Origin of the sequence: Fodinibius sp. (genome assembly GCF_034521915.1) — a bacterium.
Taxonomy (GTDB): domain Bacteria; phylum Bacteroidota; class Rhodothermia; order Balneolales; family Balneolaceae; genus Fodinibius.
Genome location: NZ_JAXHLU010000011.1, coordinates 115,343 through 165,546, shown reverse-complemented (window position 1 = coordinate 165,546; position 50,204 = coordinate 115,343). Strand labels below are relative to the sequence as shown.

Here is a 50,204-nt window from a genome sequence, read left to right as displayed (position 1 = left end):
TCCGCTGGGAGCCAATGTGGATGGCTTTGAAGAAGATCTTCAGACTTTTACAGGCCGTGAGCACGCGGCCGTGGTTACCTCCGGTACGGCGGCTATTCATCTGGCTTTGATGCTTTGTGGTGTGGAAGCGGGTGATGAGGTGATCTGTCAGTCCTTTACCTTCGCGGCTACGGCGAATCCCATACGCTACCAGGGCGCTAGTCCGGTATTTGTGGATTCGGAGCCGGAGACCTGGAATATGGATCCGGAACTGTTGGAACAAGCGATTTTGGATAGAATCGAGGGAGGGACAGAGAGAAAAAGTGACAAAGTGACGAAAAGTGGAAAGCCGAAGGCGATAATTGTAGTGCACCTATACGGGATGCCGGCGAAGATGGAGCGTATTTTGGAAATAGGGCGCAAGTATGATATTCCGGTGATTGAGGATGCTGCCGAGGCCTTGGGTTCTTCTATTAATGGTCAAAAATGCGGGACCTTCGGAAAGTTATCAGTACTCTCCTTTAATGGAAACAAGATTATTACTACATCCGGAGGCGGGGCCTTGTTAGGAGATGACGAAGCGCTGATTCAAAAAGCTCGGTTTCTGGCTACCCAGGCCCGCGATGATGCCCCGCATTATCAGCACTCCGAGCTGGGCTATAACTACCGTATGAGCAATATCGTGGCCGGTATCGGGCGCGGACAGATGAAGGTGCTGGAGGAGAGGGTAGAGGCGAGGCGAGCGAATCATGAGTTTTATTTTAGGGAGTTGGACGGGGAATGGTTGCAGGATAAGGCAGACGGACGACCGACGACGTACGACCGTACTACAGGTCAACATTCAACATTCAACGTTCAACATTCAACAGGAAGCGGTCTTTACTTCTTAAAAGAGCCAGAGAACTATAAAAGCAACCGCTGGTTAACGACGGTACTGGTAAATCCGGAAGAGACAGGAGGGGTAAACAGGGAGGACATCCGCCTGGCGCTGGAAGAAGAGAATATAGAAAGCCGACCGCTCTGGAAGCCGATGCATCTGCAGCCGCTGTATGAAGAGTATCCACACTACGGGAACGAAGTTTCGGATACGCTGTTTGAATATGGACTTTGCCTGCCGTCGGGAAGCAATCTCACTGGGAAAGAAAAAAGGAGAGTTGTAGCGACTATTAAAGACTGTTTGGAAAAATAAAAAAAATGTTCGGTAGTTCTGGGATTCATTCAAGAGCACATCCTTTTACGGGTTGTATAAAAAGTGTTAATTGAAGCCCTAAGGCTAATAATCTATTAATTAATTTTAATCAAGATTTCATTAATATTTCGGTAAATTCTATTAATATTATTAGCTCATTATAGAAGCACGTATTAAATATTAATAGAATCTATAGGGGTAAATGATGTAACCAAAGGGTTAGAAATTAATTCATCTGCTCATTCGGTAGCGTACTGTTAGAAAAGTGAATAATCAAAGAGGGTAAAATGGAGTTTGATTTTAATAAAAACGATTCAACCTTATCAAAGTATATAAACACATATACCAGATGTGTCTTCTTTTTGGTAGGTGATACGCTTTTTTTATTTCTTTCTGCATTACTGGCGTATTTCACTCTGGCACCTCTCACATCTAGTATTGAGACATTTCCGTATGCACTCTCCGTAATTGTCGCAATTTCAACAATTGGAATACTGGCAGTTTTAAGGATGTACATGTCAACTTGGAGGCATACTAGCATAATTGAATTTTTTAAGATTGTTGTGGCTGTAGTAGTTGGTACAATTCTGTCACAGGTGATATCTAATACATTGTTTGAGGTGATGGGAACCCATGACTATATTTTCATAATATTAATGTCGGTTTATGCTATCCTGTTTATCTCTGGTTTTAGAATTAGTAAACGCTTGATTTTTGAGCTTCTGGGTACTAAAAATAAAAACAGTTCTCGCACCATAATTTTTGGCGCTGAAAACGAAGGGGAGCAGATACTTCGAGATATAATTAAAAACGAGAAACTGGATTTTAAGGTACTTGCACTGTTTGACGATAGAGTGGTAAAAGGGCTTTATATGCATGGAGTTAGAACTCTTGGTGGCCCAGAAGAAATGGTGGAATATGTTGAAACCCATCCTGTAGATCAGCTTATCGTTGCCTATCCTGATTACCCTAAGAAGGATTTAAAGGAGATCATTAATAAACTCAAAAAGATTCGTCCGGAACTGGATATTAAGATTCTGCCTGCTTTCCAATCACTTTCTGATGATCCGGTGAGTATCAAGAATATCCGTGATATTAAAATTGAGGACGTGCTTGGAAGAGAGCCCATAAATATTAATATGGATAACTTAAAGAAAAGTATATACGGCAAGAAGGTGCTGGTAACGGGTGCTGGTGGTTCTATTGGTAGTGAATTAATTAGGCAATGTGCAAATTTAAGTCCCCACAAACTTATTGCTCTTGATATTGATGAAACGGAGCTTTTTAATCTAAAAAATGAATGTAATAAGCAAGACAAAGAAATAATACCGTGTGTGGCCTGTGTTACAGATGACCAAAAGATTGATAAAGTTTTAAAGAGGTTTAAGCCGGATGTAATATTTCATGCAGCTGCATATAAGCACGTACCGATGATGGAGTCATTTCCGGAAGAGGCCATTAGGGTTAATGTATTGGGTACAAGAACTGTTGCCTCGGCTGCTATCAAACATAATGTTGATAAATTTATCATGGTTTCCACCGATAAGGCTGTAAACCCTACAAATGTTATGGGTGCTACGAAAAGAATAGCTGAAGAAATTTGCATGTGCTGTGCGGATGACGGTTCAACCAAATTTATGTCTGTTCGTTTCGGTAATGTATTGGGTTCGAGAGGATCCGTTATTCCTATTTTTATTGATCAAATAAAGAATGGAGGTCCTGTTACCGTAACTCATCCTGAAATGAAGCGGTACTTTATGACGATACCTGAAGCTGTTCTGTTGGTAATGCAGGCTGGTTCTATGGGTGAAGGTGGAGAAGTTTTTGTTCTTGATATGGGTGAGCCTGTAAAAATTATGGATATGGCTCAAGACCTGATCAAATTACACAATCTCGAACCTGGAAAAGATATCGCAATAGAAATTGTGGGACGTCGCCCGGAGAGAAACTTTTTGAGGAATTATTGAATGCCGAGGAGGGAGTGTTAGAAACTGAACACGAAGAGATATTTAAAGCACAGTGCAGCAAAAACTTTGATAGACAAGAGCTTGATCATAAAATCAGTGAGCTGGTTGCGCTATTGCAAAGCGATAATGGGGAATCTGTGAGGGTTTATTTGAAAACTCTTGTCCCTTCGTACAATTTTAAGAATAATGGATCAGATAAAAGTATTCAAAAATCTAAAAAAGAGAATAAATTAGCAGTTTTAGAGTAATTAAAAAAAGAAGCGTAAATATATTTTTTAATAAATTAGATTAGCAGTAATATTTTACCAGCAGTACAATTAATTACTGTGGCAAGTTTAAATTTTAAATGAGAGAAAAATAGGATGCAATCCTCCAATAATAATCACCACAAGTCTGAAAATGACATTCAAAGGTTTCGATTTGATTCAGATTATAATTTTGGTAAATCAACATCTAGTAGTAATGCGCTAGATCCTCAGAGATTATTATCGATCGCCCTTAGATACAAGTGGATCATAATTTTACTGTTGATTGCCGGGGCTGGCGGTGCATGGTACTATGCTGAAAATGCTACTCCTGTCTATGAAGCCAATGGCACTATTTTAATTGAAACTCCTGCTGGAGGTCAAGATGATCGACTTTCTCAGTTGATGAATCAAACAACAGGAGAAGGCCTGAGTACTACATTAGCTAATCAGATTCAAGTTTTTAAGTCACGTTCATTTGCACGACAAGTAAGCCAATCATTGATGGATCAGGATTCTTTAACAATTTCTGATTACCCAATATTGTGGACCTATGATGAAGAGAACAAAGAGTTTTACCGTGCTAATGAGGCTACAGTTACATCCCGAATACAACGTAATCTTGCTTTTAATAAACCTGAAGAAAAGGCTGATGTTCTTGATGTAAGTTTTACAAGCAAAAGTCCAAAACAGGCTGCAAAAATTGTAAACAATGCAATGGAGGTGTATGTTGAACAATCAACAGAACAGAACAGGGAAGCTGCCAGTAAAACGGCTGAGTTTTTGAAAAAGGAGAAAGAAGCCGCCAAAGAAGAGTTGAGAAAAGCCGAAGAGAAGCTGCGATCTTATATGAATTCCAGCGGAATAGTTCAGGTTGATGAACAAGCAGCTAATATTGTAAATCGCAGAGAAGAAACTGAAGCAGAAATAGAGCGGGTTAAATTGGACCTAAAGACTACAGAGGAGACTATTGAAAAATATGAACAGCGACTTGAAGAAATTAAGCCCGGTCTGTCGAAACAGTATTCTGAGGCTTTGGAGCCGAGAATACAAAATTTACAGGAAGAAATGGCTCAATACGAGAAAGAGCGTAGGCTGATTATTGCAAGAAACCCAGGGGTTTTAGATAGGAAGCCTCTTCCTGATAGATTACAATACCTTAATAAACAAATTGAAAAAGTTAAAAACGAAATTACGGAACTATCTTCAAAACTTTTTAATGAAGATAATGAATTTACAGGTATAAGTAGTGAAGATAGAGCTCAGGCGGTTACTGAAATTCAAAATAGGTTAGTGGATTTGAAAATCCAGCAGAACCAATATAAGTCTAGGCTAGAGGCACTTAGAGAGCACAAAAAAGAGATTGATTCCACTTTTAACTCACTTCCAGAAGGAAAGATTGAGCTTGCAAAATTGCAAAGGGATGTAAAACTAAAGGAAGAACTATACTTAAATCTCTCCAAGCAGTATTCGGATATGTCTCTCTTTAAGCAATCCCAATTTGGTTACGGACAAATTATTGATAAAGCAAGTGTACCTAGTTCCCCTGTTTGGCCCAATAAAAAAATCCTGCTGTTGTTAGGGTTAATGTTGGGAGGATTTTTGTCTGCAGCTTTTATTGCAACTCGTGAGTTTATGAATAATACTGTGAATAGTCTTAATCAGTTAAAGAATATTTACCAACCTTCATTTAACATTATCACCATTCCCAAAATTGAAAAAAAATCACAAAAACGACTCAAATCCTTTAAAGGGAAAAAGGATAAGATTCCAAATGAATTAGTGATGATGCAAGATAGTTTGAATATTGTTTCAGAGTCTGTGAGACGATTAATGAACTATATTATTTTTCAAAACGGGGATACTCCACCTAAAACTGTAGCTGTAACAAGCCCTGCAAAAGGAGATGGAAAATCTACAATTGTTTCCAATCTTGGTATAGCTTTTTCTGAAGCAGGATATAATACCCTGTTAATTGATGTAGATCTACGACGACCCAAGCTTCATAAATATCTTGGGTTAAGTAGTAAGCAAGGATTGACGGACTATTTTGGTGGCAATTTACCTATTTCCAACCTGGTTAAAAGTACGGATATAAACTCTTCATTAAGTGTTATTACTACGGGCAGCACATCCAAAAATCATGAGTCTATTATTGGAACTTCTAAGTTCAAGGAATTGATAGATAATTTACAACGTAGTTTTGATATCATTCTTTTTGATACTCCCCCCTTCGGTATCATAAGTGATTCTACAGCAGTGCTAAAATATAGTCAGTCCACAATAGTTGTTGCCCGATATCAAGAAACGAATAAGGGGCTTCTATTTAGAACAATAGATGAACTTGAGCAAATTCAGGCAAATGTCACTAATATTGTCTTAAATGAGTTTGACTACCGCAAAGAGACGGAGAACTACTATGGAGCTGGTTATTTTGAGGCACTTTATGAAAATTATTCAGAATATGCGAGTTAATTGACTTATCTTAGTTACCAGATACTGAATAATGAAATTGCCTTCATGATTTATATAATTTTCTGTTTAATTGAATTATATCTAATCTAAATGAATAGTCATTCAAAAATTTACATTGCAGGTCACAGAGGTATGGTTGGATCTGCAATCAAGAGAAGATTAGAACAAGAAGGGGCGCAGAATATTATCTTCAGATCCAGTTCAGAGTTGGATCTAAGAGATCAGCAATCTGTTGATCTATTTTTTGAAGAAGAACAACCTGATATAGTCATAGATGCTGCGGCCAGAGTAGGCGGTATAATGGCAAATAATAATTATCCATGGCAGTTTTTGTATGATAATATCCAGATGCAAAGCAATATTATTAATTGTTCTCATAAATATGATGTTAATCAGCTGATATTTTCTAGGGAGCTCTTGTATATATCCCAAACATGCTGATCAACCTATGAGTGAAGATTTATTGTTAACCGGACCACTGGAGCCTACCAATCAATGGTACGCAATTGCCAAAATTGCAGGTGTGAAAATGGTTGAGGCACTTAGAAAACAGTATAACCGAAATTATATTTCATTGATGCCCACTAATCTTTATGGGCCAAATGATAATTTTGATTTAAAAACTTCTCATGTGCTTCCTGCTATGATTAGGAAATTTCATGAGGCAAAAGAGGAGGGGCATGTCCCGGTTACACTTTGGGGCACGGGATCTCCGCGTCGTGAGTTCCTTCATGTTGATGATGTAGCAGAGGCTGTACTGTTCAGTTTAACAAATGATTTAAGATATGGTCTATACAATGTTGGAACGGGCAAGGATATAACTATTAAAGAACTGGCTTCACTAATTCAAAATATTGTGGGCCATGAGGGAGATATTAAGTGGGATAGCTCCAAACCTGACGGGACCCCTAGAAAACTGATGGACGTATCACGCTTTGAGGATGAGGGATGGACCTATAATATTGAGCTTGAAAACGGAATTCGAGCTACCTATGAATGGTTTTTAGAAAATTTAGATGAGATTAAAGAAAGAGAAATTGAATCTTAAAAGTCCCCTCCGCTGGAGGAGTGGTTTCGACTACCGTCAGGTAGGGGGATATAAGAGTAAAATTGATATGAATTTTAAATTTTTAATTAATTACTAATTCGTGAACACATCAAGAAATAAAACAGCACTTATTACGGGAATTACAGGTCAGGATGGTTCATATCTTGCAGAACTTTTATTGGATAAAGGGTATGAAGTACATGGTATAAAGCGGCGAGCAAGTTTAATTAAAACTGATAGAGTAGATCATTTATATCATGATCCTCACTTTAAAGGGCTACCTTTTTATTTGCATTATGGTGATATGACAGACTCTACAAATTTAATTCGTATCATCCAGGAAACACAACCGGACGAAATCTATAATTTGGCGGCCCAAAGCCATGTACAGGTTTCTTTTGAAACACCGGAATATACTGCAGACGTTGATGCAATGGGAGTTTTGCGAATGCTGGAAGCGATTCGCATACTGGGCATGGAAAATAAAACTAGATTTTATCAGGCTTCAACTTCAGAATTGTATGGGAAAGTGGTGGAAACACCACAAAACGAAGATACTCCCTTTTATCCTCGTTCACCTTATGGTGCTGCAAAACTTTATGCTTATTGGATAACTAAGAATTATCGTGAAGCATATGGCATGTTTGCTGTAAATGGGATCTTATTTAACCACGAATCACCTCGCCGCGGAGAAACTTTTGTAACGCGTAAAATTACGAGAGCAGCTGTACGAATTGCTAAAGGAGTTCAAGAAAAATTGTTTTTGGGTAATTTAAACGCAAAACGAGATTGGGGACATGCCAAAGATTATGTTAAGGGGATGTGGCTTATGTTACAACAAGATGACCCTGAAGACTTGGTGTTGGCAACCGGTGAAACTACCTCGGTGAGAGAATTTTGTGAGATGGCTTTTAAACATGTAGGTATTGAAATAGAATGGCAGGGTGAGGGCAAAAATGAAATTGGAATTAATAAATCTGACGGCGAAGTCATTATCGAGGTTGATCCACAGTATTTTCGTCCCACTGAGGTTGATTTGTTGCTTGGAGATTCATCTAGAGCCCAGGAAAAGTTAAATTGGGAATTTAGTTATACCATTGATGATCTTGTTAAGGAAATGGTTGAAATGGATATGGATGAGTTAAAATAAGTTTCATTTACTATTGATTGAATTTAATGCAAGCAGAAATAATTACCGAGAGTGAAATTTAAAAGTTTGAGATTCTAAATCTTTTATATGAAAACAATACTTGTTACAGGAACAGCTGGATTTATAGGTTACCATCTTACAAAAAGGTTGAGTAACGAGGGCTATAAAGTTATTGGCCTCGATAATATTAATGACTACTATTCAACGGAATTGAAGCATGATCGGTTGGCTCAGTTGGGATTTTCAAAAGAATCTTTGAGTGATGATAAGCTTATAGAAAGCACATCTAAAGAAAATTTATTTTTTATTAAAACTGACCTAGAGAATAAGTCAACCATTGATTCTCTTTTTGAAAATGAAGATTTGGATTTTGTAATAAATTTAGCTGCTCAGGCAGGAGTCAGATATAGTCTCAAGGATCCTTATCGATATATTGACAGTAATATCACCGGTTTTTTGAATCTTCTGGAAGCTGCACGCCATCATTCATTGGAGCACTTGATTTACGCCTCTTCCAGCTCTGTCTATGGGGCTAACACCAATATGCCTTTCTCTACATCAGATAATGTAGATCACCCCATGAGCTTGTATGCAGCTACAAAGAAGTCTAATGAGCTGATGGCCCATACTTATTCGAATTTATATGATATCCCCACAACTGGGTTGCGTTTCTTTACTGTGTATGGCCCTTGGGGTCGTCCGGACATGGCGTTGTTTCTGTTTACAAAAGCGATGCTAGATAATGAGCCTATAAAAGTGTTTAATTATGGGAATATGGAACGTGATTTTACTTATATAGACGATATTGTTGAAGGCATTGTTAGATTGATTCCCAAAGCTCCCGAGCCTAACGAAGAATGGGATGGAGATGACCCTGATCCTTCAACCAGTTTCGCACCTTATCGGATATTTAACATTGGAAATAGTTCGCCGATAAAACTGATGGACTTTATTGGTGAAATCGAAAAACAACTGGGTATAGAAGCAGAAAAAAATATGATGCCTATGCAACCGGGTGATGTGCCTAAAACCTGGGCCGATGTAGAAGACCTTTTTGAATATATAGATTTTAGGCCACAGGTTGGTATTGAGGAAGGAGTAAAAAACTTCATCGATTGGTATAAAGAATACTATAACTAGCTTCAAAATGGAGCGTTGTCACCGCCGGGGCTATGTCCCGCTGGAGGCCCACCATTATTAGATTGATCACCATTGTCAGAAGCGTTGTCGTTTGGTTCTCCATATGGACCCGCATCTGCAGTAGTAAGGTTTTCGAATCGAGCATATTCTTCAACAAAATACAGCGGTATGCTACCCGTGGGTCCGTTACGTTGCTTGCCAACAATAATTTCAGCCAGGCCGGTAGTAGATTGTCCTTCAGGCGTAGTTTTGATTCCGTAATATTCCGGTCGATAAATGAAGCTCACAACATCAGCATCCTGCTCAATGGATCCCGATTCCCGAAGGTCGCTAAGCTGTGGACGCTTGTCACCTCCGCGTTGCTCAACGGCGCGACTAAGCTGTGACAGGGCAACAACCGGTACATCCAATTCTTTAGCCAATGCTTTAAGTCCTCGTGATATAGAGGCAATTTCCTGCTCTCGAGTACCGTGATCTCCACTGGCCGTCATCAGTTGTAGGTAATCCACAATTACAAGACCAATATCATGTTCACTTTTGAGTCGCCGTGCTTTGGTACGCAGTTCCATAATGCTTAGGCCAGGCGTATCGTCTACAAAAATATTGGCCGTAAAAAGTCGACCCGCAGCATCAATAAGACGCTTAAAATCTTCGTCCTCTAACTGACCTGATCGGGCGCTCTGTGCATTAATTCGTCCTTCCATCGTCAGCAGACGCTGAACAAGTGACTGATTCGACATCTCCAGACTGAAAATAGCCACCTTGGTCCGCAGTTTTTCGTTTTGATGCAAAGCCGCGTTCCGTGCCGTCGTCAAAACATAGGCTGTTTTACCCATAGAGGGACGTGCGGCAATAATAATGAGGTCACCGTCTTGCCAACCGGCCGTCAACTTATCCACATCGGTGCCGGTGGGAACTCCAGTAATACCGGAGGATTTACCACGGATATCTTCCAGATAAGAGAGAGTATCTTTTAAAACATCGCCAATAGGTTGGGCCTGCGCTCGCTGTTTCGAATTGGCCAGGTCAAAAATTCGCTGCTCGGCATAATCCAGTACATCTATCGTATCAGAAGAACTGTCGTAAGCCTGCTTAATGATATCGGTGCAACCCAAAATTAAGTTACGCTTCGTTGCTTTTTCGGCAATAATTTGGGCGTGGTAATCTACGTTTGCCGCTGAGCTGACTGAGCGGGTAAGTTCAGACAAGTAGCCCGGTCCACCACAGGTATCAAGCAATCCTTTATCACGCAATTCATTTTCGACCGTAAGCAGATCAAGTGGATTATCGCGTTCGTAAAGATCGTGCAGTACCTCAAAAATATGTTGATGGGCAGGCTTGTAAAAATCATTCGGAGACAGCATCTGCAAAGCAATGGTTGCCGCTTCGTGTTCAATCAGCATGGAACCCAGCACGGCTTCTTCAACTTCTACCGCCTGAGGAGGAACGCGTCCTTCCTGATCCAATACTTTGGAATCACCTTTATTGTAATTTGATCCTTTATTTGATGCCATCCGAGAACTGATCTAAAATTATAGCGAGTTTGTATGATTTGAAGGAAATGAACAAGAGTAATTGCCATTTGTTCACGCATTCACAAGTATAATAAAAGCGTCACTCTTACCGAAGTGAAAGACCCTATATTTTTCTAAAAATTTTTAGGGTTGGCCGCCGAGTTCATCATATCTTTCGCGGAGCAGCTGAACGTCTTCCCAAGTGGGACGTTTCCATTTTTGATGACGAAGGAGTGCAGCCGGATGATAGGTGGCAAGTAACTCATATTTGCCTCGAAAATCATGGAATTGGCCACGCATTTTTGTTAAGGAAAGGTTCTTATCAAGAAGCGTTTGAGCTGCTACTTTTCCAACAGCCAAGATTAGTTTTGGTTCTATTAAATCGATTTGTCGCAATAAAAAGGGCAGACTTCGTTCGCGCTCTTCCGGCTTGGGATTGCGATTGTTGGGCGGGCGATGCTTTAGGATATTTGCGATATATACATCTTCCCGCTTAAAATCGATAGCATTCAAAATTTTGTCCAGCAGTTTACCGGCTTTACCTACAAAAGGCTCTCCTTGTTTATCTTCTTCGGCACCGGGTGCTTCGCCAATAATCATTAAATCTGCATCGGGATTTCCGACGCCAAACACCAATTGTGTTCCCTCTAAATCGGTTCGAAGCACATCCGCTTTTTGGCACAATGTTTTTAGCTCATCAAGCGAATTACACTTGTCAATGTGGTAATAGACATCGTTGGACTCATCCTTATTAAATAACCCTTCCTGTGGTGTAAAACCCTCATCTTGCTGGTTATTTCCGCTCGAGGATGATTCCTGCAGTGATGGTTCTGTTACAGCATTATTGTCGGTAGGTGTTGTTTGGGTAGCAGGAGATTCGTTCTTGGTAGATTCTTTGCTTTCAAAATCCACCGAAAAATCCCCATATAATTCACGTTCTTTTTTGATAAAAGATATTGCGTCATCAATAATATCTTTGGGATCTCGATTAGAATCAGCCATAGAATTTAATTATCCGACAAGTTCAGCTATTACTTTCTGTTCCTGTTTAGCTTCGGCCGTTAATTCTCCAATGAGGTAGCCCTCTTTTGCTCGTGCCCCCAGCCTTACCGGTAAAATTCTATTTTCGTATTGCGGATTATAGGGGATGCCAACGCGGACGTAATTGTCCGTCCAACCCAGCATCGCTCCATTCTTATTTGCTCCCTCAAATAATACCGGACGTACTTCGTCAGTAAAAGAGGTATCAAAATTAAATCGCTTTTTCTTGGAAAGCCGACGCATTTTGTGGGTTCGTTCTTTGCGCACGCTGTCCTGCACTTGGGGTTCAATATTTAAGGCATGTGTATTGGGGCGCTCGGAATAGGTGAACACATGGAGATAGGAGACGGGCAAACTATTCACAAAATCGTAAGACTCTTGAAAAAGCTCGTCGGTTTCTCCGGGATGTCCTGTAATTACATCCACTCCAATTGCGGCATCGGGCATTAATTTTTTAATAAGTTCAACTCGTTGTCGATACAGATCAGATTGATAGCGACGACGCATGAGCCCCAACATTTTATCGCTGCCGCTTTGCAGGGGCATATGAAAGTGAGGCTGTATTTTATCGGATTCGGCAGTAAAGTGGATGATCTCTTCGTGCATCAGGTTGGGTTCCACCGATGAAAACCGGATGCGTTCAAGCCCGTCAACGGTATCCAGTTCCTGCAGAAGCATAAAGAAATTTTCATCTGTACCGCGACCGAAATCACCGGCATTGACTCCCGTTACTACCACTTCTTTAAAACCTTCCTCAACCAATAATTTCGCGTTTTCAACAACAGTATTGACTTCTGGACTGCGGCTTTCGCCACGCGCCATCGGGATGGTACAAAACGAGCAGTTATAACTACAGCCGTCCTGAACTTTTAGAAAGGCCCGGGTTCGGTCATCGGCAGAAAAGGCGTTATGGAAATCGACCGCCTCATTTACATCCGAATTATAGACAATAGGTTCGGATCGTTTTTCGAAATCGTCAAAAAGTTCAAGCAGCTTGAACTTGTTTTTAGCTCCGAGAACAGCATCAACGCCGTCAATTTCAGCAATTTCTTCAGGTTCCAGCTGCGCATAACATCCTATTACCGCAACAAAGGCCTCGGGATTTCGCCGAAGGGCACGCCGCACTGTTCGCCGGCAAGTACTGTTGGCACTTTGGGTCACCGAACAGGTGTTTACAACGTAGATATCTGCTTCGTTATCGAAATCGGTGATATTATACCCCTCTTGCTCAAAGTCACGCTGAATAGCCATCGTTTCGGAGTAATTCAGCTTACAGCCAAGAGTTTTAAAGGCAACTGTTTTCATGTATTTGCAGATGAGTGAAGCTTCTGGAATAAGTTATTTATCCATATTAAGATAACTCAAAAAATACGGAATGACTGTAAAAATATCGACAATGGATTTCGTTTCGGAAACTATTTTCTTGGCTTAGTACTAAAAAGAAAGGCATAAATATGACGTTTTATGCCTTTAGACTAAAAATTTAAATTTATCCCAGGTAATGATGCCATGCGTAAATGATGATGGCTAACACAATGAAATTAAGGATGCTAATGGGAAGCATGCGTTTCCATCCCAATTTCATAACTTGGTTATACTTAAATCGGGGGATGGTCCAGCGAACCCAGATGTAGACAAATGCCCAGAAAAATGTCTTAAGGGTAAAGACGGAAATATCCAGTATCGATTTTGCCAGGGGACTCATTTCCGGCAGCCAGTACCCTGCAAAGGGCAAATGATAACCGCCAAAGAAAAAGGTAGTTATAAGCATGCTGCCAATCATCACGTGCATATATTCAGCAAGAAAGAACATGCCAAATTTCATCCCGCTGTATTCGGTGTGGAATCCACCGACCAGCTCCTGTTCGGCTTCCACCAAATCAAAAGGGGTTCGGTTTGCTTCGGCAAAAGCAGCTACAATAAATATTATCGCTCCTATAGGATTGCGAATAATATTCCACCAGACTTCTTGTGAGTTGACAACATCAATCATGCTCAATGATCCCGCAAAAAGGACACAGGAGGCAACGGCCATTCCCATTGGCAGCTCATAACTAATCATTTGTGCAGCGGCACGCAATCCTCCCAATAAGGAATATTTGCTGTTAGAAGCCCAACCGCCCAGCGTTACTCCGTATACACCAAGCGAGTTGATAGCAAGCAGGTATAAAACAGCAGCATTAATATCTGTGGCATAGAGTCCATCTCCGAAAGGTATTACGGCGACCGTCATTAGTGCGGTAATAACCGGAATCATGGGAGCTATGGCGTGAATAGTTTTAAAGCCACGAGCCGGCGTTACATCTTCTTTGAGAAGGAGTTTTACAACATCTGCGATAGGTTGCAAGAGACCAAATGGACCTACGCGATTTGGTCCAATACGATTTTGGATAGCAGCCGCAATACGCCGTTCGGCATAAACAGCAAGTGCTGCAGAGTTAAGCAGCATGAATAGGGCAACTCCTAAAACGATATATGACGTTGTTGTTACTGGTTCCATTTAAAAGTCTTATTTAAGCTTTTACTTCTTTTTGTTTGATCGGTAGTTGAACGCCGTTTTCTTCGTCCATGCGCTCGTAGGTAATATTTTGAAGCTCATTTATTGAACTACTGAGCTCAGCGAAAATCTCTCGGGAATGATTATATTCGAAATCGAGCCCCAAACGATCAGCCAACTTATTGAGAAAATCCCAAACCGGTAGGCAATCCACCTTGTTTTCTTCGCTGACCCAGTTGTCAAAGTTTGTACCAAATCGGTCCAGACGTCCTTCTGACATCTCAAGATTGAGTCGACGATTTGTGTACTTTGTTTCTTTGGCAGGGTAGGAGCGTTGAATGCGTCCATCCACATTTACATAACTGGCTGCATGTTCGGCAACACACGTTATGGGAATGACCAAGTCTGAAGCTTTGGTAGTTTTATTGTGATTAGTTGCCAGCGAAATGGTATAAGGATCATCGATATCAGAGGGGGAGAGGACTTCACGTCCAACTAAGTCATCTGATAAGATGATAACTACTTTAGCAGCTGCAACGGTAGACTGAATGGATGTATCTTCTTCCTCATCCAGTTTTATAACCCGGCATCCATTGGTATTTGGAGCCTGGTCATCAGTAATCAGAAAACCATCTCCTGCACCGGGAATTACATGCGGAGTGAATTTCGCATTTTCCACGCCCAACAGGTTAAAAAACTTATTGAAAGCGTAATTTTCTTCTACCGATGCGTGAGGACTGCCGATAATAGCAATATCACCCGGATCATTGGCTTCTAGTACCTCCGCAAAGGTCTCGATGGCATTATTCCATGAAGTATTGGATTGATTATCGCCATCAAGTTTAATGGAGGGTCGATCAACACGATTCTCGTTAAACTGTTCATATGCTTTACGTCCCTCATCGGGCATCCAGTAATCGTTGACCTCTTCATTTTGTCGAGGAGTAATACGGAGCACTTCATTATCCCGTGTCCATAAGTCAACATTACATCCTTTACCATTAGTAATATCGATGCTGGGCGTTTGATTCATCTCCCAAACACGAGCTTTAAAACGAAAATCTGTGGATGTAAGTGCTCCTACAGGGCAAATATCAACAGTGTTAAGAGAGTAGGGATCGTCAAATTCTTCGCCGGGAGCTGTGGCAGGATAATTATCGTCACCCCGTTGAACTATAGTAAGTTGATGTGTTTCGCTGATTTCTTCGGTAAAGCGCACGCATCGCGTACAGTTGATACAGCGTTCGGCATCAAGCGTAACGCGGGGTCCTAAATCAACATGCTTGGGTTTGTGCACTTTTTTTACTTCAAAGCGACTCCCTTCAGGTCCGTATTTATAGGTTTGAATTTGTAGCGGGCATTCACCGGCCTGATCACAGATTGGGCAATCCAGCGGGTGATTAACAAGGATAAATTCAAGATTATCCTTTTGTGCTCGTGCAATATCTTCGGATGTTTCTTGCGTATGCACCACCATGCCTTCTTGCAAGGGAGTAGAGCAGGAAGTTTGTGGTTTAGGGAACCAACGAATTTTTCGTTCTCCGTTTTCATCGAGCTCGAATTCGCCTGTTTCACGATCTTTAACAGGTGTTCCTACTTTGACCATACACTGCCGGCAGTTGGCAGGTATCGACATGGATGGATGATAACAGAAAAAAGGAACTTCCAATCCCTGATCCAGAATGAACTGGAGCAGCATTTCATCCTTTTCCTCATCATATTCGTAACGTTTACCGTCTATAAATACTTCTGGCATAATTTTTAGTAAATTTCAATTCACAAAACAAATTACGGCCAAGCAATTTGATACTTGTGATTTGTTATTTAAATCACGCAACTGCGTGAACAGATTTCTTGCATCGTTCTTCAAATTCGTCTCTGAAACGGTTGATAGTATGACGCACAGGCCATACTGCGGCATCGGCAAGGGCGCATATCGTTCGTCCCTCCATTTGGTTGCCAACATCAAGAAGGAGGTCAAGATCCTTCATTTCTCCTTCTCCGTCTTTTATTTTCTTCAAGACCTTTTCGAGCCATCCGGTACCGTCTCTACATGGGGTACACTGTCCGCATGACTCATGGTGGTAGAAGTGAGAAATTCTCCAAAGTACCTCTACCATATCCGTATCTTCATCCATGACAACCATGCCGGCGGTACCCATCATTGATCCGACATCTTTCAGGGAATCAGAGTTCATGGTCACGCCGTCAAGCTGGTCGGCTCTTAGTGGAGGAGTGGAAGACCCACCCGGAATGATCGCTTTAAGATCTTTGCCACCGCGTATTCCACCTGCTACATCATTAATCAAATCCAAAACCGGAACACCGGTCGGGTATTCATAAACGCCCGGTTGATTAACATGTCCTGATATTCCATAAAGAACGGGTCCCGGATGTTCTTCGGATCCAATATCACTGTACCAGTCAGCGCCGTTATTGATCACCAGCGGAACATTAGCCAGCGTTTCAATATTGTTGATAGTAGTAGGACGACCCCACAAGCCATTTTGAGCAGGGAAAGGGGGTTTGGTTCGAGGATAACCCCGCTTTCCTTCAAGCGATTCAAGCATAGCTGTTTCTTCGCCACAAATATAGGCTCCGGCACCGTAAGTCAATTCCATCTCAATAGATATATCAGTGCCCAGAATATTTTCTCCGAGGTATCCTTTTTCATAAGCCTCATCAACAGCTCCCTGGAGTATGTCTACCCAGGAAATATACTCTCCTCGGATATATACATAAATCGTATCAACAGTCATTGCGTAAGCTGCGATAAGAGCGCCTTCGATAAAAAGGTGGGGATTATATTCAAAAATCTGACGGTCTTTGAAAGTTCCCGGCTCAGATTCGTCACCATTGGCGGCTAAATAACGTGGACCGCCATCGGGATCGGGCATAAAGCTCCACTTGAGACCGGCATTAAATCCAGCACCGCCACGGCCGCGTATGTTAGCTTGTTTTACCTCTTCAGTAACACTATTTCGCGACCAGGTATCTCGATCATTAAAAATTTTCTTTAAAGCGTCATAACCACCGTTTTTCTCATATATATCAATCTTTTGCAGATTGGGAATATCAGGAATAAGCAGCGGTTCGTATGATTTCCAGTCTTGAGCCATTATTTTGAGGCAGCTTGATTTCGTTTTTCCAATTGCGGCATTCCCATTGATTCGAACTCGGGCATTTTGCCGTTTTTAAGATTCTCTAACAGGGTATTAACCTTCTCTTTGGTCAGGTTATTGACGTAAACGCCATTTGTAACCTGCAACATGGGTGCATATCCACATGCACCGAGGCATTCAACTTCCTGGATAGTAAACATGCCGTCGTCAGTTGTTTCGCCTGCTTCGATACCCAATTCTTCTTCGAGGTGATGTAAAATCTCATATCCTCCGCAAAGTTGACAACTTAGACATGTACAGACATCCAGAACAAATTTACCTTTTTCTTCTTTGTAGTACTGCGTATAAAAACTGGCTACGCCGTGTACATGAGATTTAGGAACGCCCAATGTTTCAGCAACCAAGTTTTGTACTTCCGCTTCTACATGCCCATACTTCTGCTGAGCAACCCATAAAACGCGAAGGGTAGCAGCTTTGGCTGTTGGAAACTTAGCCTTAAGCCGTTCTATTTCGTCAAGTTCTTCCTGTGTAAATGACAATTCAGCCATTAAATTATGCTATATTATGTTTCAAAAAATGGGAGTCAAATTCCCACTACGTTAGTTCTATTTATCTGCTTCTCCCAATACGGGATCCACTCCACCAATAATTACAACGGTATCAGCGACCATTTCTCCGTCAAGCATATCCTCAAGAGCCTGCAAGTTTTTAAATGAGGGAGAATTGATTTTTAATCGCCAGGGATGTCCGGTTCCATTGCTTTGGATGTAATATCCAAGTTCACCTTTAGGCCCTTCAACGGCATGATAAGCCTCAGCACCTTCGGGTGGACAAATTCCGGTATCCGTCATCATAAAGTCGTGAATCAGCCCTTCCATCGAGTAATAAACCTCGTCCTTGGAAGGATAGGCTTGTTTGGCGTTATCTGTTCTTACCGGACCTTTTGGTAGCTTATCGAGGCATTGACGGATGATACGAATACTTTCGTGCATCTCTTCCATACGCACATAATATCGTGCGAGATTGTCGCCCTCAAGACGAGTAGGAATTTCAAAATCCACCTCATCATAACGAGCATAGGGAGAGAAATCACGAAGATCATAAGCGTATCCCGATGCTCGAAGGGTAGGGCCAGTAGCCCCGATTTCTAAAGCATCTTCAGGTTTTAGGACGCCAACTTCTCGGTTTCTATCAAAGAAAATCTTGTTTCGATCGAGCAGTCCGTGAAAATCCTTGAGCTCTTGCGGAAATTCATTAACAAAATCCTTAATCATCGCAAGAGCATCATCAGTAAGGTCATTGGCCACACCACCTATGCGAGCATGGGAAATAGTAAAACGATGACCGCCAATGTTGTCAAAAATGTCGTAGAGTTTTTCACGCTCTCGGAAGGTCCAGATAAAGAATGATACCGCACCGGCATCCATTACCATGGTACCAAGCCAGAGAAGGTGAGAAGAAATACGTGCCAACTCACATCCTATCATCCGTATATAATGGGCTCGCTCGGGAACTTCAACATTTGCAATTTTTTCAACAGCAGTACAGAGCGCCACATTATTACTGTAAGGAGAGAGGTAATCCATGCGATCGGTATAGGGCATGAACTCCTGATAGGTTTTATTCTCTGCAATTTTTTCCACTCCACGGTGCAGGTAGCCGATATCGACTTTTGCCTTTTCAATAAGCTCTCCTCTCAATTGTAGGATGAGACGCAGCACTCCGTGGGTTGCAGGGTGCTGAGGACCCATATTGAGCACCATCTTGGTATTGAGCGGGTCATCATCAAGCATCTCGATGGTTGTGTGCTTATCCTCGAGAGCCTGATAGAGCTTTTTTTGATGCTCTTCAAAAAATTTTGAATCTAACTGATCGACAAGTCTTGTTTTACTCATAATAAATGCTACTCAGTGTCAGGCGTTGAATTTGGCAGTTCAATAGAGCCCGGAATGCCCAACAGTGGAAATTCTTTGCGCAATGGATAATAGTCGTAGTCTTCGGGCATATAAATACGACGAAAGTCTGGATGATTATTAAACTTCACGCCGAACATATCATAAACCTCACGCTCCATCCAGCTGGCAGATTGCCAAACATCGGTAATGGAATCCATAACGGGTTCTTCTTCGGGAAGACGCACTTTTAAGAATAGTTTTTCTCGGTTTCGTAAAGAAACGAGATTATAAACAACCTCAAAGCGATCTTCTGAAGTAAATCGGTCAATGCCAAAGATATCGTTTAGATAGATATAGTGAAGCTCTTCTTTTAGATATCGGCATATATCTACAATATTGTTAGGTTCTACGAGAATAAACGTATCTCCCGTGGATTGATAGACTTTGACAAAGCTATCCGCAAATTTCTCAGATAGCTTATCAACCGTATTTTGGAGTGTTTTAGATAATTCTAAATCCATATTAAGTATCGAGCGTTACGGAGTGTTCGGTACGAATTTTATCTTGAATTTTCATAAGGGCATGCAAGAGGGCATCGGGACGCGGCGGACAGCCGGAGATATAAGCATCTACCGGTAGAAAATTGTCACAACCCTGTACTACGCCATAGCAACGATGCATGCCACCTGTTGAGGCGCAAGCACCCATGGCAATACACCACTTTGGGTCGGGCATCTGATCCCAGATACGACGAATGGCGTGAGCCATTTTGTAGTTTACCCACCCTGCAACAATCATAACATCGCTCTGGCGCGGTGAAAACCGCATAACCTCAGAACCAAAACGAGCAGCGTCGTATTTAGGGCCGGCAAAAGCCATCATCTCAATGGCGCAACAGGCCAATCCCATTGGCATAGGCCAGGCAGCATTTGATCGTGCCCAATTTGTAAGTGCATCAACTTTTGTGGTGAGAAAACCGTCACCGAGTGAACTTTCAATACCCATAAGTGTACAGGCTAAATTTGATTAATTAAACATTCCTTGCTTCGCATCCCAATCGAGTGTGCCCACTTTAATAGTGTAAAGCAGACCTACAAAGAGGATAAGAATAAATACAACCATGGCAACAATCGTTCCTACACCGTATTCGAGAAAGTTAACTGCCCATGGATAGATAAATACAACTTCGAGATCGAATACGATAAATTCCATTGCTACCAAATAGAAAGCAATAGAGTAGCGGTCGGCCGCATCGCCAACAGGGTCCATACCACTTTCATAAGGATCGAGCTTATTTTTGTTTGGACGAAACGGTCCCAATAGACGAGATAAACTCATCAAAACAATGGCCAGAACAACGGCAACTCCAGCTATAATTAAAATTGGTAAATAATTCTCAAACATCGGTTCGTAGATTAATTTTGGTCAGTCGGAAATTAGTGGCAATGGGTCGTAATGTCAATGAAATTTAGGCAAAGAATATAGGACATCTCGATTTGAAAACATATAATTTCAGGGCACCTTTCTTATTTAAAATGAGTATACATAGTTGATGGTCTTTAGCCTTGGTCAAGCTACCTTAGCAAGTGGAATGTATAAGCGCGCCTGCCGGTATTTCTTTGCGAATATCGTTGTATTTTTTAACGGCTTTTTCTGTCTCTAATATATAAAATGTTACCCCTTTTTCTTTAAATAAATCAGTTGTTTCTTCACAAACTCCCAGTCGTTTATAAAATCCCTTGGAAAGGACGATTGCCTGTGCCCCTTTAGTTATTAGTTCTTCAACATCAGCTGGTTGAATGCCGGGATTATGATGGGTACCAGTTTCATTCCAATCCCACTCGCGCGAACCACCGGGGAAAAGTTTTGCATCTTTGTATATACTTCCGTCACTTGTTTTGATGTTACCCCATTTAATGGAATTTATTTTCGGAGATTCTTTTTTAGTATCCATAACAAAGTAATATCAGTTGATCTTCATTTTATCAAACATTTAGCTCGAAAAATACGTTTATTAAACCTGGTTCTAAAGTTTACGGGTACCGTAAAAATCAGTAAATTTACTTGCTATATTTTTAATACTAATAATTAAAAGAAAACGATTTACCATTGGATAAAGTCAAGATGGACATATTAGGGCTTTCTACAAGCCCAAGCAGCGGTGGAGCATATGCGCTAATTTTAAATGAAGTGGACGGTAACCGAAGGTTGCCTATCATTATTGGCACGTTTGAAGCTCAGGCCATTGCATTGGAGCTGGAACATATTAAGCCCCCGCGCCCTATGACGCATGATTTATTGAAAAATATGATCCAGAATTTTGGGTCGAATGTGCAACAGGTTTTTATAAATGATTTAAGTGAAGGTACGTTCTTTGCAAAAATTATTTACGAAGATAATGGTCAGAAGATGGAGCAGGATGCACGTCCCAGTGATGCTATTGCCTTGGCTGTTCGTTTTGATGCTTCAATATATGTGGCAAGTGAAATCTTAGAAGAAGCCGGCATTGTCTCAGAGGGGGAATCAAGCGGAGATTTAACGACCAGTTCGCAATCTCAGGATCAGCCCAAAGAGATGAGCAAGTTAGAACGCCTTGAAAACGAGCTACAAACGGCTATTGATACTGAAAACTATGAAAAAGCTGCTCGGCTTCGGGACGAAATCCAAAAACTTAAAGGATAGGGTCATTGCAGGTAACCAATTACTCTTTTGAGGATCTTCCATTTTCGAAGCTTTTTAAAACTTATGTTCACAGCTTTGATGAGGTAAGTAAGTTTTTTGAGGCTGATCCATTTGATCGGGAAGCTATTTCACAAAAAATAGATAATTTTGCCTTTCAGGGTAATAGGGAGCAGGCTGCTTCCATTTTATCTGCCTTAAATAAGCAGTTTGATGTCCATGAGGCGGCAATCCGTAATATTGAGCGCCTCGAAAAAGAAAATGCATTGGCTGTTGTTACCGGTCAACAGTTGGGAGTGTATGGTGGGCCGCTATATACGGTGTTAAAAACAATAAGCACTATTCATATCGCCAATAAGCTCGAAAAAGAATTCGATCGTCCGGTTATTCCTGTGTTTTGGCTTGCTGATGAGGATCACGATTATGATGAGGTTCGCAAGCTCACCATTATTGAGGAGGATGAATCCAAAACCTTTTCTCTTCCGCCCAAAAATAACCATCTACCTACCGTTGCCGATTTATCACTTCCCGATGAATTGTCGGACATGCGAGATCAGCTTAAGGAGTCTTTATATGATACTGATTTTTCAAATGATCTCTGGGAGTTGCTGGATGAATCTTTTAAAAAAGGGCACTCATTTTATAAAGCATTTGGACTATTTATAAGTCGACTATTTTCGAAGCACGGCTTGGTATTGGCCGGCAGCAATCATCCGGATGTCAAAGCCGCTACGGGCCAATATCTTAAAGCATCTATTGATAAAGCGGATAAGATTCGAGATCAGCTCGAAAAGAAAAGTGCGGATCTTGCTGAGGATTATCATCAGCAAGTTACCCTCTATGATTCTAACCTTTTCTATCTTGGTGATAAAACCGGCCGCACAAAGATAAGTCGCAATGGAAATAGCTGGAAAACCGATGGAAGTATTGAGTGGAGTACAGCTCAACTTGTGGATGAAATTGAGGCTCATCCTGATCGCTTTTCTCCCAATGTATTTTTACGACCCATTTTACAGGATGCCCTGTTACCGACGATCGGCTACGTTGCAGGTCCGGGGGAAGCAGCATATTACGGACAAATGAAAGGCATGTATCGATGTTTTGATATGGATATGCCAATTATCTTTCCCCGGATGAGTGCCACGTTGGTTGAACCGGCCATTGATCGTATTATTGGAGAACTTCCGTTTGAATTTCATGAATATGGTAAACGGATTGAAGATCTGGAATCCGATTATGTCGACAGGACTGATCAGTATGATATTGAAGCTATATTTGAAGAGTGGCAAGCTCGGGTTGAGGAGATATCAGATGACAAAAAGAAAGATATCGCGGATATAGATTCTACACTAGAGGCGTCAGCTGAAAAAGCAACGTCTGTCTATATAAATGAGTTGAATAAATTAAAGGGTAAAGTTTACCGCTCAGTTAAAAAGCAGGACCAAACACAGTTAGATCGAATTCGAAGAATCAAAGCTAATCTGTTTCCGGGAGATGGTCTACAAGAGCGAACAGTAGCCGGAATATTTTTTATGAATAAATACGGTATTGATATCTGGGATAAACTTTTGAATAGTCTTGACCCAGATGAGGAGTTTGATCATCATAAATTAGTTTATCTATAGTTTTGGATATCAATCAAAAGAAAGAAGAGTTACGGCGGCAGTTATTAGAACAACGAAAATCTATTGCCGCACCTGCATTCTATGGTGCTTCTGCGGATATCATTGAAGAGTTGAAAGAGCAGAAAGAGTTCCGAGATGCTGGTACAATCCATAGCTATGTGTCGATGAATGAGCGCCGAGAGGTTGAAACGCGTGTACTCATTAAAGAAATGATTGCGAGAGGTCGGGACGTTGTAGTACCGGTGACAGATTTTCAAAGTAGAACTCTTACACACCTCCTGTTAAAATCATTTTCCGATCTCAAAGAAAACCGATGGGGCGTCATGGAACCAGCGAAAGGGGAGGAGGTTGCTCCGGAAGAAATTGATCTTGTGATCGTCCCCATGGTAGGAGGAGATGAGCAGTGTAACCGCATTGGATATGGAGAAGGATTCTATGATCGCTTTTTAAAAGATGTTCGATGTCCCAAAATAGGACTGTCTTTTGATTGTACTATTGTAGAACAGCTACCAACTGAGCATTATGATATATCGTTGGATAAAATTATTACCGAAAAGCGTATATTGACTACAGAATAATTAGCTTGCTTATAGTGTAACACAGCCTATATTTATACGTAATACTTGCTGTTAACAAGATAAAAATGGGCATTAACTTATGGCAGATTATATGAAACAGCGGACCAAGCAACAGCATTCTGATTCTTTACTGGACTTTGAGGCTCATGAACTTCAGGCCACGATGCATGAGTTTCTCGAAGATGAGAAGAAGTCAAACACGAATATCTGGAATTTCTCAACAATTGCAGGTATTGCGATGTTCTTCGTAGGGATCATCTTTATTATTCAAACATTAGGATTGTCAATCGGCCCTGATGTTTCCGGACTTATTGAAATGTTGCCGCTCATAGGGGGAGTTATCGTCACAATGGTTGGATTTGGATATTTTGTGGGAGACAAAAAGAAGTCCAAGAAGAATCAATCTTCTAAAAGTTATGATTTCGATTATGACTTTGGGCAGTCAGAAAGTCAAGATACCGAAGAAGACTTTACCTTGAATAATGATTTGGGTTCAAAAAGCAAGAGCAAGAATAAGAAGAAAAGTTCCTCTTCGGATAGTAAGTCGCAATTTGATAGTTATGCTTTCAAGCAGACCAAAAAGCTGTATAAATCCCGAACGAATAAAAAGATAGCGGGCGTTTGTGGTGGATTGGGAAAATACTTTGGAATTAGTGCCGGAGTGATACGAGCATTATTTATTATCACGTTATTTGCAGGTGGTGGAACTTCACTGCTTATCTATATTGCTCTCGCTATAGCGTTGGACAAAGAGCCTCCCGAAATGATGGATGACTTCGAATTTTAGCATTTCTGTAGGAATAAATACTTCATTTATAAAACAAGTTCGTTGAATCTTAGATGATTCTTATATTTAGAAAACAATTTTATTTGAATATAAAATGAGATGACGTGTTTATAACCTTTGAAGGGATTGATGGAAGTGGCAAATCTACCCAGATAGAAAAACTACGGAACCGCCTTGAAGAGAAAGGAGCGCTCGTTGATGTGTACAGAGATCCCGGTGGTCCGGTAGTTTCGGAACAGATCAGGGAGATATTACTTAATCCCGATTTTGAAATTAATTCCGTAACAGAGCTTCTGTTGTTTTCTGCAGCACGTTCTCAATTGATGGCAGAAAATGTTTTGCCAGGTCTCAAAGAAGGAAAAGTTGTTATTTTAGATCGTTTTTTTGATTCAACAACGGCCTATCAGGGATATGGAAGAGAATCAGTTTCCCTTCAGGAGATTCATAACCTTAATACCATTGCCAGCCATAAAAGAAAGCCGGATGTAACTATTTACATGAAATTATCATTAACTGATGCCAAGCAAAGAATGGCAAAAATAAAGGATAGAATGGAGCTGTCTGGAGACGAGTTTTTTGAAAAGGTGATTGCCGGATATAATAAATTAGCGGATCGTGAAGATCGTTTTTTTACAGTTGACGCAACAGAACCCGTTTCCAAAGTACATAAGCGAATTTGGAAACATATTAAAAAAAGGTACGAATATTAGGCAGCAATTCTGTTAAGGATTTTATATTTGGCGGTGAGGAGAGATATTATCTAAATGTATATCTTATATGAGTAATAATTTGGGGATGGGGACTCTCAATGCAGAAAATATAATCTCTGATAAAAATTGCGATTCAAACTTAAGTGCGAAACTTATTGCTGAAAACAGATAAAATGTTTATCTTTATCGCATTGTGGATTAACCTTACTACAAAATTGAAAATCTCCTTAGATTATCTTTCAATTTTTAATTTTAACCAACTCTGAAGTATAAATTATGGCGCACGAAAGAATTGAAGTTGACCTGCCTCTAGCCAAAGTCTATGAATACTTAAGTGATCCCACTTACTTTCCTCACTTCTTTGAACGAATTGAAAAAGTCAACAAGATAAATTCTCAGACATTTGAATATTCCACAACACTTGGTGGCGAAAATTTCGAATGGACAACCAATATCATTGATGATTTACGAAACACTCGTTTTGCTTGGATTACTATCAATGGTAATCTAAACCAAACCGGAACGATTCGTTTTACACCACTGGATAATGGAGAACGTACACGTGTCGATTTCAGCCTCGATTACCGAACATTCTATGGCGAGCCGGGCGAAGAGTTAGCCAAATTTATTAAGGGACTGCCTGCTCAAATAAAAAAAGATCTCCAGCGCTTTAAGGATGAAGCTGAAGATGGTACTTTTAAGCAAAAGGCTGATGATACCCTTGCAAAAATTGAAGAAGAGGAAGCAGAAGCTGAGGCTAAAGCAGAAGCTGAAGAAGAAGCAGCAGAATAATTAATAGCATATTTTAAAACTTTTAAATGCGCACTGTGAAGTGCGCATTTTTTTTGTCTGTGAAATGTATGACCCTTTCTCAATTTGTACAGAGTTCCGAAAGTGATCGGCCTCATTATTTGCTCCTTGGACACCCGGTAGAGCATAGTTGGTCTCCCTTAATGCATAATATTGCTTTGCAGCACTATGATATTGAGGCAGAGTATCATGCAATAGATGTTCAAAATGATGAGCTTACTGATTTAGCTTCTTTTTTAAATAGTGATCTCTTTTTGGGGGCCAACGTTACTATTCCCTACAAGCAGTCGATCGCAGATTATATGGATAATATCGACATTTCAGCTCGAGAAATTGGTGCAATTAATACGATTGTTAAAAATGAATATCAGCTAGAGGGATATAATACGGACTATGCCGGGTTTATAGAGCCCCTGCAACCATATGAATATGAGCTGAATGGGGCATCGGCTGTAATTTTTGGAACGGGAGGAGCAGCTCGTGCCATTGTGTATGGATTAGCTGAAATGGGCATGGAGGAATTATTTTTAGTATCACGTACACCAAGTCGGATTACTTCATACCGTGATAATCGCCAAGTTCAAATTGTATCTTATGATAACTGGACCTCATTTGCAGAGGAGGCATTGCTGATTGTAAATGCTACTCCCTTGGGAATGCATCCCAAAATTAATTCATCACCGATTCGTGATCAGGAGAAACAATATCTTGAGGCAAAAATATGTTATGATATTGTATATAATCCTGTTGAAACTAAATTCTTAAAACAAGCTTTAAAAGTCGGAGCCCAAACGATTGATGGATTGGAGATGTTAATCCAGCAGGGCAGTAAATCCTTTAAATTGTGGACCGGTCATCCGTTTCCCGTTAATATTGTACGAGATACCCTTTATGGAAAACTTGAAAACTGAATTTTCTGTTATTGTTCCTCAGATTTCACAAGAGGATAAAGATATACGAGCTTGGTTTACACTCAAAAACCCGGAGTTCCAGCGTCCTGGTCAAGCCATTGCAGGATTGAATATGGGTTTTAATACCTCAGAGAAAAAGGAACAGGTTGCCCAAAATAGATTAGCTTTACTCAATAGTTTAAATATAGATTCCGATTGGGTGGCATACGCTGATCAAGTGCATAGCAATAGAGTTCAATTTGTTACTGAAGGAGGGACATATCCTTCAACAGATGGATTGGTTACAAAAGTGCCGGGCTTAACGCTTGCCATCCAGGTGGCCGATTGTGCTGCGGTATTGTTGTGGGATGCCAAAAATAAGGTGATAGCAGCGCTGCATGCCGGTTGGCGGGGAGCTGTTGGAGATATTATTACCAATGGAATCCAAAAGATGAAAGCACAGGGAGCAGATCCATCAAAAATAAAGGCATTTGTTGGACCCTGTATTTCGATAAAGAATTTTGAAGTTGGGATGGAAGTTGCGGAACAGTTTCCCGATCAGTTTGTGAATTATACCGACTTTGAAAAGCCCCATGTCGATTTAAAGAACTTTATTAAGCACCAGCTTGTGAATCATGGTATATCCGATAATCAGATAGAATTACGAGAGGAATGTACCATCAGCGAAGCAGATAAATTTTATTCTTATCGCAGAGAAGCTAATAAGAGCGGACGGATGTTAGCACTAATCCAAATCACAGAATGAGCAGCTGAATACCGTGAGAGTTTCTTACGCGCCGGGATATTATGCACCTATTCCTGATGAGCATATATTTCCCATGAAAAAGTTTAAGGGATTGCATCGATATCTGGTGGAAGAGAATATTATTGCTTCCTCTGATGTTGTAGCACCGTCGATGGTGGATATGGCCAATTTACAAATGGTGCACACCCGGGATTATGCAAATGGAATTATGGACGGTAATCTTAACAAAAAGAAGCTGCGGCGTTTGGGCTTGCCATGGTCAAAACGATTGGCAATCAGATCACGATTGGCGGTACAGGGTACAATTAATGCAGCGATTATGGCTTTACAGGATGGTATAGCAGGAAATCTGGCCGGTGGAACCCATCATGCAATGGCTGATTTTGGAGAAGGATTCTGTGTTTTTAACGATGTTGCCGTAGCGATCAAGGTGTTACAGCAATCGATGTGGGCAAAAAATATTTTAGTTATTGATTGTGATGTGCACCAGGGAAATGGAACGGCCGCTATTTTTAAAAATAATCCCCACGTGTATACCTTTTCTCTACACGGCGAAAAGAACTATCCCTTTAAAAAGCCACCCTCCACGCTTGATATTGGCTTAGCCGATAACACTAAAGACGACCAATACTTGAAGACGTTGGGTGATGCCCTGGATACAATTTTTGACGATTTTAATCCTGATTTGGTATTTTATTTGGGTGGAATTGATCCTCTGGAAACCGATCATTTCGGGCGATTGTCATTAACGAAGAAAGGACTGCAACGGCGCGACAGGATAGTAATTCAAAAAGTGGTAGGGCAGGATCTGCCTCTTGTTTTACTGCTTTCGGGAGGATACGCGCCCACACTGAAAGAAACTGTTTTGGCCCATGCGTTGATGTACAAAATGGCCAAAGAAATGGAGTATTAGGTAGACTTTTTGTTTGATAAATGATTCTGAGTTCTACCTCATTTTATCTATCTTCAGAGCTATTTTGAAACTGAATTACTGCTTTTGAAACAGAAAAATATTGTCATATTGGGTTCCACCGGTTCAATCGGTGAACAGGCATTGCAAATAGTTCGGGAACATCCCGATCGTTTTAATGTCTTGGGTATTAGCTGTAACAATAGCTGGCAAAAGCTGTTGGAGCAGGCCCAGGAATTTCATCCCCAATATGCGTTGGTAGCCAATCAGCAATATGCAGATCTGCTAAATAAAAAATTACCCTCAGGGACAGAATTGTTGGTTGGGAATGAGCAGTTGCTGGAACTTGCTACCCTGGATGGTGCCGATGTGATTCTAAATAGCTTAGTGGGATATTCGGGTTTTGAGCCTACGATTGAGGCCCTCAAGGCGGGTAAGAAAGTCGCATTGGCCAATAAAGAGTCATTGGTTGTTGGCGGAGAAATCATCAACGAGCTTGTTAAAGATGACAGGAGCCAGCTCATTCCGGTAGATTCTGAACACAGTGCAATGTTACAGTGCTTGGTGGGAGAACCGCTTGATAAAATAGAGAAGCTTGTAATTACGGCCAGTGGCGGACCCTTCCGCACGTGGTCAAAAAAGCAGATGCAGGATATCACAGTGAATGATGCTCTTGATCATCCCAACTGGTCAATGGGAGCAAAAATTACCATTGATTCGGCGACGATGATGAATAAGGGGCTCGAGATAATAGAAGCACACTGGATGTTCGACATGCCTTTGGACAAAATTGAAGCTGTAGTTCATCCCCAAAGCGTAATTCACTCGGTAGTTACATTTACGGATGGATCCAGTAAAGCACAGCTTGGGCCGCCCACCATGCAGGTACCCATTTTGTACGCGCTGACATATCCGGAGCGTACAACACTTGATGCGCCTCGATTGGATTGGCAGTCGGCTTTTGATTTGACGTTCGAACCGGTTGATTATGATCGCTTTCCCTGCTTACGTTTAGCTTTTGAAGCAATTGAAGAAGGTGGGTTGGCACCGGCTATTTTGAATGCGGCCAATGAGATAGCGGTTGAGCGCTTTCTAAACGAAGAAATTACGTATATTGATATTCCGAAAGTTGTTGAATCGTGTTTGGATCAATTAAATAATTCGGGTTCAGTTACGTTAGAATCATTGAAAAATATAGATCAACGAACCAGAAAACTGGCACTAACTATTTAAGAATTATCTTGTTTCATGGAATGGATTGTAAGTTTATTGTCAACGCTGGGAATTTTTGCCGCAGCTCTTCTAATTTTGGTGTTTTTTCATGAGTTGGGGCACTTTTTAGCGGCAAAATTATTTGGGATGCGGGTGGAGCGCTTTTCACTCGGATTTCCTCCTCGTATTTGGGGCTTTCAAAAAGGTGAAACCGATTACTGTATTGGTGCTACTCCGTTGGGTGGCTATGTGAAGATTTCGGGGATGATTGATGAAAGTATGGATGATGATTATCTGGACGAGGAGCCTAAGCCTTGGGAATACCGCAGTAAGCCGGTGTGGCAGCGGATAATTGTAATTACTGCAGGCGTTATCTTTAATATGATTTTGGCTGTTGCTATTTATGCGGGATTGGCTTTTTCGAATGGCGAAACGAAGGTTAAGCTCGACAGCGTAGATAGCATTTATGTAGCAGAAAATTCCCTGGCAGCCCAAGTGGGATTTCAATCCGGAGATAAACTAATAGGAGTAAATGGGGAGGAAGTACCCTATTTTCAGGATCTGTTTTCTCCAAATAGAATGATGGCATCATCGCTAAGTTATATGGTAATGAGAAATGGGAAGCAAGTTACCATTCCTGTAGCTGATAGCTTGCTTGATGAGATAGGAAAACAGGGATTAGTAACCCTCAATAATGCCATGCCCAGCGTGCCAATAACCCAGGTGCAGCCAGGAGAGCCAGCCGATCGGGCAGGTATTCAGCAGGGCGATCTTATTACAGCAATTAACGGTGAGCAAGTAGGATATTTACAGGAATTAATTTCACGAATTACCAGCTCTACAGATAGTATAACGGTAACTGTTAACCGTAGTGGAACTACTCATGAGTTTACTTTAATGCCTAACGAAGACAATAAGTTAGGAATTGGATTTAACCCGGATCCAGAGGAGTATTTTGCAGTTGAGCGTTTTCAGTATGGTCTTTTAGAGTCAATGGATTTTGGCCTTCAGAGAACGAATGAAACCGTTTCGGGAATTATGGGAGGGTTCAGTAAGATGTTTTCAGGTGAGATCTCGGTCCGAGATAATTTAGGTGGGCCCGTGGCTATTGCCAATGTCACCAAACAGGCGACTGATGCTGGCGGTTTTATTGGCTTCTGGAATATTACGGCCTTTTTGAGTATTACGCTGGCAATTATGAATATTTTGCCCATTCCTGTGCTTGATGGCGGACACCTTATGTTTTTAATCTATGAAGGAATTACCCGGCGCGAACCATCACCCAAAGTTCGAATGGCACTCCAGCAAATTGGCTTTTTGCTGATTATAGCTCTGTTTATTTTTGTTACCTTCAACGATATTCTGCGGCAGTTCGGCTAATTAAATATATCAATATATGTTTGCACGCGAGGGATATACAACTATATTCGTAACCGTAATATTTGCTCTTATCGTAAGTGGAATTGCTCGGTATATCGAGCCCCACTGGACGGCCTACCTGTTGTATACGGCCATGGCAGTGCTGATAGCTTTTATTCTGTACTTCTTCCGTGATCCCGATCGGGAAATAACCGTAGGTGATAACGTGGTGATTTCTCCGGCTGATGGGAAAATCGTTCAAATTAAGGAAGTTGATGAAGAGCGATATATTAAAGGTCCGGCTACCCAGATAAGTATTTTTCTTTCGCCTCTTGATGTCCATGTAAACCGGATACCGGTTACCGGAACGCTTGAATACCTTGAATACGAGCCGGGGATGTTTCTTGCAGCCTATGATCATCGTGCTTCGGAATTGAATGAACGAGCTGATTTTGGAGTAAAACACCCATCAGGGACAAAAATATTTTTTCGACAAATTACGGGACTCCTGGCACGAAGAATTGTTTATCACATCGATAAAGGGGATAAGCTCGAAGTTGGAAAGAAATTTGGAATGATGAAGTTTGGTTCCAGAATGGATATACTTGTTCCGCCGGAGGTCGAGGTGAATGTCTCTGAAGGAGAAAAAGCCGTAGCGGGAAAAACAATTTTAGCTACTATCAACCCATAAGATGAAATACCCCATACAGAAGTGGAAGCGATTTCGTCGTCGCAGAAAGCGTAAAAAAAGGAAAAATGGCCGATCAAGGAAACAAATTCCCCGTACGGTTATCCCTAGTTTTTTTACGTTGATGAATTTGTTCTGTGGTTTCTTAGCTATTATCAGTATTGCCGAGGGGCGTCTGTTTTTTGGTGCATGGCTGATTGTTTTTGCAGGCTTATTTGATGCTCTCGACGGATTTATGGCTCGACTCTCTAATGCAACCAGCCAATTTGGTATTGAGCTCGATTCCATAAGTGATGTGGTTTCATTTGGTGTGGCGCCGGGTTTCCTGTTGTACTCATTTGGATTGGCAGAACTTCCATTTGTAGGTATTATCCTTAGTGCCTTGCCGCCCCTGTGTGGCGCAGTGCGTTTGGCCCGCTATAATGTGGATGTGCAGGAAAGTATTGAAGACTTTTTTAAAGGACTCCCCATACCCGGACAGGCCATTATGATTGCTGCATTTTACCTCACCTTTTATAATCAGCTCGAGCTATTTGAAGGCTTTGAATATGGAATTAACGCCATTTTAATTCCATTGATTGTGCTACTTTCCTTTTTGATGGTTAGTACTATTCCCTTCGATAAAATGCCGAGTTTTGATAAACAGTCAGTCCGAAAACATAAAGTAAAGCTTTCCCTTTTTATTGTTTATGGGATATTAATTCTGCTCTTTCAGGAAGTGGGACTGATGATTGTATTTTCTATCTTCATTCTGAAAGGGATTTTGGTAGGCGCCTACCTGTTTTGGAAAGAGGCTTTCGGCAGTGATGAGTTTTTGGATGAAGGCGAGCAAATTTAGTTAAAATCGATAGCTCAGTCCTAACGAGTGAACGGTTCCGAAACCTGTCTCAAATGGAATGATTGCATAATTAGCTGATATCGCTTCGGTATCCAATCCCAGACCTGCACTCCAGGGACGAACAGTATCTCCGGTTTTGTAGCCGGTTCGTAAAGCAATAATTTCTGCTACTGATATTTCAACTGCAACATTAGTGTAGATTTGCTGGGAGCTGTTTCCCTGAGTGGTTTGCCTGGATTCCTGCAGGGGGAATATGACATCATTTTTTAAAGCCACAGATATGGGTAAGTCTTCGTTTCCTGGAGGGCTAAAGGTGAAGAGTTTTGCACTATATCCAGTCCTGAGGGTAAGAGGGAGTTTGGTTGATTGATTCCTGAGTTCGCTCATTTTACCCAGGTTTAATAAGCTGGCGCCAACTCGTATACGATTATCCCAAAGCTGTCCCGCCACTCCCAAATTAGCTGCATATCCCGATGCGTTATAGATATAATATTCTTCTCGTAAATATTGTACTGTGGCTCCCAGCGCCAATGGACCCAGTTGGTATGCATATCCTCCGCTGAGTGATAGAGTGCTGATATTGAATGAACCATCGGGTGGACCCGGTTGGTTGCCTCTCAACGGAATTTCATCGGTCTGAGAGGTTAGAAATCCAAAGGCAAGTGCCCGGTTGTTTTTACGAAGATTGATTCCGGCATGAGTATGGGTGAGATCGCCAATCCAAAGGGTATAATCGGCATTGAGGGCAGAACTGTTTTCCATCGCTAAGTTAGCGGGATTGGAATACAAGCTGGAAGCTCCCAAAAGTTCTGTAGTGACGGCCTCATTTAATCCCAGTGCTTGTGTTCCCGGACCAAGGGTCAAAATATCGAGACCTGAATCCTGGGCAACAGCAGCTATCCCCAGGAAAAAAAGTGCAAAAAAACTTAAAATGCCGATAGAATTACGAATCATAGCTTTAACTGAATTCCAAAGGTGTGCATATAAGAAATGTTATTTGGTTCTTGCACGAATGCATAATCGACAGAAGGAGAGAATAAATCAAAGGGAAGATGTACTGAAAACCCTGTGCTAAAATGATTGGTTTGCTTGATTGATGAAAGGTCATTGACTTGCCATCCGCCGCGCAGGGTAATACGTTCGTGGAGTTGAAAACCGCTACCAATTTTTAGGTTTTTTGGGGCCTTATTTTCATGCATCATTTGTCCGCCTTCGATGCTTATGAGTAGGTCGGGGATAAGATGATATGACAAACCGAAACTGTAGTTGCGTAGGAAAAGCGTCGGTTCGGGCAGAGGAATTATCTCCGTATAACGTACCTGAACTCCAGCTGTATGAAGCCAGCAGATCACGGATGACGGCTCCGGCCTGTAATCGATCAGAAAACATATACAGCACGCCGACATCCAAACCGAGCGTGGTTGCATTGGGGAGATCATTATGTAGATCAGAAATATAGTATTTAAGTCCAATACCTACTGATAAATGATCTGAAATTTGTTGCCCAAATGCCGCTGCTATTTGATATTCCTGGGTTGATAACATATCGGTGTGGTATCCGCTGGAAGTACGTCCGTCAATATCGGAGACGTTGGCGTTGATGAGAGAAAGAGAAGCCCCAGCGGTGGGTGGTAGCTCGAAGGTGCCGCTTGCGGTATTGAGGCTGCGATCAAAGCTCATGGCTGCTGTGCTAAAGTCAACTTGGGTACCGGTGCTTTGGGCGATTAGTGCTGGGTTGTAATAACTGAACGTTCCATTTGTAGTATTTGAGATTAAAGCATTACCCATGGCCATGCCGCGCGGACCAAATCCCATGCGGCTGAATGATCCTGCTGAACCTCCGTTTTGGGCAATTGTGGAGGCTGTAAATCCCATTAGCAATAGAATAAAAAGCCCAAACTTGATATATATACTTTTAACAACCATGCTTTAATCAACAACTAAAATTTTGCCGCGAATAGTACCGCTGGCTGTATCAATTTGATAGAAAATCGGTCCATTTGCTACTTGATTACCCTGAGCATCACGTCCATCCCAAACAGCTTCGTACGTTCCTTCTGAGAAATCGCCCCCATCGAGTTCCCGGACCAGATTCATTCCAAAATCGAATAACCTGATTTGTACCTTCCCGGTTTCGGGGACCTCATATTTAATACGGACGATATCATGGCGACGGGGAGAAAAAGGATTTGGATACGCATAGGTTTCTACCGAAGGGGCATCCTTCTGATAGCGGTTCTGCCCATCCAAAGGAAAATCGACGCGCGTAATTTGCCATGATTGCCCGCCATCTGCAGTGGAGGCTAATCCGTCGCTGGTACCCACCCAAAGCCTGTCTGTAGTTGAGGCCAGGCTATAATACTGCGCTGATTCCTTTATAAACGTATTGGCACTTTTTATTTGTGGAATTTGATTCCAGCTGTTACCATTATCGGTGCTCTTGAAAAATCCATTATCCCCGACAGCGTAAATAGTACCATCTTTAAAGCCAATATCATTTATGCGTTTGCCAGACAAATAATGATCGAAGGTTTGGCCGCTATCACTAGTACGTGCAATTCCAAATTGTTCTTCATCACTGATACCACTCGGCCAATTTGTAAGCCAAATATCACCGGTTGAGGGATGTTGTTTTATAGTAATGATCCAGTTGGCAGGTAGACTATTTTCGGAACTGTTAAATTGAATATGTCTCCATCTGATGCTGTCGGCGGGAGCGGTTAGCGCGTTTTCAGAAATATTGAGTCCACCTGCGGTACCAACCCAAACGCGGTCCCGGTTATCAATAAAAACCGAAAATCCAAGTAAATTTTGATCGTATCGCGGATCGTAACGATTACCTTCATTACTGTTAAATTCGTATTCTTGTTCTGGCACTAAACTATCAACCTGCTGAGGTGGCAGAATAATTCGCTGCCAGCTCTGTCCAAAATTTTGGCTGCGGACTAATCCTAATGCCCAATTAGCTGAAAAAATAGTGCTGCCACGCTGGGCAATATCGAAGGGCGGGGATTGCTCTTGTGTTGTTATCGGTAGTTTTTGGTAAGTAGTTCCTCCATAGACGAAGGAGGTATCATCTTCAGCCTCATTAGGGTTTTCAATGTAATTCCAACTGTTACCGCCGTTGACCGAAATGTGAAATCCAAGTCCAGCTTGCACGCTACCGTCGGGGGTATCAGCATTATATCCCAAACCTGCAATAACAGTATCGGGTGCCAAAGCCAGTGAAAAAACGCGTCCATTACCGTTAACGATTTCAGTAGCTCCTTCTGGATAAAACCAGTTGGTACTATTATTAATTGTTCTATTAAGGGCTGGACCAATCCAGAGGGTATCACCCAAAGCAGCCATGTTGGATACTGAATTTTGAGCAATTGATTCCTTAGGAGAGGGGACGGGTCCAATTATTTGGGCCTGACTTTGGAAAACCCATCCACACATGATAATGATAAAAAGTGTTGGAATTCGCAGCGTCTGTGACATGATATCTGTTTTGTTGAGAACTCAAATATAGGTGTTATTCTCCCAAAATAAACTTGTTGATTTTCGGTTCGGTGGATACTATCTTCAGATCGTTATGAAAAAGTCAGCTCATAAAAATATCAGTTGGTGGTGGCTCCGAAAAAAAATCGGAGCAGTGGCATTTTTATGAATTAATTTGAAGAAAAGGATTTAATAGAGCCCACTGCAGGAAACTGGAGTGGGCTTTTTTGTTTTTATTGAAATAATCACTGAGACACTCAGTACACTAATAAGATGAAATGTTTGCAATGTTCTTAGTGTCTAACTGGTAAAATAAGAGTTTATGCAATTAGCAGAATTTAAAAAATTAGCAAAAGATTATACGGCCGTACCGGTTTATCGGCGATTGATGGCCGATGTACTAACGCCGGTTTCCCTCTTTTTATCACTGCGAAAAGATGCTGAGTATCCCTTTTTGTTGGAATCTGTAGAAGGTGGAGATCAGGTTGCGCGGTACTCCTTTTTGGGACGTAATCCCTATCAAGTATTACAGTACGATGGAAAACAAGTAACCATGCAAAGAGATAGTGGTTCAACAGTCCTGGACCAGCCGTATTTTGAAGCACTCAAAGAATTGACAACTCAGCACAGCGAACCCAAGCTTCCTGATTTACCGCGATTGACCGGCGGAGCTGTAGGTTTTTCTTCTTATGATACGGTTCGGGAAGTAGAGCAACTGGGCGATGTGCCGGAAGATGACTTGAATATTCCGGAAGCCATCTGGGCCTTTTATGATAAAGTCTATGCCTTTGATCATGTGAAGCAACAGGTGATTATTATAAAAACAGTTTTTGTGGATGATGAAACCGAAAAATCCGCGGAAGTGTTGTTTAAAGAGGCACAGCAAACCCTCGATGAGATGGAGGAGCTCGTTTATCAGCCTGAGCGCTCAACAGATTCGTTTTCCATCAATCCGGATAATCTGACCAGCAATATTGAGAAGCCTGAGTTCGAGCAGATGGTCAAAAAGGCTAAGGAGTATATTTATGAGGGCGAAATCTTTCAGGTGGTACTTTCGCAACGGTTTGAAACGGATTTCAGCGGAGATCGCTTTATGTTATATCGAGCGCTTGCGGATGGTAAATCCGTCGCCGTATCTGTTCTTTCTGGATTTTAATGATTTTGGATTGGTGGGCTCATCTCCGGAGGTTTTGGTGCGCGTGCAGGATGAGACTGCTCAGTTGTTGCCTATCGCCGGGACACGTCCCCGTGGTAAAACGCCCGAAGAAGATTTGGAACTGGAAGAAGATCTTAAAAACGATCCCAAAGAGATAGCCGAGCACGTAATGCTGGTGGATTTGGGACGCAATGATTTATCACGCGTCTGTAAGCCCGCTACGGTCAAGCCGGTTCGTGAGCAGGTGATCGAGCGCTATTCGCATGTTATGCATATTGTATCGGATGTGAAGGGGAAATTGGCTGCCAACAAAACAGCTGTGGATGCTCTGAAACACTGCTTTCCGGCAGGTACGGTTAGTGGTGCTCCTAAAATTCGGGCGATGAAAATTATTGATGAGCTGGAACCGACCAAGCGCGGCCCTTACGCAGGAGCAGTAGGGTACTTTGATTTTTCCGGCAATATGGATACCTGTATTGTGATTCGAACGATGCTTGTTACCGATTCAAAAGTGTATATTCAGGCCGGTGCGGGTATTGTGGCTGATAGCGACCCCGAAAAAGAATATGTAGAAACACAAAATAAGGCCGGAGCACTGGTAGAAGCACTTAGCGTGGCCTTGTCGATAACAGATGGAAATTGAATAGATTTAAAGTAAAAAGTGTCATGCTGAACTTGTTTCAGCATCTGTAGGGTAATTTAATTGGATAGATCCTGAAATAAATTCAGGATGACATAAAAGTTTTTTTATAAATAATTAAATCAGAAAATTAAGCACCAATGAAAACAATATTATCAGGTATACAATCGTCAGGAAAACTTCATTTAGGTAACTACTTTGGAGCACTGCGCCAGCATATTCAGATGCAGGAGGAGGGCGATGCCTTTTATTTTATTGCAAATTATCACTCGTTGACTTCTATTAATGACGGTGAAGAAATTTATCAGAATACCATAGATGTAGCCCTTGATTACCTGGCACTGGGATTGGATCCCGATAAAGCCACCTTTTTTGCCCAGAGTGATGTGCCACAGCACGCGGAACTGGCGTGGATTCTGGGCACCTTTTGTCCCGTTAGCCTGATGGAAAAGGGGGTGGCTTATAAAGATAAAGTGGCTCAGGGACTGAATCCCAATATTGGACTGTTTACCTATCCAATCTTGCAGGCCGCCGATATTTTGATGTACAATGCAGATTTGGTGCCCGTGGGACAAGATCAGAAGCAGAATATTGAAATTTGCCGCGATTTAGCCGGTAAGTTTAATCACAATTATGGCGAAGAGTATTTGAAGCTCCCCGAGCCGCATATTTTGGATTCGGTTGCAGTAGTACCGGGTATCGACGGACAAAAAATGAGCAAGTCCTACGGTAATACCATCGGTATTTTTGATGAAGGGAAAGAGCTGAAGAAAAAGGTGATGTCCATTCAGACTGATTCAACGCCATTGGATGAGCCTAAAGATCCCGATAGTTGTAATGTGTTTGCACTGATTAAATTATTCGCTGATGATGAAAAACAAAAAGAAATTGCTGAGAAATATCGTGCCGGCGGTTATGGTTATGGTCATGCGAAGAAGGAATTATTGGGTATGATTGAGGATTATTTTGCGGAGGCACGAGCAAAGCGTAAAGAATTGGCGCAGGACTTGGATAGAGTTCAAGATATTCTCAAAGAAGGCGGGAAAAAGGCCAGAGAACGTGCTGAAGAGGTTATGGAACCGGTCCGTGATGTGACAGGATTGTTTAAAACCTACGATTTTATGAGTTGATATTATCTATTTTGAAGGGACAAGAAAAGATCCTGAATCATGTTTAGATGAGATAAGGCAAAACTGATACTACAATGATTTTAATAATCGATAATTACGATTCCTTTACCTATAACTTGGTGCATATTGTTGCGGAGTATACGGATGACTACAAAGTAATTCGCAATGATGAGCTTACCGTGGAAGAAGTAAAGGAGCTGAATCCTGATAGGATACTTATTTCACCGGGTCCCGGACGTCCCGCTGATGCAGGCATTACCGAACCTGTGATAAAAGAGCTGGGAGCAGAGACGCCGATTTTGGGTGTTTGTCTTGGTCACCAGGCGATAGGAGAAGTGTTTGGCGGAAAGGTGATTCATGCTCCCAAATTGATGCACGGAAAGACCTCTGCTATTACCCACGACGGGAAATCAGTATTTCGAAATATTCCGGATAATTTTACCGCTACCCGATATCATTCACTGGTGTTGGATCCCGATCAAATCTCTGATGAGTTGGAAGTTTCTGCAAGAAGTGATGACAGCGTGATCATGGGACTGCGTCATCGTGAATTTCCATTGGAAGGAATACAGTTTCATCCTGAAAGTATCCTCACAAAAGAGGGACCGAAGATTGTAAAAAACTGGTTAGAGTTGGAATATAAAATCGCTGAGTAATGGCATGTTTTAATAAATATTATTACGACACGATTAATTTTAAATGAATATATTAACTTACTGCAATGCAAGAAGATATAGAATTTAGTTCAATTTTAGATAAGCTTGTTCAACGAGAAGATTTGGAGGGAGAGGAAGCTGAGAAAGCACTCCGTTTGATAGTCGGAGGCGAAGTTCCCAATGAGCAAGTGGCCGCTTTTTTAGCTGCCATGCGAACCAAAGGGGAAACTACACAAGAACTCACTGCTTTTGTCCGTGTGATGCGTGAAGCAGCTATAAAGCCTGAGGTGAATATTGATGGAGCGGTGGATCTGTGTGGAACCGGCGGTGATAGTTCCGGGACGTTCAATATTTCTACGGCCTCCATGTTTGTAGTGGCCGGTGCGGGTGTTCCGGTATTGAAACATGGAAATCGAAGTGTATCAAGTAAAAGCGGAAGTGCGGATGTGTTGGAAGAAATCGGCGCTGTTATTGATCTGAATAAAGAAGAGGTAGAGCAGGTATTTGAACAGGCGGGACTTGTTTTTATGTTTGCTCCGAACTTTCATCCCGCCATGAAGCACGTAATGCCGGCACGACGCACGATGGGAATACGAACCTTTTTCAATATCCTGGGACCCTTGTTAAATCCGGCCGGTGTAAAGCGTCAGATGATTGGCGCTTACAGCAGGGAGGTAGCCCGCGAAATTGCGCATATCCTTGCGAATTTGAATACAGAGTTTGCTTACACGGTAAATGCCCATGATGGGTTGGATGAGGTGAGTTTGGCTGCTCAGTCGGAAATTTACGAGCTCAATCACAATATGGTAAAAGAATCGACGACTTTTGATCCGCGTTCGCTAGATTTTGAGTGGACTGATTTGGAATCCTTACAGGGGGGAGATGCTAAATACAATGCGAATATCATTCGATCTATACTGGATAACACCTCAACCGTTCCTCAGCGTGATGTAATTTTATTGAATGCAACATTTGGTATTCATGCTTCGGGTAAAGTTGATAACCTTACTGAAGCACGTAAATGGGCGGAAGAGAGTTTACGGTCCGGGAAAGCACGCAAAGCGCTGGACAGATATGTTGAAGCTTCAAATGATGTTGCTAATTCGTAGAATACCATGCCTAATATTTTAGATGAAATAGTTGAACAGACGAAAATTGACCTTAAAAAGCGGAAGCGTAAGGTAAGTTTTAATGACTTGGGAGACATGGAGCTTTTTGAACAGTCTCCACGAAATTTTGCTGAAGCGCTGCGACTTGAAAATGATGTAGCAGTTATTGCTGAAATAAAAAAAGCATCTCCATCAAAAGGGCTTATTCGTCCCGATTTTGATCCTCAAAAAATTGCGGGGCAATACCAGGAAGGGGGTGCTTCTGCCATTTCAGTATTAACAGATGAACCCGCATTTAAAGGAAGCCTTAATTATTTAGAAATAGCTTCTAAAGAAGTTTCTATTCCATTGTTGCGCAAGGATTTTATTGTTGATCCTTATCAAGTGAAAGAGGCGAAGGCTTACGGTGCTGATGCGGTGCTTTTGATTGCTACTATTACGGAAGGGAGTCAGCTTGATGAACTTTTGCACGCCACAAAAGAGTTTGGCTTACAAGCTTTGGTCGAATGTTATTCGGAAGAAGATATTGAATATGTTAACTTTACGCATATTGACATTTTGGGCGTAAATAATCGCGACTTGCGATCGTTTGAAGTAGACCTGCATCGTGGTATAGAGTTGCTGCATAAGGCTCCCGAGGATACGGTGTTAGTATCCGAAAGTGGACTCGCAAAACCAGAAGATTTAAAGCTGCTTTATGATGAGGGCATTCACGCTGCATTAATTGGGGAGCATTTTATGCGTGAACCTGATCCCGGTAAAGCGGTGAAGAATATGAAATCAAAGTTGAAGAATTTAATTACTAAAGAAGCCAAAGCATAAATGTTTGCAGATCCGGAAGAACGAACAAAAGTAAAAATTTGTGGAATTACTTCACTCGAGGATGCTCGGTTCGTCTCAGGAGCACTGGCGCATTATATGGGATTTGTTTTTTATGAGGATAGTCCGCGCCATGTTACACCTGCAAAAGCGGGTGCGATGATCAACTGGCTGCATGGACCGGATTGTGTTGGCGTGTTTGTAAACCAGCCGCTGGATGATGTGAATATGATTGCTCGTCAGACGGGCATTGATTTTGTTCAGTTGCACGGCAACGAAAATCCCGATTACTGCTCGCTGGTTGATAAGCCCATAATTAAGGCGATTCATGTAGCAGATGGTGATACCGCATCAGAATTAAATACTCGCATAGAGCCGTATCTCGACCATGTGGAATATCTTCTTTTTGATACGAAAATCGAAGGCAAATGGGGCGGCACAGGAGAGGCTTTTGACTGGTCTGTGTTGGATCAGGTTTCCCAGGGTGTTCCGTATTTTCTGGCGGGTGGCTTGAATCCGGATAATATTCGTGAGGCCTGTAAGAAGGTTCATCCGTATGCAGTGGATGTCTCAAGTGGATTGGAAGCTAAGCCCGGCGTTAAAGATTTTGACAAAGTGGATGCGTTTATGGAGGAGATGCGCGATATCTGGGAAAAGCAGGAGGTAGGAGAGCTGTAAAAGCAGTATTCAGCTATCAGTTGTAAGTAATCAGAAGGAAATTGCTGAAAGCTGAAAACTATAGCCATTTTAAATTTTGATTGAAATAGATAATTCTGGAAATCACCATTATTTAAATTTAAGAATCTCAAAATGAAATACGATTTACCGACGAAGGAAGGATATTACGGCGATTTTGGCGGCAAGTTTGTACCTGAAATTCTAATTCCCGTACTGGAGGAATTGGAAGAGGCGTTTAATGATGCCTGGAATGATGACAGTTTCCAGAAGGAATACCGGCAATTGCTGAATGAATATGTGGGACGACCGACAAAGTTGACCTATGCCAATCGATTGACTGATCACTACGGGAAAGCGAAGATTTATCTTAAGCGCGAGGATCTTTGTCATACCGGTGCTCATAAAATAAATAACGCCATTGGACAGATTTTACTGGCCCGTCGCATGGGCAAAGATCGTATTATTGCAGAGACGGGTGCCGGTCAACACGGTGTAGCTACAGCCACGGCCTGTGCCAAGTTTGGCGTTGATTGTATTGTGTATATGGGGGCTGAGGATATGGAGCGTCAGAAGTTGAATGTGGAGCGCATGCGGTTACTGGGCACGGAAGTTCGTCCGGTCACCAGCGGATCGCAAACACTCAAGGATGCCACCAACGAAGCCATCCGTGATTGGGTAACCAATGTTGAGGATACGTTTTACATCATTGGATCGGTCGTGGGTCCGCATCCGTACCCCAAGATGGTACGCAATTTTCACCGGGTGATTGGAGACGAGACACGTAGGCAGTTAGCTGAAGCCGAGGGACGAGAAACCCCGGACTACCTGCTGGCGTGTGTGGGGGGCGGCTCTAACGCAATAGGCATTTTCTATCCCTTTATCGAAGATGAATCAGTGCAAATGTATGGACTCGAAGCCGCAGGATTAGGAGCAGATACAGATCAAACGGCAGCAACCCTTACAATTGGTCAACCCGGTGTGCTGCATGGATCTATGAGTTATTTGCTACATAATTCCGAGGGGCAAATTCAGTTGGCACACTCTATTTCAGCCGGACTCGATTATCCGGGTATTGGTCCTGAGCATTCGTATTTGCATAAAATTAAGCGCGTGAATTATAAAGCGATTACCGATGATCAGGCGATGGAGGGCGTCAAGCTACTTTCCGAAACCGAAGGTATTATTCCTGCTTTGGAAACAGCTCATGCAGTAGCTTATTTAGATGAACTCATGCCCAAAACATCCAAAGATGAAATTGTTGTCTTGAATTGTTCCGGTCGCGGCGATAAAGATATGGGTACTATCTCAAAAAATTTATAGAACACGGATAGAGCCGATTTAACAGATTAGCACAGAAAGTAAATTTCAAAATCACATGTCATCCTGAACTTGTTTCAGGATCTGTAAACATAGATTCTAAATGATTGATACAGAAAACAGAGTAGCACAACTTTTTGAACGACACGACGGATCGGAAAAAATAATGAGCCTGTTTTTAACGGCCGGTTATCCCGATCCACAGGCTACCGTTGATCTTATTTTGGGATTCGAAGATAACGGGGTGGACCTGGTCGAGCTGGGTATGCCATTCAGCGATCCCTTGGCCGATGGACCCACTATTCAATATTCCAGTAATGTGGCTATTGAGCAGGGAATAACGATGAAGAATATCCTGCATATTGTAGAACAAGTACGACAGAAGTCACAGATTCCCATCATTTTGATGGGCTACATCAATCCGGTGCTGCGGTATGGCACAAAAGCATTTTGCAAAGATGCTGCTGAATCCGGTGTTGATGGGCTTATCATCCCCGATATCCCCATAGAAGAGTCGGAGATTCTTAAAAAAGAAGCCGATAAATACGGTTTGCCGATTATCTACCTTGTGGCCCCCAATACTTCTGATGAGCGAATGCGTAAAATTGATGAGCAGTCGCAGGGATTTGTCTACTGCGTGTCGGTTACGGGCGTTACAGGTGCACGAGAGGGCGATGAGGTGGCCAAGTCAGTCCAGCGATTTATCGATCGTGTGAAGGAGAATATAACCCGGAATCCGAAAATGGTTGGATTTGGGATTAAATCCCACGAAGACGCCCAGCGTATAGCAGCCGATATGGACGGTTTTATTGTGGGAAGCGCGCTCATCGATACTATCCGCGAGCATTATCCTGAGGAGGGATGGAAAGACGAGGTGTTTGCATTTGTTAGAAGGTTAAAGTATGGTAAAGAGTGAAATTTTAATGTCATTATTAAGGCTATGAAATCAGTTATAAAACTATCAGTATTATTGTTGTTAATAGGTGTTTGGGTTGGCTGTGAGGGTGATTATCGCCAAAAAGCTCGCGGCAGTTTTGGTGAAGTCGTTGTGATAATGGATTCCACTCAGTTTGAAAGTGAAACGGCCGAAGCTTTGCGCGAAACTTATGGGGGATGGATTCAGACTATTCCGGGAAAACCTCCGCGCTTTGATCTTCGTTTTCAGGATTTTAATACGAATGAGCAGCTGGAGCAACTTAAGCGATATCGTAATCTTATTATAGCGGCACCTATTACTGACAGCACAAATACGGCTGATCTAATCCGTGCTTTATTAAGTGATGAAATTGAACGTCAGGTTCAAGAAGGTGAGGCATTTGCTTTTCCCCTGAAGGATCACTGGTATCGGGATCAATGGCTTATGCTTTTATCCGGACAGTCGGATTCTACTCTTGCACAGCAGATTCGAAATTCTCAAGAAACATTAACGGATAATTTAATTGAAAAGGAGATACAGCGATATACCCAGGAAATTTATGATCGAGGCGAGCAGGTGGCCCTGGCTGATAGTATTTGGCAAGCTGAAGGTTGGCGAATGCGAATTCAGCACGATTGGATTAAAAACATCGATACCACTTATTCTGAGGATGGCGTACAACAGCATTTTATGACGATGCGCCGCCCGCTCCCTGAAAATGATCGCTGGTTTTGGATGTGGTGGAGAGAAATGGATGATGCTACCCATGTTGATGAAAACTGGATTAATACCAAAAGAGATTCTCTGAATGAACAGTGGATTCGCGGTACGCGCGAAGAATCATATGTAACTACTGCGTATAATCGCCCTCACGAAACAGAGCAGTTCATGTATGATGGTGATTTAGCGTTTGAGACCTTGGGCATTTGGACAATGACCAATGATGCGATGGCCGGACCATTTGTCAATTTAACCGTGTATGACGAGGAGACGCAGCGTTTATTTATGCTGGAATTTGCCCAGTTTGCTCCTAAGTACGAAAAGCGCCGCTTCGTACGACAGTTTAGAGCTATGATTCGTACTTTTAAGAGCGACTCGACCTGGCAGCAAAATCAAGGTAATATTGCATCAGAGGAGTAAGATTTTTTGTTGATAGAAGTATTGTTTGCATATGAATGACCCACATGCAGTAGCTGATAATAAAGTTAAACGGGAGATAGCTGATTCATTTAGTAAAGCCGCTTCGTATTACGATGAACATGCATCAGTACAGAAGGAGGTAGCAGACCGCCTCATTGCCTCACTGAAACCGTGGAGAGATATTATTCCATCAGGTCCAATTATAGAATTGGGCGCTGGAACAGGATTCGTGACTAAAGGAGTGGCGGATTTATATCCCGATAGAAAAATTGAAGTTATAGATCTCTCGGAGGGTATGATCGAGTTCTGCAGCAATAAGTTTGCTGATCGTCAGAATCTAACCTTTAGGGCAGCAGATGCTGAACAGGTACCCGAATTTGATGATCCTCATTACGCTATGACGGTAAGTGGATTTACAGCCCACTGGTTTGATAACCCTGCTCAAACGCTGGCAAAATGGCTAGAGATTACGAAACCGGGAGGATTATTATTGGCCTCTTTTCCCGGAAATGAGAGCTTCCCAAAGTGGAAAACATATTGTCAGGAGTTGGGACTGCCGTTTACAGCTAACGAGTTACCCGATGTCGAAGAGATGGTCATCAAAATGTCTGTAGGTCCCGCGCAGGTAGATTACTATGAGGATACCATTACCAGCGAGTATGAAAGCGCTAAAGATTTTTTTGATGAACTTAAAAATCTGGGTATGGATACGCTGAAACAGGGGAGACAGTTGACATCAAAAGAGATGTCACTTCTTGTCGACCACTGGGATGATTCAACAGAAGGAAAGGTTTCTGTTGATTATCATATCATCTTTTTGGCCGTAAAAAGGGATTTCGATTCCTAACAGATTAATATCCATCAGGATTTTCTGACTGCCAACGCCACGAGTCGCGGCACATGTCTACCAGATCGTATTCAGCCTTCCATCCCAATTCTTGTTCGGCTTTGGATGGATCCGCAAAATTGATGGCAATATCACCAGCCCGTCTACCTGTAATTTCATAAGGAATTTCTTTTCCTGAAGCTTTTTCAAACGCTTGTACGACATCCAAAACGCTGTATCCGGTTCCGGTACCCAGATTATATGTTACCACTCCTGGATTTTCTTCCAGTTTTTTAAGCGCGCTCAGGTGACCTTTAGCCAGATCCACAACATGGATATAATCACGAACGCCGGTGCCGTCGGGCGTGGGATAATCATCTCCGAAAACAGAAAGTTTTTCAAGTTTTCCCACAGCAACCTGTGTTATATAAGGCATCAGATTATTGGGAATATCGTTGGGATCTTCTCCGATTTTTCCGCTGGGATGAGCTCCCACAGGATTAAAGTACCGCAGCAGTGCCACATTCCAACTGTTGTTGGCAGTGTAGAGGTCGCGAAGAATTTCCTCGATAAAAAGCTTTGTGCGTCCGTATGGGTTGGTAGCTGAAACGGGAAAATCCTCTTTCACGGGTACTTCTTCAGGATCACCGTAAACAGTAGATGAAGAGCTGAAAACAATGTTGGTGACATTGTGCTCTTTCATGACCTCGCAGAGATAAATAGTGCCGGTAATATTGTTGTGATAATACATCAGCGGTTTTTCAACGGATTCCCCCACAGCTTTAAAACCGGCAAAATGGATAACCGAGTCGATCTGATGGTTACTAAAAATATTGTCTAACCCTTCTTTGTCCAGAAGGTCAGTTTTATAAAACGTTAGCGATTTCCCCGTAATTTCCTCTACGCGGTTAAGAGCTTCTTTTTTACTGTTGCTAAGGTTATCAACAACGATGACGTCCTCGTTATTCTCCAACAGTTCCACAACAGTATGACTGCCGATAAAACCGGCACCGCCGGTAACTAAAATGCTCACTATGATTTAGATTTGAGTTTGGAAATTCTAATGCTATGCCCAAAATATAGGTACTATTTGGCAAAAAACACTAATTCTGTGAATTAGCAAGGTGGGTTAGCTCCTTTTGAATGGTTGAACAAATGCTACTCATTTTGTCCACCGACTTTTCCAGTTCTTCATTGTCGGCATTGTCGTCGAGCAGACTCTTGGCATGCTCATACTCATCAACAACCTCATCGGCTCCCATCATTTGTGCACCCGGCTTAATCTTGTGACCGGCTTTACGGAGATCGGTCATATTTCTGTCTAATAGATGTATGCGATAATTTTCGATAAACTCATCAAAAGAAGTAACTCCAGCTTCACAAAACTCAGCGACATATTCTGAGTCTTTAAAAAGCATATCGGAAATTTTATCGGCATCGATAAACTGATATTTCATGTACGATCTCCTGTCTTAGATGATATTGCTTTTACTAACGTATTTAGCACTGTGTGCAAATGATGCATTCCAAAATTAACAAAATGAAATTGAATAAGCTTAAATATTATTACATTCTCACTCATATTAGAGAATTTAAATATGCTATTCGTTTTGAGGTTCATCAATTCCATGGGGCGCGGGTTTGCCATCTACAAGATGTACAAACACAATTTTATCAATTTTGATGATGGTTTCTTTTGTGAATTTGTGGCGTACTTCGCAGCGGACAGTTATTGAGCTTGTGCCAAACTTAACTGTTTCCATACCAATTTCGATAATATCCCCAAGTCCTGCCGAACTAACGAAATCAATTTCAGACATATATTTGGTGACAATATTGCCTTTGTCGAGCTGACAGGTAACAAATATAGCTGATTCCTCATCAACCCAGCTTAATACCGATCCACCAAAAAGGGTTCCATGTGCATTTAAATCCTGGGGTTTAATTAGTTTTCGGCTAAAGAATTGCATAATCAGGGTTTTTACTTCATAATGATGTAAGGTTAAGGTAGAAAATTTTGGGTGCTAATGCCTATTGAGTTTACTGATTGGTCGAAATTAAATAGAAAAGCCCGGCTATGTGCCGGGCTTTAATTTCACAGTGATTTTATTAGTATTAATTCCATCCTTCGGTTTCCTCAGCGCGTTTCCATAACACGGGTGGTTCGGGTTCTTCTTCTAACTCCACGTTTTGGGTTTCAAGCAGATTAAGAGCCTCCTTGACGGCGCGTTGAAGTTGCGGATCATTACCCTCAATTATGCTGCTCGGTCGCTGTATAACCTGAATATCAGGGCTGACGCCTTCGCCCTCGACATCCCATTCACCGTCAGTGTTAAAGAAGCCGCCGCGTGGAGCGGTCATGCCCCCGCCATCAATGAATTGCGGGGTATCCCAGATGCCTACAAGTCCGCCCCAGGTACGAGTACCAATCAATGGACCGATTTCTTTCTCTCGAAACATATAGGGTAAGAGATCGCCGCCGGAACCGGCACTTTCATTGATGACCATTACCTTGGGTCCCCAGAGACCGGCCATTGGTGTTGTAAAAGGCGGAAATTTGTCTCCGGTTTTACTATTAAAATATCCCAACAGTTCGCGATCCATCACATCTATCATGTAATCAGCCGCTGAACCGCCGCCATTATTTCGCTCATCAACGACGATTCCATCTTTGTGCTGTTGGGCAAAGTAGTAGCGGTTAAAGGCATTGTATCCGGCTTGTGCTGTATTCGGTAGCCAGACGTAAGCAAGCCTACCGTCTGACATCTTATCAACCTTACGACGGTTACTTTCAACCCAATTGCGGGTCCTGAGCTCTCTTTCATTGGCAATAGGCTTGACGGAAACCTCTTGTGCTCCTTCCATCGTGGGCTCATCGTTGACTGTCAAGATGGTATTGCGGTCGGCGGTGCCCTCTAAGAGACTAAACGGATTTGTGGGCGCTTGCAGTTCTTGCCCATTAACAGCAAGAATGTAATCTCCTTCCTGAACATCAATACCCGGTTGTGCCAGTGGAGCATGTAGATCTGGGTTCCAGTTCTCGTCGGTATATATTTTTTTGATGCGATACCGTCCATTTGCTTGTTCAAGATCAGCTCCCAGAAGCCCGATAGAAACATTATCAACTTCGGGGTAGTCTCCGCCAAAGTTGAATGAGTGACCTACCGAAACTTCTCCGCCAAGAATGTCGATTAAATAACTCAAGTCTGAACGGTGATGA

At 42.0% G+C, this 50,204-nt stretch carries 50 protein-coding genes and 1 pseudogene (1 of these 51 cut by a window edge); 31 read left to right on the top strand and 20 right to left on the bottom strand.

From position 1 onward, the window contains the following. From U5J89_RS08215 to U5J89_RS08180, 7 genes and pseudogenes are all read left to right on the top strand, one after another. The coding region (locus U5J89_RS08215) for a DegT/DnrJ/EryC1/StrS family aminotransferase (protein WP_322575128.1) at positions 1-1,168 on the top strand (1,168 nt) is incomplete at its 5' end. A gap of 287 nt (positions 1,169-1,455) precedes the next feature. Then, complete coding sequence (locus tag U5J89_RS08210; protein WP_322575127.1) at positions 1,456-3,135, top strand: nucleoside-diphosphate sugar epimerase/dehydratase; 1,680 nt, start codon at positions 1,456-1,458, stop codon at positions 3,133-3,135. Then, the gene (locus U5J89_RS08205; protein WP_322575126.1) at positions 3,132-3,383 is read left to right on the top strand and encodes a hypothetical protein; all 252 of its coding nucleotides are present in this window, start codon (positions 3,132-3,134) and stop codon (positions 3,381-3,383) included. Before U5J89_RS08210 ends, U5J89_RS08205 begins: the two co-directional genes overlap by 4 nt. A 114-nt stretch (positions 3,384-3,497) precedes the next feature. Then, positions 3,498-5,855 carry a GumC family protein gene (locus tag U5J89_RS08200; protein ID WP_322575125.1) on the top strand — a complete coding sequence of 786 codons (2,358 nt, stop codon included), beginning with the start codon at positions 3,498-3,500 and terminating at the stop codon, positions 5,853-5,855. 90 nt (positions 5,856-5,945) lie between these two features. Then, positions 5,946-6,903 (top strand): annotated as a pseudogene (locus U5J89_RS15930) (GDP-L-fucose synthase family protein). A gap of 100 nt (positions 6,904-7,003) precedes the next feature. After that, the gene (gmd, locus tag U5J89_RS08185; RefSeq protein WP_322575122.1) at positions 7,004-8,053 is read left to right on the top strand and encodes a GDP-mannose 4,6-dehydratase; all 1,050 of its coding nucleotides are present in this window, start codon (positions 7,004-7,006) and stop codon (positions 8,051-8,053) included. A gap of 87 nt (positions 8,054-8,140) precedes the next feature. Then, positions 8,141-9,193, top strand: a complete 1,053-nt coding sequence (locus U5J89_RS08180) for an NAD-dependent epimerase (RefSeq protein ID WP_322575121.1) — start codon at positions 8,141-8,143, stop codon at positions 9,191-9,193. A 2-nt stretch (positions 9,194-9,195) separates the two neighbouring features. On the opposite strand, the gene dnaB is transcribed toward U5J89_RS08180, so the two are convergent. The 12 genes from dnaB to U5J89_RS08120 all read right to left on the bottom strand — a co-directional run bounded on the left by dnaB (position 9,196) and on the right by U5J89_RS08120 (position 21,216). Next, a complete protein-coding gene (gene dnaB / locus U5J89_RS08175) occupies positions 9,196-10,707 on the bottom strand; it encodes a replicative DNA helicase (RefSeq protein ID WP_322575120.1) in 1,512 nt (503 codons plus the stop codon). Positions 10,708-10,851: 144 nt separating this feature from the next. Beyond that, complete coding sequence (locus U5J89_RS08170; protein ID WP_322575119.1) at positions 10,852-11,709, bottom strand: uracil-DNA glycosylase; 858 nt, start codon at positions 11,707-11,709, stop codon at positions 10,852-10,854. A 9-nt stretch (positions 11,710-11,718) separates the two neighbouring features. Then, positions 11,719-13,053, bottom strand: coding sequence for a tRNA (N(6)-L-threonylcarbamoyladenosine(37)-C(2))-methylthiotransferase MtaB (mtaB, locus tag U5J89_RS08165; protein ID WP_322575118.1), 1,335 nt, complete (start codon positions 13,051-13,053; stop codon positions 11,719-11,721). 184 nt (positions 13,054-13,237) lie between these two features. Next, complete coding sequence (gene nuoH, locus U5J89_RS08160; protein ID WP_322575117.1) at positions 13,238-14,248, bottom strand: NADH-quinone oxidoreductase subunit NuoH; 1,011 nt, start codon at positions 14,246-14,248, stop codon at positions 13,238-13,240. Between the two features lie 13 nt (positions 14,249-14,261). After that, positions 14,262-16,001, bottom strand: a complete 1,740-nt coding sequence (locus U5J89_RS08155) for a molybdopterin-dependent oxidoreductase (RefSeq protein WP_322575116.1) — start codon at positions 15,999-16,001, stop codon at positions 14,262-14,264. A gap of 73 nt (positions 16,002-16,074) precedes the next feature. Beyond that, positions 16,075-17,364, bottom strand: coding sequence for an NADH-quinone oxidoreductase subunit NuoF (nuoF, locus tag U5J89_RS08150; protein ID WP_322575115.1), 1,290 nt, complete (start codon positions 17,362-17,364; stop codon positions 16,075-16,077). Then, positions 17,364-17,915 (bottom strand): NAD(P)H-dependent oxidoreductase subunit E, encoded by a 552-nt coding sequence (locus tag U5J89_RS08145; RefSeq protein ID WP_322575114.1) that lies wholly within the window; start codon positions 17,913-17,915, stop codon positions 17,364-17,366. The genes nuoF and U5J89_RS08145 overlap by 1 nt, the downstream gene beginning before the upstream one ends. A 57-nt stretch (positions 17,916-17,972) precedes the next feature. Next, positions 17,973-19,262 carry an NADH dehydrogenase (quinone) subunit D gene (gene nuoD, locus U5J89_RS08140; RefSeq protein ID WP_322575113.1) on the bottom strand — a complete coding sequence of 430 codons (1,290 nt, stop codon included), beginning with the start codon at positions 19,260-19,262 and terminating at the stop codon, positions 17,973-17,975. Positions 19,263-19,270: 8 nt separating this feature from the next. Further along, positions 19,271-19,783 carry an NADH-quinone oxidoreductase subunit C gene (locus U5J89_RS08135; RefSeq protein ID WP_322575112.1) on the bottom strand — a complete coding sequence of 171 codons (513 nt, stop codon included), beginning with the start codon at positions 19,781-19,783 and terminating at the stop codon, positions 19,271-19,273. Between the two features lies 1 nt (position 19,784). Continuing rightward, positions 19,785-20,267, bottom strand: a complete 483-nt coding sequence (locus U5J89_RS08130) for an NADH-quinone oxidoreductase subunit NuoB (RefSeq protein ID WP_322575111.1) — start codon at positions 20,265-20,267, stop codon at positions 19,785-19,787. 21 nt (positions 20,268-20,288) lie between these two features. Beyond that, a complete protein-coding gene (locus U5J89_RS08125; RefSeq protein ID WP_322575110.1) occupies positions 20,289-20,666 on the bottom strand; it encodes an NADH-quinone oxidoreductase subunit A in 378 nt (125 codons plus the stop codon). Between the two features lie 175 nt (positions 20,667-20,841). Next, a complete protein-coding gene (locus U5J89_RS08120) occupies positions 20,842-21,216 on the bottom strand; it encodes an Mth938-like domain-containing protein (RefSeq protein ID WP_322575109.1) in 375 nt (124 codons plus the stop codon). Positions 21,217-21,371: 155 nt separating this feature from the next. Here U5J89_RS08120 and U5J89_RS08115 point away from each other — a divergent pair, with 155 nt between their 5' ends. The 13 genes from U5J89_RS08115 to pssA all read left to right on the top strand — a co-directional run bounded on the left by U5J89_RS08115 (position 21,372) and on the right by pssA (position 33,114). Next, positions 21,372-21,944 carry a bifunctional nuclease family protein gene (locus tag U5J89_RS08115; protein WP_322575108.1) on the top strand — a complete coding sequence of 191 codons (573 nt, stop codon included), beginning with the start codon at positions 21,372-21,374 and terminating at the stop codon, positions 21,942-21,944. 5 nt (positions 21,945-21,949) lie between these two features. Continuing rightward, complete coding sequence (gene bshC, locus U5J89_RS08110) at positions 21,950-23,566, top strand: bacillithiol biosynthesis cysteine-adding enzyme BshC (protein WP_322575107.1); 1,617 nt, start codon at positions 21,950-21,952, stop codon at positions 23,564-23,566. 2 nt (positions 23,567-23,568) lie between these two features. Next, positions 23,569-24,144 (top strand): 5-formyltetrahydrofolate cyclo-ligase, encoded by a 576-nt coding sequence (locus U5J89_RS08105; RefSeq protein WP_322575106.1) that lies wholly within the window; start codon positions 23,569-23,571, stop codon positions 24,142-24,144. 79 nt (positions 24,145-24,223) lie between these two features. After that, the gene (locus tag U5J89_RS08100; protein WP_322575105.1) at positions 24,224-24,931 is read left to right on the top strand and encodes a PspC domain-containing protein; all 708 of its coding nucleotides are present in this window, start codon (positions 24,224-24,226) and stop codon (positions 24,929-24,931) included. 104 nt (positions 24,932-25,035) lie between these two features. Beyond that, a complete protein-coding gene (gene tmk, locus U5J89_RS08095) occupies positions 25,036-25,641 on the top strand; it encodes a dTMP kinase (RefSeq protein ID WP_322575104.1) in 606 nt (201 codons plus the stop codon). Positions 25,642-25,917: 276 nt separating this feature from the next. Then, positions 25,918-26,433 (top strand): SRPBCC family protein, encoded by a 516-nt coding sequence (locus U5J89_RS08090; protein WP_322575103.1) that lies wholly within the window; start codon positions 25,918-25,920, stop codon positions 26,431-26,433. Between the two features lie 68 nt (positions 26,434-26,501). Continuing rightward, positions 26,502-27,362 (top strand): shikimate dehydrogenase, encoded by an 861-nt coding sequence (locus tag U5J89_RS08085; RefSeq protein ID WP_322575102.1) that lies wholly within the window; start codon positions 26,502-26,504, stop codon positions 27,360-27,362. After that, entirely contained in the window at positions 27,343-28,107 is a 765-nt protein-coding gene (pgeF, locus tag U5J89_RS08080; protein ID WP_322575101.1) for a peptidoglycan editing factor PgeF, read from the top strand. The genes U5J89_RS08085 and pgeF overlap by 20 nt, the downstream gene beginning before the upstream one ends. A gap of 13 nt (positions 28,108-28,120) precedes the next feature. Then, a complete protein-coding gene (locus tag U5J89_RS08075; RefSeq protein WP_322575100.1) occupies positions 28,121-29,020 on the top strand; it encodes a histone deacetylase in 900 nt (299 codons plus the stop codon). Between the two features lie 84 nt (positions 29,021-29,104). Next, a complete protein-coding gene (locus tag U5J89_RS08070) occupies positions 29,105-30,250 on the top strand; it encodes a 1-deoxy-D-xylulose-5-phosphate reductoisomerase (protein ID WP_322575099.1) in 1,146 nt (381 codons plus the stop codon). Between the two features lie 15 nt (positions 30,251-30,265). Beyond that, positions 30,266-31,609, top strand: coding sequence for an RIP metalloprotease RseP (rseP, locus tag U5J89_RS08065; RefSeq protein WP_322575098.1), 1,344 nt, complete (start codon positions 30,266-30,268; stop codon positions 31,607-31,609). A 16-nt stretch (positions 31,610-31,625) separates the two neighbouring features. Then, entirely contained in the window at positions 31,626-32,279 is a 654-nt protein-coding gene (locus U5J89_RS08060; protein WP_322575097.1) for a phosphatidylserine decarboxylase family protein, read from the top strand. Between the two features lies 1 nt (position 32,280). Continuing rightward, positions 32,281-33,114 (top strand): CDP-diacylglycerol--serine O-phosphatidyltransferase, encoded by an 834-nt coding sequence (gene pssA / locus U5J89_RS08055; protein WP_322575096.1) that lies wholly within the window; start codon positions 32,281-32,283, stop codon positions 33,112-33,114. On the opposite strand, the gene U5J89_RS08050 is transcribed toward pssA, so the two are convergent. Genes U5J89_RS08050 through U5J89_RS08035 form a run of 4 tightly spaced genes read right to left on the bottom strand, consistent with a single transcriptional unit; the run spans position 33,115 to position 36,597 of the window. Next, positions 33,115-34,068, bottom strand: a complete 954-nt coding sequence (locus U5J89_RS08050) for a PorV/PorQ family protein (protein WP_322575095.1) — start codon at positions 34,066-34,068, stop codon at positions 33,115-33,117. Next, on the bottom strand, positions 34,065-34,316 hold the full coding sequence (locus tag U5J89_RS08045) for a hypothetical protein (RefSeq protein ID WP_322575094.1): 252 nt from the start codon (positions 34,314-34,316) through the stop codon (positions 34,065-34,067). The genes U5J89_RS08050 and U5J89_RS08045 overlap by 4 nt, the downstream gene beginning before the upstream one ends. Next, positions 34,306-35,040, bottom strand: a complete 735-nt coding sequence (locus U5J89_RS08040; protein WP_322575093.1) for a hypothetical protein — start codon at positions 35,038-35,040, stop codon at positions 34,306-34,308. Before U5J89_RS08040 ends, U5J89_RS08045 begins: the two co-directional genes overlap by 11 nt. A gap of 3 nt (positions 35,041-35,043) precedes the next feature. Further along, positions 35,044-36,597 carry a FlgD immunoglobulin-like domain containing protein gene (locus tag U5J89_RS08035; RefSeq protein ID WP_322575092.1) on the bottom strand — a complete coding sequence of 518 codons (1,554 nt, stop codon included), beginning with the start codon at positions 36,595-36,597 and terminating at the stop codon, positions 35,044-35,046. A 322-nt stretch (positions 36,598-36,919) separates the two neighbouring features. Between U5J89_RS08035 and U5J89_RS08030 the strand changes: the two genes are divergently transcribed. From U5J89_RS08030 to U5J89_RS07980, 11 genes are all read left to right on the top strand, one after another. Next, positions 36,920-37,753 carry a chorismate-binding protein gene (locus tag U5J89_RS08030; protein WP_322575091.1) on the top strand — a complete coding sequence of 278 codons (834 nt, stop codon included), beginning with the start codon at positions 36,920-36,922 and terminating at the stop codon, positions 37,751-37,753. After that, positions 37,713-38,396, top strand: coding sequence for an anthranilate synthase component I family protein (locus U5J89_RS08025; protein WP_322575090.1), 684 nt, complete (start codon positions 37,713-37,715; stop codon positions 38,394-38,396). The genes U5J89_RS08030 and U5J89_RS08025 overlap by 41 nt, the downstream gene beginning before the upstream one ends. Positions 38,397-38,533: 137 nt before the next feature. Beyond that, positions 38,534-39,523 carry a tryptophan--tRNA ligase gene (trpS, locus tag U5J89_RS08020; RefSeq protein WP_322575089.1) on the top strand — a complete coding sequence of 330 codons (990 nt, stop codon included), beginning with the start codon at positions 38,534-38,536 and terminating at the stop codon, positions 39,521-39,523. A gap of 74 nt (positions 39,524-39,597) precedes the next feature. Then, on the top strand, positions 39,598-40,179 hold the full coding sequence (locus U5J89_RS08015; protein ID WP_322575088.1) for an aminodeoxychorismate/anthranilate synthase component II: 582 nt from the start codon (positions 39,598-39,600) through the stop codon (positions 40,177-40,179). A gap of 65 nt (positions 40,180-40,244) precedes the next feature. Further along, positions 40,245-41,288, top strand: coding sequence for an anthranilate phosphoribosyltransferase (gene trpD, locus U5J89_RS08010; protein ID WP_322575087.1), 1,044 nt, complete (start codon positions 40,245-40,247; stop codon positions 41,286-41,288). Between the two features lie 6 nt (positions 41,289-41,294). Continuing rightward, on the top strand, positions 41,295-42,110 hold the full coding sequence (gene trpC, locus U5J89_RS08005) for an indole-3-glycerol phosphate synthase TrpC (protein WP_322575086.1): 816 nt from the start codon (positions 41,295-41,297) through the stop codon (positions 42,108-42,110). After that, positions 42,111-42,785, top strand: coding sequence for a phosphoribosylanthranilate isomerase (locus U5J89_RS08000; protein WP_322575085.1), 675 nt, complete (start codon positions 42,111-42,113; stop codon positions 42,783-42,785). A 132-nt stretch (positions 42,786-42,917) separates the two neighbouring features. Beyond that, complete coding sequence (gene trpB / locus U5J89_RS07995) at positions 42,918-44,105, top strand: tryptophan synthase subunit beta (RefSeq protein WP_322575084.1); 1,188 nt, start codon at positions 42,918-42,920, stop codon at positions 44,103-44,105. 100 nt (positions 44,106-44,205) lie between these two features. Beyond that, positions 44,206-45,018, top strand: a complete 813-nt coding sequence (gene trpA, locus U5J89_RS07990) for a tryptophan synthase subunit alpha (protein WP_322575083.1) — start codon at positions 44,206-44,208, stop codon at positions 45,016-45,018. Between the two features lie 24 nt (positions 45,019-45,042). After that, complete coding sequence (locus U5J89_RS07985; protein ID WP_322575082.1) at positions 45,043-46,158, top strand: DUF4837 family protein; 1,116 nt, start codon at positions 45,043-45,045, stop codon at positions 46,156-46,158. A 31-nt stretch (positions 46,159-46,189) separates the two neighbouring features. Then, positions 46,190-47,005 carry a methyltransferase domain-containing protein gene (locus tag U5J89_RS07980; RefSeq protein ID WP_322575081.1) on the top strand — a complete coding sequence of 272 codons (816 nt, stop codon included), beginning with the start codon at positions 46,190-46,192 and terminating at the stop codon, positions 47,003-47,005. 4 nt (positions 47,006-47,009) lie between these two features. Here the strand turns inward: U5J89_RS07980 and galE are convergent, their stop codons facing one another. The 4 genes from galE to U5J89_RS07960 all read right to left on the bottom strand — a co-directional run. Continuing rightward, positions 47,010-48,017, bottom strand: coding sequence for a UDP-glucose 4-epimerase GalE (gene galE, locus U5J89_RS07975; protein WP_322575080.1), 1,008 nt, complete (start codon positions 48,015-48,017; stop codon positions 47,010-47,012). A gap of 70 nt (positions 48,018-48,087) precedes the next feature. Further along, the gene (locus tag U5J89_RS07970) at positions 48,088-48,441 is read right to left on the bottom strand and encodes a taurine dioxygenase (RefSeq protein ID WP_322575079.1); all 354 of its coding nucleotides are present in this window, start codon (positions 48,439-48,441) and stop codon (positions 48,088-48,090) included. Positions 48,442-48,585: 144 nt separating this feature from the next. Beyond that, entirely contained in the window at positions 48,586-48,954 is a 369-nt protein-coding gene (locus U5J89_RS07965; RefSeq protein ID WP_322575078.1) for an acyl-CoA thioesterase, read from the bottom strand. 145 nt (positions 48,955-49,099) lie between these two features. Next, positions 49,100-50,204, bottom strand: partial view of a S41 family peptidase gene (locus U5J89_RS07960; protein ID WP_322575077.1) — the 3' end only. It continues 2,183 nt past the right edge of the window; only the last 1,105 of its 3,288 coding nucleotides appear in the window; its start codon lies off the right edge, out of view; it ends in the stop codon at positions 49,100-49,102.

What these genes read in the sequence shown, in the direction of transcription:
- U5J89_RS08210 (WP_322575127.1), top strand. Translation starts at nt 1,456, where the DNA reads ATGGAGTTTGATTTTAATAAAAACGATTCAACCTTATCAAAGTATATA.
- U5J89_RS08200 (WP_322575125.1), top strand. Translation starts at nt 3,498, where the DNA reads ATGCAATCCTCCAATAATAATCACCACAAGTCTGAAAATGACATTCAA.
- U5J89_RS08180 (WP_322575121.1), top strand. Translation starts at nt 8,141, where the DNA reads ATGAAAACAATACTTGTTACAGGAACAGCTGGATTTATAGGTTACCAT.
- dnaB (WP_322575120.1), bottom strand. Translation starts at nt 10,707, where the DNA reads ATGGCATCAAATAAAGGATCAAATTACAATAAAGGTGATTCCAAAGTA.
- U5J89_RS08170 (WP_322575119.1), bottom strand. Translation starts at nt 11,709, where the DNA reads ATGGCTGATTCTAATCGAGATCCCAAAGATATTATTGATGACGCAATA.
- mtaB (WP_322575118.1), bottom strand. Translation starts at nt 13,053, where the DNA reads ATGAAAACAGTTGCCTTTAAAACTCTTGGCTGTAAGCTGAATTACTCC.
- nuoH (WP_322575117.1), bottom strand. Translation starts at nt 14,248, where the DNA reads ATGGAACCAGTAACAACAACGTCATATATCGTTTTAGGAGTTGCCCTA.
- U5J89_RS08155 (WP_322575116.1), bottom strand. Translation starts at nt 16,001, where the DNA reads ATGCCAGAAGTATTTATAGACGGTAAACGTTACGAATATGATGAGGAA.
- nuoF (WP_322575115.1), bottom strand. Translation starts at nt 17,364, where the DNA reads ATGGCTCAAGACTGGAAATCATACGAACCGCTGCTTATTCCTGATATT.
- U5J89_RS08145 (WP_322575114.1), bottom strand. Translation starts at nt 17,915, where the DNA reads ATGGCTGAATTGTCATTTACACAGGAAGAACTTGACGAAATAGAACGG.
- nuoD (WP_322575113.1), bottom strand. Translation starts at nt 19,262, where the DNA reads ATGAGTAAAACAAGACTTGTCGATCAGTTAGATTCAAAATTTTTTGAA.
- U5J89_RS08135 (WP_322575112.1), bottom strand. Translation starts at nt 19,783, where the DNA reads ATGGATTTAGAATTATCTAAAACACTCCAAAATACGGTTGATAAGCTA.
- U5J89_RS08130 (WP_322575111.1), bottom strand. Translation starts at nt 20,267, where the DNA reads ATGGGTATTGAAAGTTCACTCGGTGACGGTTTTCTCACCACAAAAGTT.
- U5J89_RS08125 (WP_322575110.1), bottom strand. Translation starts at nt 20,666, where the DNA reads ATGTTTGAGAATTATTTACCAATTTTAATTATAGCTGGAGTTGCCGTT.
- U5J89_RS08120 (WP_322575109.1), bottom strand. Translation starts at nt 21,216, where the DNA reads ATGGATACTAAAAAAGAATCTCCGAAAATAAATTCCATTAAATGGGGT.
- U5J89_RS08100 (WP_322575105.1), top strand. Translation starts at nt 24,224, where the DNA reads ATGGCAGATTATATGAAACAGCGGACCAAGCAACAGCATTCTGATTCT.
- U5J89_RS08090 (WP_322575103.1), top strand. Translation starts at nt 25,918, where the DNA reads ATGGCGCACGAAAGAATTGAAGTTGACCTGCCTCTAGCCAAAGTCTAT.
- U5J89_RS08085 (WP_322575102.1), top strand. Translation starts at nt 26,502, where the DNA reads ATGACCCTTTCTCAATTTGTACAGAGTTCCGAAAGTGATCGGCCTCAT.
- pgeF (WP_322575101.1), top strand. Translation starts at nt 27,343, where the DNA reads ATGGAAAACTTGAAAACTGAATTTTCTGTTATTGTTCCTCAGATTTCA.
- rseP (WP_322575098.1), top strand. Translation starts at nt 30,266, where the DNA reads ATGGAATGGATTGTAAGTTTATTGTCAACGCTGGGAATTTTTGCCGCA.
- U5J89_RS08060 (WP_322575097.1), top strand. Translation starts at nt 31,626, where the DNA reads ATGTTTGCACGCGAGGGATATACAACTATATTCGTAACCGTAATATTT.
- pssA (WP_322575096.1), top strand. Translation starts at nt 32,281, where the DNA reads ATGAAATACCCCATACAGAAGTGGAAGCGATTTCGTCGTCGCAGAAAG.
- U5J89_RS08050 (WP_322575095.1), bottom strand. Translation starts at nt 34,068, where the DNA reads ATGATTCGTAATTCTATCGGCATTTTAAGTTTTTTTGCACTTTTTTTC.
- U5J89_RS08045 (WP_322575094.1), bottom strand. Translation starts at nt 34,316, where the DNA reads ATGATGCATGAAAATAAGGCCCCAAAAAACCTAAAAATTGGTAGCGGT.
- U5J89_RS08040 (WP_322575093.1), bottom strand. Translation starts at nt 35,040, where the DNA reads ATGGTTGTTAAAAGTATATATATCAAGTTTGGGCTTTTTATTCTATTG.
- U5J89_RS08035 (WP_322575092.1), bottom strand. Translation starts at nt 36,597, where the DNA reads ATGTCACAGACGCTGCGAATTCCAACACTTTTTATCATTATCATGTGT.
- U5J89_RS08030 (WP_322575091.1), top strand. Translation starts at nt 36,920, where the DNA reads ATGCAATTAGCAGAATTTAAAAAATTAGCAAAAGATTATACGGCCGTA.
- U5J89_RS08025 (WP_322575090.1), top strand. Translation starts at nt 37,713, where the DNA reads ATGGTAAATCCGTCGCCGTATCTGTTCTTTCTGGATTTTAATGATTTT.
- trpS (WP_322575089.1), top strand. Translation starts at nt 38,534, where the DNA reads ATGAAAACAATATTATCAGGTATACAATCGTCAGGAAAACTTCATTTA.
- U5J89_RS08015 (WP_322575088.1), top strand. Translation starts at nt 39,598, where the DNA reads ATGATTTTAATAATCGATAATTACGATTCCTTTACCTATAACTTGGTG.
- trpD (WP_322575087.1), top strand. Translation starts at nt 40,245, where the DNA reads ATGCAAGAAGATATAGAATTTAGTTCAATTTTAGATAAGCTTGTTCAA.
- trpC (WP_322575086.1), top strand. Translation starts at nt 41,295, where the DNA reads ATGCCTAATATTTTAGATGAAATAGTTGAACAGACGAAAATTGACCTT.
- U5J89_RS08000 (WP_322575085.1), top strand. Translation starts at nt 42,111, where the DNA reads ATGTTTGCAGATCCGGAAGAACGAACAAAAGTAAAAATTTGTGGAATT.
- trpB (WP_322575084.1), top strand. Translation starts at nt 42,918, where the DNA reads ATGAAATACGATTTACCGACGAAGGAAGGATATTACGGCGATTTTGGC.
- trpA (WP_322575083.1), top strand. Translation starts at nt 44,206, where the DNA reads ATGATTGATACAGAAAACAGAGTAGCACAACTTTTTGAACGACACGAC.
- U5J89_RS07985 (WP_322575082.1), top strand. Translation starts at nt 45,043, where the DNA reads ATGAAATCAGTTATAAAACTATCAGTATTATTGTTGTTAATAGGTGTT.
- U5J89_RS07980 (WP_322575081.1), top strand. Translation starts at nt 46,190, where the DNA reads ATGAATGACCCACATGCAGTAGCTGATAATAAAGTTAAACGGGAGATA.
- U5J89_RS07970 (WP_322575079.1), bottom strand. Translation starts at nt 48,441, where the DNA reads ATGAAATATCAGTTTATCGATGCCGATAAAATTTCCGATATGCTTTTT.
- U5J89_RS07965 (WP_322575078.1), bottom strand. Translation starts at nt 48,954, where the DNA reads ATGCAATTCTTTAGCCGAAAACTAATTAAACCCCAGGATTTAAATGCA.